Genomic DNA, 53,793 nt, shown 5'->3' with positions numbered 1-53,793 from the left:
GCTGCGCCTCGGTGTTTCAGGTACACCGCATCGATGCCATCGCCGGCAAGCCGGCTCCTACAAGGGGGTGGTGTTTAGCGGAGGACTGTCCACAGCGCGAAACCGGCGTACCAGAGCACTGCCGCACGCAGCAGCAGCTCCCAGATCCGGTCGAGGCTGTTGATGCCATCGGGCCCGACCACCGGCGCAGGAATTTCACCGGCCACCAGCCCGACCTTCTCGATCAGTTGGGCGGCACTGATGTTCCAGTTCAGCAGTTCGCTCAGCATCACCCGACTGACGGCGACAAAGTTGCCGACCAGCGCAAAACTCGCCGCCAACAGACGCACCGGCACCCAATCGAAGGCGTGACGCAGTTGTGCGGCGCGCTCGACGACGGCCGGGTTCTGCCCGTGTTCTTCGGCGAGGGCCAGCAGTCGATAGCTCAGCGCCGCCACCGGGCCCAGCAGGAAATACCAGAAAATCACCGCAAAAAAACTCTGGTACGCCTCCCAGAGCAGATGCCCCTCAACCCGTTCCAGTAGTTGCTCGCCGTTTTCGGCACAAATGTCCAGGTCACGTTTCGCTACATGAGCGGCAGCTTGCAGGTCTTCCCGGCGCCAGGCATCGCGAAACGGTCCGAGATCGGCCAGCAGATCACCGCGCCCCAGGCTATAAATCACCACCAGCAAATGCACCGGCAACGCCAACAGACCGTAAGCGACCGGCTCCAGCACCACCAGCAGCAACCCCAGCAGTGCCACCGGCAGCAGCACCAGAATCAGCAAAATCAACCACGGGCGATTGACCATACGCGGGTTGGCTTCAAGCTTGTGCAACTCGGCCACCCAACCGCCATCACGTTGAACCCGATGGCGCAGGGCCGAGAACTTCTCGATCCAGACCGCCAACAGCAACACCAGAAAACTCATTGTGGTTCCTCTTTAGCCAGGGCCGCGCGATAACGCGCCCAGTCGAACGCAGGTCCGGGATCCGTCTTGCGCCCCGGCGCGATGTCGCTATGCCCGCAGATGCGCTGCGCGGTGATGCCCGTAAAAGCGCTTTGCAGTTGCAAGGTCAGGGCCGTCAACGCGTCATATTGAGCATCGGTGAACGGCAGATCATCCGTGCCTTCAAGCTCGATGCCCACGGAAAAATCGTTACAGGTTTCCCGGCCGTCGAAACTCGACACACCGGCATGCCAGGCGCGTTCAAGACAAGAGACAAACTGAGTGACGGTGCCGTCACGCTCAATCAGAAAATGCGCAGACACCCGTAGGTCAGCGATCCCTTCAAAGTAGGGATGCTCTGTGACATCCAGCCGGTTCTGGAAAAATTCCTGCACCTTGCCGGTGGCAAACTGCGCCGGCGGCAGACTGATGTTGTGGATCACCAGCAGGGAAATTTCGCCCGTGGGGCGCGCATTGAAGTTGGGTGAAGGGCATACGTTCACGCCCTGACACCAACCGCTCGCGGGGTCCAACTGCATACAGGTTCCTTCAACGACGACTGTGTTGGTGCCCAGTATGCCGCGATAGACCCTCGGCGCGCGATCACTTGCCGCGATTGAGCCGCCGCAGGTTGCCGACCACCGACTCCAGGGCCCGATCGAACAGCAAGGTGTCGTCGAGGGTGCGCACCGCGCCACGACGAAAATCCAGTGCCAGCCCGGTACGGCTGCGCTCCAGCACTTTCATGCCGGTGCGGTTGACGAAAATGTACTTGCCCGTGGCTTCGATGATCGCGGCGAGCTTGCAGCGCAGGGTGTTTTCCTCATCTTCCTGAAATTCGACCCAGCAGCCCGCGTGCAACTGATCGACCTGAAGCAGGCCCGGATCATCCGCCGGCAAGCGCACCGAGACCGATTCCACCGGCCCTTCGTCGGCGGTGAGCAGCACGATTTCTTCGCGCACTTCAACCATCAGCGGCGCATCGGCAGGACGGGTGGCAGCCGGTGCCTGGTCCGCTCGTTCGAACAGTTGAACGTGCAAGCCTTCCAGCTCGCTGAAAAACTCTCCGGTGGCGAACGGATCGAACGCCGAACTGCTCAACCCGTCGCGCAAGGACTTGAGCAACCCCGGCACCAGCGCCAACAGGCGCAGGCTTGCGTCAGCGTCGTCATGGCGCTGCACGCTCCAGATCAATTGCTCCATGGTTTGCACATCCGCATGCCACTCGGCGGACTGATCGCCGTGCTTGAGGCAGGTCAGCAGCAGCACCTGGCTCCAGGCGTCCTGAACAAACGCCACCACCCGTTGCGGCAGCACTTTGCCCAACAACGCCTGATTCAACGCCAGCTCGACGCGTTGCCGGGCCAGTTCGGTTTTGGCGCGGCCCTCTTCGGCGTCGCGGGTACGCTGCTCCAACAAATCGCTGCGACGACGCTCGTCGCTGGTGAACGCCAGAAAATCCGCCAGCAATTCGGAGAAGATCGCCGGATCGTCGACAAAGTCGTTCAACAAACGCTGCACCACTTGCTCGATGCGCAGGTACAGGCTGTCGCGCTCGTGGTCATCGCACTCGCCCCAGCCCAGGGCCGCGGCGGCGATTTCGTTGAGCAGACGGCGGGCCGGGTGACTGCTGCGGCTGAAGAAACTCTTGTCGATCACCGCCACTTTCAGCATCGGGATCTGCAAGCGCCCGATCAGCGCCTTGAGAGAATCCGGCAGATTGCGGTCATCGAGGATGCATTCGAAGAGCATGGCGATCAGGTTGATCACATCTTCGTCAGCGACGCCGACTACACGCGACTTGCCACTTTTGACGCTGACCCGGGTCAGCAGTTGCTCAAGCTGGTTTCGCAGGTCGAATTCGTCCTGGACCGCCGGAGCCGGCACGTACTGCTGCAAGTGCGAGAGCAGCCGCAGCAGGTCGCGGGTGGATATCGGTTGCGTCTGAGCACTGGTTTCCAGCGTTGGCGCGACACTGCCACGCACGTGGAGCAGCAATTCCTGCAATGCCGCGAACACTTCCTGCACGCTGTCGTCGATTGGCGTGCTGTCCCAACGGTTGCCAGCCTCGTCGGGCTCGGCACGAACACTGGCCTGCGCACGATCAATGGCACGCCGATTCGGGGCCGGCTTCAGGTCGGGCAATATGCCGGTGGCGATCAATATCTGATTGGCTTCGGTGTAGAGCTGATCGGCATCACTGAGCACATAACGCTCGAAAAGCTTGAGGATGATCAACTTGACCTTGATCTCGACCCCCAGGTTGCGCCCGGCCTGCATGAAATACTCACAGAGCATCGCCGGGCCCAGGGGATTGCGCGTAGTCACCAGCTGCTTGCCCAGCAACGTGCTGAGCCGGGCGGTCAATTGATCAAGCGCAAAACCGTCACGGCTCAGCACTTTATTGACCATGGCCTCCACTGCCACGCGACGTTCCAGCTCATCACCGGACTGTTGCGCCTGAATATCGAGGGTCAATGTCTGCGGCAAGACCGTCTGAATACTGCCTGCGAGACCGACAAACGCTTCGAAGAACTGTTCGAGAAACGCCCGCTCGATATTTTTGCGCTTGAGGCGCAAATCGCGCATGGCTTCAAAAAAGATGTTCTGCTCGACGTCATTGCGGGCCCGGTCAGCCATTTCGAACAGCGTGTCGTCGGCGTTATCGAACAGTTCCTGCAGAGCATGCCGGAGCTGTTGAGCGGCCTTGTCGCGAACCTGAAGCAGAATCACAGGCAGGCGGGCGAGCGGCGAGTGACTCGCCTGATCGGTAGTTGCCTTGTGCAAAGGCACTACATTCCCGTCGTTGTGCATCCTGGCCTCCTGAAACGGTGATGCTTCGGTTCGGTTGGAAAGATCGAGTGCGCCAGCCTCACAGCCGCGCGCAACAGAAGACAATGCCCGCCCGCTGTCATTCAATAATCGGCGAACCAAAGACACGTCAAAGTCATGACGTCAAATGCAAGGCGCATTATCTTGCAAAAGATGTCCCGTATGCCAGCAGACTCTGTGTTTCTCTTTGAAATAGACGCCCGCAAAGGACCGCTGCTGAACCTCGCAGGCTCAAGAGATTCGACCAAATGCAGGTTTCAGAACGACCGGAAGGTCTCGCGCGCCTTGGGTTGCCCCGCGCCATGGCCCTATAATCGAGCCACTTTGTTTGTGGAGTCCGTTATGCCGAATCTACGTCTCGCCGATCTGACCGCCGAAATCGAAGCCAACGTACGCCGTGCGTTGCGCGAAGACATCGGCAGCGGCGACATCACCGCGCAGCTGATCCCGGCCGAACGCCTGGCCAAAGCCACCATCATCACGCGCGACGCCGCGGTCATCGCCGGCACCGCTTGGGTTGACGCGGTTTTCCGGCAACTGGACCCGCGGGTTGCCGTGCATTGGCAGGTGGCCGATGGCGAACGGGTGAAGCCCAATCAAGTGTTGTTCCACCTCGAAGGCCCTGCCCGCTCGCTGCTCACAGGCGAGCGCAGTGCGCTGAACTTCCTGCAATTGCTTTCCGGTGTGGCCACTCGTGCGCAATACCTGGCGGATTTCGTCGCCGAGACGCAGGTGAAGCTGCTCGACACCCGCAAAACCCTGCCGGGGCTGCGCCTGGCGCAAAAGTACGCCGTGACCTGCGGCGGCTGCCACAACCACCGCATCGGCCTGTACGACGCCTTCCTGATCAAGGAAAACCACATTGCTGCCAGCGGCGGCATCCCTGAAGCGATCAACGCCGCGCACAAGATCGCCCCGGGCAAACCGGTGGAGATCGAAGTGGAAAGCCTGGCGGAGCTGAAGGAAGCGCTTGCGGCGGGTGCCGACATCATCATGCTCGACGAGTTGAGCCTGGATGACATGCGCGAGGCCGTGCGCCTGAATGGCGGCAAGGCAAAACTGGAAGCCAGCGGCGGCATCAACGAAAGCACGCTGCTGCCGATCGCCGAAACCGGGGTGGATTACATTTCGATTGGTGCGATGACCAAGGACGTGAAGGCTGTCGATCTGTCGATGCGTTTAAGCCTCTGAAATCTCCTGAACGACATGAAACTGTAGGGGCCGGCTTGCTGGCGATCCTGGCGACGCGGTTTACCCGTTACGCCGCCTTCGCCAGCAAGCCGGCTCCTACAAGGGTCAGACCACCAGATTATTCATCTCGCAGTACTCTTCCCACTCGACGCCCAATACCTCGGCCGCCTCTTTGTGCAGCACCAGTCGCGCCGCTTCAAACTCTTCCGGGCTCGAGGTGTACTTGAGCGTCAGCTCCCACGGCTGCAGGCCCTGCGCTTCTGCTTCATCCTCAAACGCCCATTGAATCTGGTCTTTCTGATCGTCGGCGGGCAAGTCCTTGATCTCTTCCAGCAGTTGGGGCGCGTCCAGCACGTACTTCTTCAGCGCTTCTTCGTGCCTGGCTTCCTGGGTCAATTCTTTAACGGTCATGTCGTTCTCGCTGATCGGGGGAATGGAAGATGGATCTGGATCATCAAGGATCTCTCTGACGCAAAAAACCGTGTGAAGCCCGGTTTGTCTGGCCTTCAGAACCATTCGTGGATCATTTGAAAACTGCAGGGTGATGCTCGTGCAATGTCCGAATATAGGACGTTTGGAAGACGATTTATATGGACTTTTACATCAAATCTACAAAAAAAATGCCGAGCGGTTTTTCTGAAAATATTCCCTCGCCACACAGGAACAACCTTCAAAAAGCAAAGTCATAGCGATGTGCCATCTAGGCACTTCACAAGGAACTCAGGTGATGCGTATTTTCAAGAAGCTTCCGTCTACCCTGTTGGCAACAGGCATGGCCGCCCTTTTTCTTGGCAACATGGCAATGGCCAATACGGCCCAAGCCGGTCTGGAGTTCGCCTCAGACAACCCTTCCTCCACCGACAGCTTCCTCGTCTTTCACAGACTGTATGGTAAAGACGTCATGGTCAGGAGCAATCTCAGTGTCGAGGGTGTGGAAACACTGCAACGCACCGCTAAAACCAACACGGATGACATCAAGGAACTCAAGAATCTCCTCGAAGCGCAGGCTCGTCTCATCGAGGAACTCAAGCGCAACAACGGAACAAGCTCCAGTTCGAGTGCCAGTGAGATAACCAACCTCAAACGCACTGCCACCGAACAGGACAAGGACCTGAAAGAACTCACCAAGCAATTGGAGGAGTTCAAACGCAACAGTGGTTCGAGTTCCAGCTCCAGTTCCAGCGACGTGGCCAACCTCAAGCGCACGCTCACTGAACAGGAAACCGGCCTGAGAAACCTCGCCAAAGCAGTGGACGAACTCAAGCGCAACAGCAGCTCGAACTCCGGTTCAAGCGCCAGTACCAGCGAAGTGAGCGACCTCAAGCGCACGGTCAGTGAACAGGACAACGGCCTGAAAAACCTCGCCAAAGCGGTGGATGATCTCAAGCGCAGCAGCAGCTCGAATTCCGGTTCAAGCGCCAGTTCCAGCGAAGTGAGCGACCTCAAGCGCACGGTCAGTGAACAGGACAACGGCCTGAAAAAGCTCGCCAGCCAAATGGACGATCTCAAGCGCAGCAGCGGCTCGAACTCCAGTTCAAGCTCCAGCTCCAGCGAAGTGAGCGACCTCAAGCGCACCGTCAGCGCACAGGACAACGACTTGAAAAGGCTCGCCAGTCAGGTGGAAGACTTGAAGCGTAGCGCCGGGTCGAGCTCCAGCGCGAGTTCCAGCGACCTGTCCAGCCTCAAGCGGGACGTCAGCAATCAGGACAGCCAACTGGATCAGCTGAAACGTGCCGTGGATGATCTGAGAAGCAAGGTGAAATAACAGGGGATGGTGCCCGAGACAGGAATCGAACCTGCGACCTTCGCGTTACGAGTGCGCTGCTCTACCGGCTGAGCTACACGGGCGGTGAGCTAAACCTAGCATCGAGATTGGAAGCGGGCAAATCCACAAATCGTTTCCAGTTTTCGCAGACAAAAAAATGCCCCGCAGTTTTCACTGCGGGGCATTTTTTATAACGTTGAAGCGGTCAGGCGTGGGGAGTGATTAAACGCCCGAAGCCTTGGCTGCTGCTACGTCTTTGATGGAGAGCTTGATACGGCCGCGGTTGTCCACGTCCAGTACCAGCACTTCCACTTCCTGGCCTTCTTTCAGGATGTCGGTCACTTTCTCAACGCGAGCATCGCTCAGCATCGAGATGTGAACCAGACCGTCCTTGCCCGGCAGGATGTTGACGAATGCGCCGAAGTCGACGATGCGCTCAACTTTACCGACGTAGATCTTGCCGATTTCAGCTTCTGCGGTGATGCCCAGAACGCGCTGACGTGCTGCTTCAGCCGCTTCCTTGGTTTCGCCGAAGATCTTGATCGAGCCGTCGTCTTCGATGTCGATCGAAGCCTTGGTCTCTTCACAGATCGCACGAATGGTCGCGCCGCCTTTACCGATGACATCACGGATTTTGTCGGTGTCGATTTTCATCGCGATCATGGTCGGAGCGTTTTCCGACAGTTCGGTACGCGACTGGCCAATGATCTGGTTCATCTGACCGAGGATGTTCAGGCGCGCTTCCAGGGCTTGGCCCAGAGCGATCTCCATGATTTCTTCGGTGATGCCTTTGATCTTGATGTCCATCTGCAGCGCGGTAACACCTTTGGCGGTACCAGCTACTTTGAAGTCCATGTCGCCGAGGTGGTCTTCGTCACCCAGGATGTCGGTCAGGACAGCGAATTTCTCGCCTTCTTTAACCAGACCCATCGCGATACCGGCAACGGGTGCCTTCATCGGAACGCCAGCGTCCATCAGGGCCAGGGAAGCGCCGCAGACCGAAGCCATGGAGCTCGAACCGTTGGACTCGGTGATTTCCGATACAACACGGATGGTGTACGGGAACACGTCGGCAGCAGGCAGCATGGCCTGAACCGAACGACGGGCCAGACGGCCGTGACCGATTTCGCGACGACCAGCGCCACCCATGCGACCACACTCACCTACCGAGAACGGAGGGAAGTTGTAGTGCAGCATGAACGGGTCTTTTTTCTCGCCTTCCAGGGTGTCCAGCAGTTGTGCGTCACGGGCGGTGCCCAGTGTTGCAACGACCAGAGCCTGGGTTTCGCCACGGGTGAACAGAGCCGAACCGTGGGTCTTTGGCAGAACACCGACTTCGATGTTCAAAGGACGTACGGTCTTGGTGTCGCGGCCGTCGATACGTGGCTTGCCGTTAACGATGTTTTCGCGAACGGTGCGGTATTCGATTTCGCCGAAAGCAGCTTTGACTTCGCTGGAAGAAGGCTGGCCTTCTTCACCGGACAGCTTGGCAACAACCTGGTCCTTCAGCTCACCCAGGCGAGCGTAACGGTCGGCCTTGATGGTGATGGTGTAAGCCTGGGAGATCGCGTCGCCGAACTCGGCACGGATAGCGCCCAGCAGAGCAGTGGCTTCTGGCTGTGGAGCCCAGGTCCAGGTCGGCTTGGCAGCTTCGGCGGCCAGTTCCTTGACGGCGTTGATCACCACCTGGAACTCGTCGTGAGCAAACAGTACCGCGCCCAGCATCTGGTCTTCGGTCAGCTCTTTGGCTTCCGATTCAACCATCAGAACGGCTTCCGAAGTACCGGCAACGACCATGTCCAGGCTCGATGCTTTCAGTTGTTCGTAAGTCGGGTTCAGCAGGTAGCCGGTGCTTTCGTGGAACGCAACGCGGGCAGCGCCGATCGGGCCATCGAAAGGAATGCCGGAGATGGCCAGCGCAGCCGAGGTACCGATCATCGCAGCGATATCCGGATCGGTCTTCTTGCTGGTGGAAACGACGGTGCAGACTACCTGCACTTCGTTCATGAAGCCTTCCGGGAACAGCGGACGGATCGGACGGTCGATCAGTCGGGAAGTCAGGGTTTCTTTCTCGGAAGGACGGCCTTCGCGCTTGAAGAAACCGCCAGGGATCTTACCGGCAGCGTAAGTCTTTTCCTGGTAGTGAACGGACAGAGGGAAGAAGCCCTTGCCTGGATCGGCTTGCTTGGCACCGACTACGGTCACCAATACGCTGACGTCGTCGTCAACGGTGACCAATACTGCGCCGGAGGCCTGACGGGCGATACGGCCAGTCTCGAGGGTAACGGTCGACTGACCGAACTGGAATTTTTTGATTACCGGGTTCACGGTGTCCTACCTTCTTTTGTGGCTCTTGGGGAACTTGTCTTCTTGCGAAATTCTTGGGCAATGTCGGGAATCGGCCCAACGCCTGTCCAGGGTAAAACGGTGTATCCAGATAAAACTTGAGGCTGGGAGCCTGCCATGCACCAGCGGGAAACCCACTGATGCACGGCAGACAACCAACCTCTAGCGCAATCGCTTATTAGCGACGCAGACCCAGGCGACCGATCAGAGTCTGATAACGACCCAGATCCTTGCCTTTCAGGTAGTCCAGCAGCTTACGACGCTGGTTTACCATGCGGATCAGACCACGACGGGAGTGGTGATCTTTACCGTTGGCCTTGAAGTGACCTTGCAGCTTGTTGATGTTGTGGGTCAGCAGTGCAACTTGCACTTCTGGCGAACCAGTGTCACCAACAGCTTGCTGGTAGTCAGCTACGATTTGAGCTTTTTCTTGAACGTCGAGAGCCATGAGGCAATCCTTTTATCAGGAAACTGTTTCAAAGAAACAGTTTCAACAGGCCAGGGACAAATCCCTGTATCTAAAAATGAGTAGTGACCGTGCCTGTTAACAGCCACCCTCGTCCGGTCATTCTGACCGAATCAATCGACGCGGCGCGATGCGCCCGTCTTCGCTCACTTCACCGATACCGATGAAGCGACCATTGTGATCCTGTACCCGTACCATGCCGAACTTCGGAGCATCCGGGGCGCGAACCGGCTGGCCGTTGAGCCAGTAGAACGCGCTCGCTTCCGAGAACTGCAGCAGTGGCCAATCCAGCAGGCCGCTGTCCGATGGCATCAGGAAGCGGTCGACTGCTTCGTTGCCACCTTCGGCATGTACCGCTTCCAGCTCTTCAAGCGTGACAGTCTGCGCCAGCGTGAAAGGCCCGGCCTGGGTACGTCGCAATTCAGCAACGTAAGCGCCACAACCGAGTTGCTCACCGATATCCTCCACCAGGGTGCGGATATAGGTGCCTTTGCTGCAATCCACCGCAAGCCGCGCAGTATCACCTTCAAAGGCCAGCAATTCCAAGCGCGCAATAGTAACAGAACGCGGTTCGCGCTCCACTACTTCGCCTGCACGTGCCAGCTTGTACAGCGGCTGGCCATCACGCTTGAGCGCCGAGTACATCGGCGGTATCTGACTGATTTGCCCACGAAAATTCGGCAGCACCGCTTCGACATCGGATCGACCAACGGTCACCGGGCGCTCCTGCAAAACTTCACCTTCGGCATCCGCCGTGGTGGTGGTTTTGCCTAGCTGCGCCAGGGTTTCATAACCCTTGTCGGAATCGAGCAGGTATTGCGAGAACTTGGTCGCCTCACCGAAGCACAACGGCAACACGCCGGTGGCCAGCGGATCAAGACTGCCGGTGTGCCCGGCCTTCTCGGCGTTCAGCAACCAGCGAACCTTCTGCAACGCTGCGTTGGAGGTGAACCCCAGCGGTTTGTCGAGCAGGATAATGCCGCTGACGTTACGACGGATACGTTTGACCTGAGCCACCGATTACTCCTTGGTGTCTTCGACTTCTGCCGCAACCGGGTGCTGATTGTCTTCAGCCACCGCACGCTCGATCAGGGCCGACAGGTGCGCACCACGCACGACGCTTTCGTCGTAGTGGAAGTGCAACTGCGGAACGCTGCGCAACTTCATTTCGCGGGCCAACTGCATACGCAGGAAACCGGCGGCGGAGTTGAGCACCTTGATGCTTTGCGCGATATCTTCGGCGCTGTCCTGGCCCATCACGGTGATGAAAATCTTGGCGTGACCGACGTCACGACTGACTTCAACAGCGGTAATGGTGACCAGGCCTACGCGCGGATCTTTGACTTCACGACGGATCAGCTGTGCCAGCTCACGCTGCATCTGATCGCCGATACGCTGGGTACGGCTATATTCTTTTGCCATGTCTTGTTACCTGTTACTGCCTCACGGTGAAACCCGTGGGGTCTGAAAGCGGCAAACGCCCGGCCTGACAAAAGCCAGACCGGGCGTTGCGTTTAGAGTCCTGACGCTGTGCCGCGCATTTGCATGCAGCGGCCCATCGTGGCCCTTGAAGTGCGCGAGTTAGAGGCTGCGAGCAACCTGAACCTTCTCGAAGACTTCGATCTTGTCACCGACTTTGACGTCGTTGTAGCTCTTCACGCCGATACCGCATTCCATGCCGGCACGTACTTCGGAAGCGTCATCCTTGAAGCGGCGCAGGGATTCCAGCTCGCCTTCGAAGATAACGATGTCTTCACGCAGTACACGGATTGGACGGTTACGGTGAACAACACCTTCGATAACCATGCAACCGGCGATCGCGCCAAACTTCGGCGAACGGAACACGTCACGCACTTCGGCCACACCCAGGATGTTCTCGCGAACATCACTGCCGAGCATACCGGTCAGGGCTTTCTTGACGTCTTCGATGATGTCGTAGATCACGTTGTAGTAACGCATATCCAGACCTTCCTGCTCGACGATCTTGCGAGCGCCGGCATCGGCACGCACGTTGAAGCCGAACAGTACAGCGTTGGAGGCCAGTGCCAGGTTAGCGTCGGACTCGGTGATACCACCGACACCGCCACCGACAACACGCACTTGCACTTCGTCGTTACCCAGGCCATTCAAGGCACCGTTCAACGCTTCCAGCGAACCACGGACGTCGGATTTGAGGACGATGTTGAGCGTCTTCTTCTCTTCCTGACCCATGTTCTCGAAGATGTTTTCAAGCTTGCCGGCGTGAGCACGGGCCAGCTTGACTTCGCGGAACTTGCCTTGACGGAACAGAGCCACTTCACGGGCTTTCTTCTCGTCGGCAACCACGCTCATCTCGTCGCCAGCATCCGGCGTACCGTCCAGGCCGAGGATCTCGACAGGGATGGAAGGACCGGCTTCTTTGATTGGCTTGCCGTTCTCGTCGAGCATGGCACGTACACGGCCATAGTTCGAACCGACCAGGACCATGTCGCCTTGGCGCAGGGTACCGTCTTGAACCAGAACGGTAGCAACCGGGCCACGACCTTTGTCGAGACGCGATTCAACCACAACGCCACGACCCGGAGCCGACGGAGTTGCTTTCAGTTCGAGAACTTCAGCTTGCAGCAGAACAGCTTCGAGCAACTCGTCCACGCCAGTACCGACTTTCGCCGAAACCGATACGAACGGGGTGTCGCCGCCCCACTCTTCCGAAGTCACGCCGTGAACCGACAGTTCGCTACGGATGCGATCGAGATCGGCGCCCGGCTTGTCGATTTTGTTCACAGCTACAACCAGCGGAACACCGGCAGCCTTGGCGTGCTGAACGGCTTCAACGGTCTGCGGCATCACGCCGTCGTCCGCTGCAACCACCAGGATCACGATGTCGGTCGCCTTGGCACCACGAGCACGCATAGCGGTAAACGCGGCGTGACCAGGGGTGTCGAGGAAGGTGACCATGCCGCGTTCGGTTTCAACGTGGTATGCACCGATGTGCTGGGTGATACCGCCGGCTTCGCCAGCAGCAACCTTGGCACGACGGATGTAGTCGAGCAGCGAGGTCTTACCGTGGTCAACGTGGCCCATTACGGTCACGACCGGAGCACGGGAGAACGCTTCACCTTCAAACTTCAGGGACTCGGCCAGGGAATCTTCCAGGGCGGTGTCGCTGACCAGGGTCACTTTGTGGCCCAGCTCTTCGGCAACCAGTTGGGCAGTTTCCTGATCCAGTACCTGGTTGATGGTCGCTGGGGTACCCAGTTTGAACATGAACTTGATGATTTCAGCAGCCTTGACCGACATCTGCTGGGCAAGATCGCCAACAGTGATGGTCTCGCCGATCTTCACTTCGCGCACTACAGGGCCGGTTGGGCTCTGGAAACCGTGAGCGTTGCGTTTCTTCAGCTTGGCCTTGCCGCGACCACCACGACGGAAGCCATCGCTTTCTTCGTCGGTAGTACGTGGCGCAACACGTGGAGCAGGCGCTTTCTCTTTAACCGAAGCACGATGCGGAGCGTTTTTGCGCTCGCCATCGCCACTGCCACGACGATTGTTATCGTCGGCACGTGGTTTGTCCGGACGGCGCTGTTCGTTCTGCTTGTTGCGAACATCAGCAGACGGAGCTGGAGCAGCTGCAATAACCGGAGCGCTTTCACGCACTGGCTCGGCAACGGCAACCGGCGCTGCAACAGCGTCGTTGGTAGCGGTTTGCGCAGCAGCAGGCTGGCGACGCGCTTCTTCTTCGGCGCGACGCTTGGCTTCTTCTTCAGCCTTCTGACGAGCAGCATTTTCTACTGCGCGACGTTCATCCAGTTCGCGTTTGCGCTCGGCTTCGATTTCTTCCGGGCTGCGCTGTACGAAAACTTTCTTTTTACGGACTTCAACACTGATGCTTTTGCTGCCAGCAACACGCAGGGTGCTGGTGGTTTTACGCTGCAGTGTGATCTTGCGTGGTTCTTCCACTTTCGCCTTGTGGCTGCTTTTCAAGTGAGTCAGCAAAGATTGCTTCTCACTGTCAGTCACATGTTCTTCGGCGGCGGTGTGCGGCAGACCTGCCTCACGCATCTGCTGCAACAGGCGCTCTACCGGTGTTTTGACCTCATCGGCCAGTTGTTTCACCGTGACTTGCGTCATGCACTTCTCTCCTCAGGCCGCGCCTAATTACTCGAACCAGTGGGCTCGGGCGGCCATGATCAACTTGCCGGCACGATCATCGTCAATGCCGTCGATGTCGAGCAGGTCGTCAATAGACTGCTCGGCCAGGTCTTCGCGGGTAATTACGCCGCGCACCGCCAGTTCCATCGCCAAATCCTTGTCCATACCCTCAAGCGAGAGCAGGTCTTCGGCCGGATGGGCGTCTGCCAGCTTTTCCTCAGTAGCGATGGCTTTGGTCAACAAACGATCCTTGGCACGAGCGCGAAGCTCGTTGACGGTTTCTTCGTCAAAGCCGTCGATGTTGAGCATTTCTTCCAACGGTACGTAGGCAATCTCTTCCAGGCTGGTGAAGCCTTCATCTACCAGCACCTGTGCCAGGTCTTCGTCGACTTCCAGCTCGTCGATGAAGTTGCGCAGGATGTCGCCGGTTTCTGCTTGCTGCTTAGCCTGGATGTCCGATTCGGTCATCACGTTCAGGGTCCAGCCAGTCAACTGGCTAGCCAGACGCACGTTCTGACCACCGCGACCGATGGCCTGAGCCAGATTGTCTGCGCCAACGGCGATGTCCATTGCATGGGCATCTTCGTCAACGATAATTGCCGCAACCTCAGCCGGGGACATGGCGTTGATTACGAACTGAGCCGGGTTGTCGTCCCACAGGACGATATCAACACGCTCACCGCCCAACTCACCCGACACTGCCTGGACGCGCGAACCGCGCATACCGATGCAAGCGCCCTGCGGGTCGATGCGTTTGTCCTTGGAGCGGACCGCGATTTTGGCGCGCGAACCCGGGTCACGGGAGGCAGCCATTACTTCGATCAGGCCTTCAGCGATTTCCGGCACTTCGATGCGGAACAACTCGATCAGCATTTCCGGCGCGGTACGCGACAGGATCAGCTGCGGGCCGCGGTTCTCGGTGCGGATTTCCTTGAGCAGCGCACGCAGACGCACGCCAACCCGGAAGGTTTCGCGAGAGATGATGTCTTCACGAGCCAGCAACGCTTCAGCGTTGTTGCCCAGGTCGACGATCACATTGTCGCGGGTCACTTTCTTCACGGTGCCGGAGATGATTTCCCCCAGGCGCTCGCGATAGGCGTCAACGACTTGAGCGCGCTCGGCTTCGCGAACTTTCTGCACGATGACTTGCTTGGCAGTCTGTGCAGCAATGCGGCCGAACTCGATGGATTCGATTTTTTCTTCGACTACATCACCAACCTGGGCACCAGGATGCGTTTCGGCAACCTTGCTCGGCCAGGTTTCGATGGCCGGATCGTCCAGGTCTGCTTCTTCGACAACCGTCCAGCGACGGAAGGTCTCGTAAGCACCGGTGTGGCGATTGATTTCCACACGCAGATCGACTTCGTCCTCGAAACGCTTTTTGGTAGCAGTGGCCAGAGCCAGCTCCAGCGCTTCAAAAATTACGTTTGCCGGTACGCCCTTTTCATTGGATACCGACTCAACAACCAGCAGTACTTCTTTGCTCATCGTACGCCTCGCCTTTCGCAAGCCATTGGATCCGCGGGATCCGCGTCTCAGTCAAAACTGGGAATAATGTTGGCCTTGTCGATCATATCGATCGGCAACAGGAACTCGTGGTCTTCTACCTGCACCACGACATCCTGCTCTTCTACACCGCGCAGAAGGCCCTGAAAGTTGCGTCGCCCTTCAAAAGGCGAGCGCAGCCTGATCTTCACTTGTTCACCGGCAAATTTTGCAAACTGCTCAATAGTGAACAGCGGGCGTTCCATGCCAGGCGAGGAAACTTCAAGGGTGTACTCAACGGCGATTGGATCTTCAACATCCAGGACACCGCTGATCTGACGGCTGACGATGGCGCAATCGTCCACCAGCACGCCGCCTTCTTTATCAATATAAACGCGCAACATTGAGTGGCGACCTTGAGCCGAAAACTCAATACCCCAGCATTCATAGCCTAGGGCCACGACCACCGGGGCCAACAAGGCCTGCAACTCTTCTAGCTTGCTCGACACCTGAACCCCCTCGTGCATGTATGTGCATGCTATGCAAAATAAAAAAATGGGCGAAACGCCCATCCTTGAAACGCCGTCGAACAGCGGCGTAGAAAGTGTCCAGCTAACAAAAAGCCCCTTAAAAGGGGCTCCTTAAACTGGTTGCGGGGGCCGGATTTGAACCGACGACCTTCGGGTTATGAGCCCGACGAGCTACCAGACTGCTCCACCCCGCGACAAAGCTGGGGCGGAAGTATACGACCGATCCCTGACAGGGTCAATGTAACCTTCCACCTACAAGAAAGCCCGCAACAGCGGGCTCTCCTGATAATTGGTACCGAGAAGGGGACTCGAACCCCTACACCCTATGGGCACAACCACCTCAAGGTTGCGTGTCTACCAATTCCACCACCTCGGCAATACTACGTTTGAAACCCTTCTTACTTCTGCTCTTGAGCTGGAGGTACGTCAGTCGCTGGAGTAGCCGACTTTTGCTCTTGAAGCACCGGTACATCATCAGAAGCCGGTTGTTGCTTTGGAACTTCCAACACTGCTGGATTTGGCAAACCTACTTGAGTCAGCTGGTGAGCCTTCTCTTTAGCAAAGTAACCTAACCCTAAGCTGGTTATGAAGAAACCGGCGGCAAGTATAGCAGTAAACTTACTAAGAAAGGTAGAGGAACCTTGGCTTCCGAACACAGTATTTGAAGCACCTGCTCCGAAAGACGCGCCAGCATCCGCACCCTTACCCTGCTGCAGCAATACCAGAGCAACTACGCCCAATGCACCCAGCAGATGAAAAACGACTACGACTGTTTCCAGCATTTTTTCAGTTTCCCGCGGCGCGAATAATCGCACCGAACTCATCTGCATTCAGGGAAGCTCCACCAATGAGCCCCCCATCGATATCCGGCATGCCGAACAGTTCGACCGCATTGGCCGCCTTCACGCTGCCGCCGTATAGAAGCCGCACACCTTGTGCGACCTCAGAATTCTCTGCCGCCAACTGAGCGCGAATGGCTGCGTGCACATCCTGCGCCTGTTGCGGCGAAGCAGTCAGCCCGGTGCCAATGGCCCAGACCGGCTCATAAGCAATGACTGCATTTGCAAAAGCACCAACACCCAGCTCCTCAATGATACTGCCAAGCTGACGCCCGACAACCTCAAGAGTTTTTCCAGCTTCGCGTTGCTCCAGGGTCTCCCCTATACACAACACTGGAATCAAGCCACATGCCTGTGCCGCTGCGAACTTGCGAATCAGCATTCCGTCCTGCTCGCCCATTTGGCGGCGCTCGGAATGCCCGACAAGTACAAAGGTACAACCTGCATCCACCAACTGACTCGGTGCAACTTCGCCGGTCAAAGCACCTTGCATGGATTCCACTGCAGAGTTCTGCGCGCCGACCGAAATCGACTTGCCTTTCAAACCATCAATCACTTGATTGATATGCAGGAAAGACGGGAATACCGCGACATCAACACCGCTCGGCAAGGCCAAATGACTCAGGCCGTTGATCAGCTCAGCGACGCTGGCGCGGGTACCGTGCATCTTCCAGTTACCAGCTACCATAGGGCGACGCATGCTGTACCTCGTCGGTCAAAGTGGGCGCAGATGTTACCCAACACAATCATGGCTGGCAAGCCGAATTCAGGCAGAAACTTCAGTAACCAGTTTTGCCAGCTCTTCGGCATAGCCGCGAACTTGTGTTTCGTCCTCGCCTTCGACCATGACACGCACCAACGGCTCGGTGCCGGACTTGCGCAACAGCACGCGCCCACGCCCAGCCATGGCCTTGGTAACGCGCTCGCTGGCCTCTTTGACCGACGGATGATCCAGAGGGCTCGCACCGCCACTGAAACGCACGTTGATCAGCACCTGAGGACACTTGCGCAGCGACTGACGGGCTTGAGCCAGCCCTTCGGAGCGAGTCTGCAATGCCATCAACACCTGCAACGCTGCAATGATCGCATCACCGGTGGTGGTGTGATTGAAGCAGACGATATGACCCGAGTTCTCACCACCGACCAGCCAGTTGCGCTCCAGCAGATCCGCGATCACATAACGGTCACCGACGTTGGCACGCACAAACGGAATCGACAGATCTGCCAGGGCCAGCTCCAGCCCCAGGTTACTCATCAATGTTCCGACCACACCGCCTTTCAGCAGATCACGCTCATGCAAGTCGCGGGCGATGATGAACAGCAGCTCGTCACCATCGACAACAGCACCCGTGTGATCGACCATCAGGACCCGGTCGCCATCACCATCGAACGCAATACCGAGATCAGCATGTTCGGCAAGAACGGCAGCCTGCAACTGCCCCATATGGGTCGAACCGCAGTTGTCATTGATGTTCAGGCCGTTTGGCTGCGCTGAAAGCACAACAACCTCGGCGCCCAACTCGCGGAACACACTCGGTGCCACTTTGTAGGTCGCACCGTGAGCGCAATCGATCACGATCTTCAGGCCCGTAAAGCTGGTGCCGGTCGGCACGCTGCTCTTGCAGAATTCAATATAACGGCCCGAAGCATCGTTGATTCGCGACACTTTGCCGATCTTGCTCGACTCAACCACGGTCATCGGGGTGTCGAGCAACTCTTCGATCATATGCTCGACTTCATCCGGCAGCTTGGTGCCCTTGCCGGAGAAAAACTTGATGCCGTTGTCATCGTGAGGATTGTGCGAGGCACTGATCACGATGCCTGCTTCGGCATGGAACGTACGCGTCAGGTAGGCGATGGCCGGCGTCGGCATCGGGCCCAGGAGCATCACGTCGGCACCCGCCGAAGTCAGCCCGGCCTCGAGCGCCGATTCGAACATGTATCCCGAGATCCGGGTGTCCTTGCCTACCAACACTTTGCAGGCGCCCATTTTGCGGAACGCCATGCCCGCAGCCCAGCCGAGCTTGAGCATGAATTCAGGGGTAATCGGGTACACGCCGACCCGACCACGAATACCGTCGGTGCCAAAATATTTCTTAGTCATAAGTGCTCCATCATTCTTATTCGGCTGATTCCACTGCGGCGATCATCCGCACCACATCGACGGTTTCGGCCACATCATGGACGCGCAATATACGCGCCCCCTTGAATGAAGCCAGCGCCGCGAGTGCCAAACCGCCATGCAGTCGCTCACCGACCGGGCGATTCAAGGCCTGACCTATCATGCTCTTTCGCGAAACCCCGACCAACAGGGGCCGCCCCAAGGCATGCAGGACTTCCATATGTTTGAACAAGCTAAGGTTGTGCTGCAAGGTTTTGGCGAAGCCGAAACCCGGATCCAGGATGATCCGCTCAGCCGGAATTCCGACTGACGCACACTGCGCCATGCGCTCGACAAGAAACTCGCCGACCTCTCGGGTGACATCCTGATAATGCGGATTGTCCTGCATGTCGCCCGGCTCACCGAGCATATGCATCAGACAGACCGGCAGGCCAGTGGCGGCCGCCGCATCCAGAGCACCCTCTCGACGCAACGAACGAACGTCATTGATCAAACCCGCACCCAGCCGAGCCGCTTCACGCATGACCGCTGGCGTGGAGGTATCGACCGAGATAATCACATCCAGCTCGCGGTTGATGCGCTCGACAATTGGCGCTACGCGCTCCAGCTCTTCGAGCGGCGAAACCGCCCTGGCACCGGGCCGGGTCGATTCGCCACCGACATCAATCAGCGTCGCGCCGGCCAGCACCATGGCTTCGGCGTGGCGCAAGGCCGCATCGAGCTGGCTGTATTGGCCGCCATCGGAAAAGGAATCAGGGGTGACATTGAGAATGCCCATGACATGCGTCTGGGCCAAATCAAGAACCCGGTTGCCGCAAGGCAACCGGGTCGAGGACTGAACAGAAGTCATTTCAAACCTTAAACGTCAGCAGCCGGACCGCCGATCGGTGTTTCCGGGCGCTCATCCTGTACCACCGGAGGCGTTCCGGAGGTACCGGTGCCGCCCGACCAGTCGCGAGGTTCGCGAGGCGTACGACCCGCCATGATGTCGTCGATCTGATCGGCGTCGATCGTTTCGTACTTCATCAGGGCATCAGCCATGGCGTCGAGCTTGTCACGGTTATCCGTGAGGATCTGTTTGGCCGTGCCATAGCACTGGTCAATGATGCTGCGCACTTCGGAGTCGATCAGTTTGGCTGTCTCACCGGAGAAGCTTGCACTCTGACCACCGCCGCCGCGACCGAGGAACACTTCGCCCTCTTCTTCGGCGTACATCAACGGACCGAGTTTCTCCGACAGACCCCACTTGGTCACCATGTTCCGTGCAATCTGACTGGCACGCATGATGTCGTTGGATGCACCGGTGGTGACACCGTCAAAGCCCAAAGTCATCTCTTCAGCGATACGGCCGCCGTACAGCGAACAGATCTGGCTGATCAACGCACGCTTGGACAGGCTGTAGCGATCTTCTTCCGGCAGGAACATGGTCACACCCAGCGCACGACCGCGCGGGATGATCGACACTTTGTAGACCGGGTCATGCTCAGGCACGACGCGACCAACAATAGCGTGACCTGCTTCGTGATAGGCGGTGTTCTGCTTCTCTTTCTCGGACATGACCATGGATTTGCGCTCGGCGCCCATCATGATCTTGTCTTTCGCCAGTTCGAATTCTTTCATCTCGACAATGCGCTTGCCGGTGCGGGCAGCGAACAGCGACGCCTCGTTCACCAGGTTGGCAAGGTCGGCACCGGAGAAACCAGGCGTACCACGAGCGATCACGGCCGGAGCGACGTCGTCACCCATTGGCACTTTGCGCATGTGGACCTTGAGAATTTGCTCGCGACCGCGGATATCCGGCAACCCGACCACAACCTGACGGTCGAAACGGCCCGGACGCAGCAACGCAGGGTCCAGTACGTCCGGACGGTTGGTTGCAGCGATGACGATGATGCCGTCATTCATTTCGAAGCCGTCCATCTCTACCAGCAACTGGTTGAGAGTCTGCTCACGCTCATCGTGACCACCGCCCATGCCGGCGCCACGATGGCGACCGACGGCGTCGATTTCATCGATGAAGATGATGCATGGCGCGTGTTTTTTGGCTTGCTCGAACATGTCGCGAACACGGCTGGCACCGACACCGACGAACATTTCGACAAAGTCGGAACCGGAAATGGTGAAGAACGGCACCTTGGCTTCACCGGCAATTGCCTTGGCCAGCAAGGTTTTACCAGTACCCGGAGGACCGACCATCAGCACGCCGCGAGGAATGCGGCCGCCCAGACGCTGGAACTTGCCCGGATCGCGGAGGAATTCGACCAGCTCGCCGACTTCTTCCTTGGCTTCGTCGCAACCGGCAACGTCAGCCAGGGTAGTTTTCACCTGGTCTTCGGAGAGCAGGCGCGCCTTGCTCTTGCCGAAGCTCATCGGCCCGCCCTTGCCTCCGGCACCGCCCTGCATCTGCCGCATGAAGAACATGAACACGGCGATGATCACCAGGATCGGGAAGCTCGCGACCAGCAGTTGAGTCCAGATGCTTTGCTGCTCAGGCTGCTTGCCTTCGACTACCACGTGGTTGTCCACGAGATCGCCGATCAGACCGTTGTCCTGGATAGCAGGACGAATGGTCTTGAAGCTGTCGCCATCGTTGCGCTTACCGGTAATCACATAGCCATCAACGGCTACGCGCTCGACCTTGCCATCCTTGACCTGCTGGATGAAGTCGGAATAGTTGAGGGTCTGCGGCTCGTTAGGGCTGGAGAAGTTGTTCATCACTGTCACCAGGACAGCCGCGATGATCAACCACAGGATCAGATTCTTTGCCATATCGTTCAATTAACTACCCTCTGAAGCAAGCGCCGCTAATGGCGCGCGCTTCGCATGATATTCACCGGCCTAACTTACTACATTACCTACAACACTGGCAGGCGCCGTCTGTAACCCTTTGTGAAACACTTCCTACACAATATTCGCTAATTCCCACAAGGCGAAATACGAAAAACCTATCGCCCCGCAAAAAAACCTCGATTTACTCACTACGACCGCGGTAGCCCCAAGCCAGCATGTATTGCTCGCGGGAACTGCCACGAGAAGAGTCCGGCTTGATCATCTGGACCTTGTCGAATTTCTGACGAGCGTCCTTCACGTAAGCATCAAACCCTTCGCCCTGAAACACCTTGATCACGAAATTACCACCCGGCTTGAGTATCCGGGCAGCCAGATCAAGAGCCAGCTCACATAGAAACATGGCTTTTGGCATGTCCACCTCAGGCGTACCACTCATATTGGGGGCCATATCGGAAATCACAAGGTCCACCTGCGAATTACCGACGGCTTCAAGGATCTGAGCGAGCACTTTGTCCTCGGTGAAGTCACCCTGGATGAAAGTCACGTCCGGAATGCTGTCCATTTCCAGAATGTCCGAGGCGATCAGACGCCCCTGACCACCGATCAGCCGACTGGTGACCTGCGACCAGCCGCCGGGCGCCGCGCCCAGGTCGACAACGCTCATACCCGGACGGATCAGCTTGTATTTCTCCTGGACCTCCAGAAGCTTGTAACTCGCACGCGAGCGGTAACCATCCTTCTGCGCCTGCTTCACATAGGGATCGTTGACATGTCTTTTCAGCCAACCAAGGCTTGTCTTGGAACGCGCCATTGGGCACCTCGATGATAAGGGTCGTGATTAGTTGGGCGGATCCACGAACCCTCGGGTAAAATGGCCGCCATTTTACAGAATCCAGACGAAAGGGTCAGATTATGCCGCTCACTCAAGAGCAGAAGAAACAGTACAAATCCATTGGCCACCATCTGAAACCAGTTTTGATTGTGGCTGACAACGGTCTGACTGAAGGTGTGCTAGCCGAACTTGAACGCGCTTTGGCGGATCACGAGCTGATCAAAATCAAGCTCAACATCCTCGATCGCGAATCGCGCCTGGCGTCCATTGCAGAACTCTGCAAGGTCGGCAAAGCGGATCTGGTTCAAGTCATCGGCAAGATGGCACTGATTTACCGCAAGAACTTCAGCGTCAACAAGCAGCTGTCGAACGTCCATCGCTTCAAGTGATGGCAAGGGTCAAGGGTGTGCTTCGCGCACCCTGCCGCTCCATCCCGGTACCGGCTGCAAGACCAGCACCAGCCCGGAAAAGCCCAGAACAAGATAGCTGAACACCTGCCAACGCACTGCATCCGGCCAGCCGATACGCACCGCGAAAAACATCGCACACGCATACAGCGCCATCATCAGCAGTTGCCCGCGAATATCGCGCCATAGACTGGCAAGGCCCTCGGCCTGAACCAGCACCAAAGCCTGAAAAATTACACACGCAGAGGCGAAACCCACCATCAGCGCATTCAGCATGCCTGCAATTTCTTCGATCAGCAGCGGTGCCAGGCCAATTTGGCCCAGCACCGGCAGCAGACCGATGTGTAACAGCCACAAGCCGCCGACCCACAACATCTGAGTCAGCTGCCAAAGCATGGCGCCCGCACGCAGCGGGCGCCTTCTTTCAGATGTGGCGGACTTCGACAATCTCGTACTCGATAACGCCACCCGGCGTTTTCACGGCAACCACATCACCCTCTTCCTTGGCAATCAAGGCACGGGCCAATGGCGAACCTACCGAAATCTTGCCGAGTTTGAAGTCAGCCTCGTCCTCGCCCACGATGTGGTAAGTGACGCGCTCATCGGTCTCGACGTTGGCGATTTCAACAGTGGTGCCGAAAATCACTTTACCGGTGTGAGGAATGCTCGTGACGTCGATGATGACCTGATTCTGAATCCGGCCTTCGATGTCACGAATCCGCGCCTCGACCATACCTTGCTGCTCGCGAGCAGCGTGGTATTCGGCGTTTTCCTTCAAGTCACCCAATTCCCGGGCCGTACCGATGTCCTGGCTGAGCTTCGGACGGACGACCTTGGTCAGGTGAGCGTGTTCTTCTTCCAGGGCTTTCGCGCCCTGGACGGTCATTGGGTACTTGATCATGCCTTCAATCCTGCGTGTAGATCCTGCAAGCGGCGTACGGTCTTCTCGGGACCGAACTTCAGCGCTTCGCAGATGGCTTCGCCAGCAGCAATGGTGGTGGTGCAGTAGATTTTGTGCTGCAAGGCATTACGACGAATGGAGTACGAGTCAGCAATCGACTGGCGACCTTCGGTGGTGTTGATGATCAGGGTGACTTCGTCATTCTTGATCATGTCGACCACGTGCGGACGACCTTCAGTCACCTTGTTCACACGGCGCACTTTCAGGCCTGCGGCTTCGATCAGCTTGGCAGTACCGGCAGTGGCAACCACTTCGAAGCCCAAGTTGATCAGATCACGGGCCACGCCTGCAACCAGTGGCTTGTCGTCGTCACGCACGCTGATGAACGCGGTACCGCCGGTCGGCAGCACTTCGCTGGCGCCCATCTGAGCCTTGGCGAACGCTTCGCCGAAGGTGTCGCCCACGCCCATCACTTCACCGGTGGACTTCATCTCTGGGCCCAGGATCGGGTCCACGCCAGGGAATTTGGCGAACGGGAAGACCGCCTCTTTCACGCTGTAGAAGTTCGGGATGATTTCTTTGGTGAAGCCGATTTCTTTCAGGGTTTTGCCGGCCATGACGCGCGCCGCGATCATTGCCAGGGAAACACCGATGCACTTCGACACGAACGGTACGGTACGGGAAGCGCGCGGGTTGACTTCGATGACGTAGATATCTTCGCCTTGCAGCGCCAACTGAACGTTCATCAGGCCGACAACGCCCAGTTCCAGGGCCATTTTCTTGACCTGTTCGCGCATCTCGTCCTGGATGTGCGCAGGCAGCGAGTACGGCGGCAGGGAGCATGCGGAGTCACCGGAGTGAACACCGGCCTGCTCGATGTGCTGCATGATCGCGCCGATCACCACGTCGGTGCCGTCGCAAACTGCATCCACGTCCATTTCGATGGCGCAGTTGAGGAAGTGGTCGAGCAGCACCGGGCTGTCGTTGGACACTTTCACTGCGTCACGCAGGTAGCGCTTGAGTTCTTCTTCTTCGTAGACGATTTCCATCGCACGGCCGCCCAGTACGTAGGACGGACGAACCACCAGCGGGTAACCGATCTTGGCCGCGGCACGAATCGCTTCGTCTTCGCTGCGCACGGTGGCGTTTGGCGGCTGACGCAGGTTCAGACGCTCAACCATTTGCTGGAAGCGCTCACGGTCTTCGGCACGGTCGATGGCGTCAGGGCTGGTACCGATGATCGGCACGCCGGCCTCTTCCAGGGCGCGAGCCAGTTTCAACGGAGTCTGACCGCCGTACTGGACGATCACGCCTTTCGGCTTCTCGACCCGGCAGATTTCCAGCACGTCTTCCAGGGTTACTGGTTCGAAGTACAGGCGATCGGAGGTGTCGTAGTCGGTGGAAACGGTTTCCGGGTTGCAGTTGACCATGATGGTCTCGTAACCGTCTTCGCGCAGGGCCAGTGCCGCGTGTACGCAGCAGTAGTCGAACTCGATGCCCTGGCCGATACGGTTTGGACCGCCGCCGAGGATCATGATCTTGTCGCGACCCGACGGCGCGGCTTCGCACTCTTCCTCGTAAGTCGAGTACATGTAGGCGGTGTCGGTGGCGAACTCGGCAGCGCAGGTGTCAACGCGCTTGTAGACCGGGAAGATCTCCAGCTTGTGACGGTGGCGACGCAATGCTTTTTCGGTCACGCCCAGCAGCTTGGCCAGACGCATGTCCGAGAAGCCTTTGCGCTTGAGCTTGAACATCAAGTCGCGGTCGATGCTGGCCAGACCCAGGGTCTTGACCTTCTCTTCTTCCTTGATCAGATCTTCGATCTGTACCAGGAACCACGGGTCGATCATGTTCATGCCGAAGATGTCTTCGACCGACAGGCCGGCGCGGAAGGCGTCAGCCACGTACCAGATGCGCTCGGCGCCCGGCACGGTCAGTTCACGCTTGAGGATGCTCATGCTTTCCGGGTTGCCCAGGTCGAGCTTCTCGTCCAGACCGCAAACGCCCACTTCCAGGCCGCGCAGGGCTTTCTGCAGGGATTCCTGGAAGGTCCGGCCGATGGCCATGACTTCACCGACCGACTTCATTTGAGTGGTCAGGCGTGCGTCGGCTTTCGGGAATTTCTCGAAGGCGAAACGCGGCAGCTTGGTGACGACGTAGTCGATCGACGGCTCGAACGACGCCGGCGTAGCGCCGCCGGTGATTTCGTTCTGCAGCTCGTCCAGGGTATAGCCGATCGCCAACTTGGCAGCGATACGCGCAATCGGGAAACCGGTGGCTTTCGAGGCCAGGGCCGAGGAACGGGATACCCGCGGGTTCATCTCGATGACGACCATACGACCAGTGTCCGGGCAGATGCCGAACTGAACGTTGGAACCGCCGGTTTCCACGCCGATCTCGCGCAGTACCGCCAGGGAGGCGTTACGCATGATCTGGTATTCCTTGTCCGTCAGGGTCTGTGCCGGCGCAACAGTGATCGAGTCACCGGTGTGCACGCCCATCGGGTCAAAGTTTTCAATGGAGCAGACGATGATGCAGTTGTCCTTCTTATCGCGGACAACCTCCATCTCGTATTCTTTCCAGCCGATCAGGGATTCGTCGATCAGCAGCTCTTTGGTCGGCGACAGGTCCAGACCACGGGCGCAGATTTCTTCGAACTCTTCACGGTTGTAAGCGATACCGCCGCCGGTGCCGCCCATGGTGAAGGACGGACGGATGATGCACGGGAAGCCCAGGCGCTCAAGAACGGCGTTGGCCTCTTCCATGCTGTGGGCGATACCCGAACGCGGGCAGTCCAGACCGATGGACTTCATCGCCTTGTCGAAGCGCGAACGGTCTTCAGCCTTGTCGATGGTGTCAGCGTTGGCACCGATCATCTCTACGCCGAACTTCTCCAGAACGCCTTCGCGCTCCAGGTCCAGTGCGCAGTTCAGAGCGGTCTGGCCGCCCATGGTTGGCAGCAGCGCGTCCGGACGCTCTTTCTCGATGATCTTGGCAACGGTCTGCCATTTGATCGGTTCGATGTAGGTGGCGTCGGCCATGTCCGGGTCGGTCATGATGGTCGCTGGGTTGGAGTTCACCAGGATGACGCGGTAACCCTCTTCGCGCAGGGCTTTGCAGGCCTGGGCGCCGGAGTAGTCGAATTCGCAGGCCTGGCCGATAACGATCGGGCCAGCGCCGAGAATCAGGATGCTTTTAATGTCTGTACGTTTTGGCATGGGTTTGTCACTCAAATCCGCAGGTCAGTCGGCAAGCCGTCTTGTTCAATCTTTGAAGCCTTGAGGGGGCCGCCGATGTCGGGACCGCCCTCAAGCTTTGCTGCATCAAGGCGAGCGATCAGCGTCGCTTGGCCATTTCGTTGATGAAGCGATCGAACAATGGCGCTACGTCGTTCGGGCCAGGGCTGGCTTCCGGGTGACCCTGGAAGCTGAAGGCGCTCTTGTCGGTACGCTCGATGCCTTGCAGGGTGCCGTCGAACAGCGATTTGTGAATCGCACGAACGTTGGCTGGCAGGGTCGCTTCGTCTACGGCAAAACCGTGGTTCTGGCTGGTGATCATCACCACGCCGCTGTCCAGATCCTGGACCGGGTGGTTGGCACCGTGGTGGCCGTGGCCCATTTTCAGGGTCTTGGCGCCGGAGGCCAGGGCCAGCAGTTGGTGACCGAGGCAGATGCCGAATACTGGAATCTCGGTTTCCAGCACGTCCTTGATCGCCTGGATCGCGTAGTCGCAAGGCTCCGGGTCGCCAGGGCCGTTGGACAGGAACACGCCGTCCGGCTTCATCGCCAGCACGTCAGCAGCAGGCGTTTGCGCCGGCACCACGGTCACACGGCAACCGCGCTCGACCAGCATGCGCAGGATGTTGAGCTTGACGCCGTAGTCGTAGGCAACCACGTGGTACGGCAGCTCGGAAGCGTCGATGGTCGCGTGGCTGTCGGTTTTCAACTCCCAGACAGTCGAGCGCCACTCGTAGGTTTCCTTGGTGCTGACGACTTTCGCCAGATCCATGCCTTTGAGGCCAGGGAAGCCTTGAGCCGCGGCGATGGCCACTTCTTCGGAAATGTTGTCACCGGCCATGATGCAGCCGTTCTGCGCGCCTTTCTCACGCAGGATGCGCGTCAGGCGGCGGGTGTCGATACCGGCGATTGCCACAACGTTGTTGGCTTTCAGGTAGTCGGACAGGGACATCGTGTTACGCCAGTTGCTCGCAACCAGCGGCAGATCACGGATGACCAGGCCAGCGGACCAGACGCGGTTGGACTCAGCGTCTTCCGGCGTGGTGCCGGTGTTGCCGATGTGCGGGTAAGTCAGGGTAACGATCTGTTGGGCGTAGGAAGGATCGGTAAGGATTTCCTGATAGCCGGTCATTGCGGTGTTAAACACCACCTCACCAACGGTTTGACCGTCGGCTCCAATGGCTTCGCCGCGAAAAATGCTGCCATCAGCAAGGGCGAGTATGGCTGGCTTAGTCAAGAAGACCTCCCGTAAATAAAGCCTGAAAGGGCGATCGCAGGTTGTAAAAAAGCGGAGTGACGTATGGACACGTCACCCCGCTTCTTCACTGAATTATTCTGCGCGCTTTTAGTGGACACACTAAAGCTGTAGCTTACAGAAAAAGGCTTTTTTGGTCTACCGCCAATGAGCCCTAAAGGCCGGAGAATGCGACAGGACGTCGCTTGGCGTAATAAAACCGGGCCCAAACGCAATGTTGGAACCCGGTTTCGGCTGCATCTTAACGCAGGTCGAGCACGTCTTGCATGTCGTAGAGGCCAGGCTCACGACTGTCCAGCCACAACGCCGCACGCACAGCGCCCTTGGCGAAGGTCATGCGACTGGACGCTTTATGCGTGATTTCCAGGCGCTCGCCCTCACAAGCGAACAGCACGGTGTGATCACCGACCACATCACCGCCGCGCACAGTGGCAAAACCGATCGTTTCACGCTCGCGCACACCGGTGTGGCCTTCACGCCCGTAGACCGCGACCTTCTGCAGGTCACGATCCAGCGCACTGGCAATCACCTCCCCCATACGCAGGGCGGTGCCGGAAGGCGCATCGATCTTGTGCCGATGATGAGCTTCGATGATCTCGATGTCCGCATCATCACCCAGCACGCGGGCAGCCATGTCGAGCAGCTTCAGCGACAGGTTCACACCAACACTGAAGTTGGCCGCGAACACGATAGGAATGTCCTTGCCCGCCTCGGCCAGCAACTGCTTCTGCGCAGCGTCGAGCCCCGTCGTGCCGATGACCATGGCTTTGCCCGCCTTGCGGCAGAACGCCAGGTTTTTCAGCATGACTTCCGGCAGCGTGAAATCGATCAACACATCGAATTCATCCGCGACCGCATCCAGATTACCGGACAACGGCACACCGATACGCCCCAGCGAAGCCAGCTCGCCAGCATCCACGCCAATCAGCGTGCTGCCAGGGCGCACGATGGCGGCTGTCAGACCCGTCAGCGGTGCGCGTTGCTGCACCGCTTCGACCAGGATCTTGCCCATGCGGCCAGCGGCGCCCATCACAGCTATACGTCGCATGCTCACTCCTTACAGATCGCCGAAGAAGCGCTTCACGCCTTCGAACCAACCGGTGGTTTTCGGCGAATGGCTGTTGTCGTCTGCCAGGGAGCTGCGGAACTCTTCCAGCAATTCGCGCTGACGACGGCCCAGATTGACCGGAGTTTCCACCGCCACACGGCACATCAGGTCACCAGCACCGCCGCCACGCACAGGCGCAACGCCTTTGCCGCGAACACGGAACTGCTTGCCGGTCTGAGTCCCCTCAGGGATTTTCAATTTGACCCGACCATCAAGGGTCGGAATCTCCAGCTCGCCACCCAACGCTGCATCGACGAAACTGATCGGCACTTCGCAGAACAAGTGCTTGCCGTCACGCTGGAAGATCGCGTGCTCGCGCACGTTGATCACCACGTACAGATCGCCCGTCGGACCACCCTGAGCGCCCGCCTCGCCTTCGCCGGACAGACGAATGCGGTCACCGGTGTCGACACCGGCCGGCACTTTCACGGAAAGGGTTTTGTATTCTTCAACGCGACCGTCACCGTTGCAGGAGTTGCACGGGTCGGAAATGATCTTGCCCTGGCCATGGCAGCGCGGGCAGGTCTGCTGCACCGAGAAGAAACCTTGCTGCATGCGGACCTGACCGATACCGCCGCACGTCGGGCAAGTGACTGGCGAAGAGCCTTTCTTGGCGCCCGAGCCATCGCACGGCTTGCAGTTGACCAGTGTCGGAACGCGGATATTCACGGTGGTACCGCGTACCGCTTCTTCCAGATTCAGTTCCAGGGTGTAACGCAGGTCGCTGCCGCGCTGAGCGCCGCCACGAGCACCGCCGCGACCGCCACCGAAGAAGTCACTGAAGACATCGCCAAAGATGTCGGAGAAGTTCTGACCGCCAAACCCGGCACCGCCGCCACCCATGCTTGGGTCGACACCGGCATGACCGTATTGGTCGTACGCCGCGCGCTTGCTGGAATCGGACAGCACTTCGTAGGCCTCGTTGGCCTCCTTGAACATCTCTTCCGACGCTTTGTCATCGGGATTACGGTCCGGGTGGTGCTTCATCGCCAAGCGACGGTAGGCCTTTTTCAGGTCCGCTTCGCTTGTGCCACGCTCAACACCCAATACTTCGTAATAGTCACGCTTTGCCATAAGTCTTTGCACTCTTAAGGATGTTCGACAAACCTCTCCTGAGCCCTGCCGAACTCGTTGAGCCCCAATACAGGCCCGGACCCAACTCACGTCAATTCAACGATCCTGGTCTTTGATTCATTGCGGTACTTTCGGCTCGAAAAGCAGGAGCATTCCCGGCCATACCACCAGCACACGAACTTGTCGCATGCTGTAAAAATTCGTGTACTCCAGACACGCCAACGCGGGAGCAGGCTCCCGCGCGGCGACATCCTACCAGTCACCGCCTAAAGGCAGTCAACCGGGCGACCAACAACTTACTTGTGGTCTTTGACTTCTTCGAACTCGGCATCGACAACGTCGTCGGCTTTTTCAGCTTTTTCGTCGTGCGGTGCTGCGCCTTCAGCAGGCTGAGCCTGTTCGGCGTACATCTTCTGCGCCACTGGAGCGGAGACTTTCGACAGCTCTTCAACCTTGGCTTCGATTGCAGCTTTGTCGTCGCCTTTAACAGCGGCTTCCAGAGCAACAACAGCAGCTTCGATTGCAGTCTTCTCTTCAGCAGTCACTTTATCGCCTGCCTCAGTGACCATTTTGCGAGTCGAGTGAACCAGTGCATCGCCCTGGTTGCGGGCAGTGGCCAGCTCTTCGAACTTGCGGTCTTCCTCGGAGTTCGCTTCAGCGTCGCGAATCATTTTCTCGATCTCTTCATCGGACAAACCGGAGTTTGCCTTGATCACGATCGATTGAGCCTTGCCGGTAGCCTTGTCTTTGGCGCCTACGTGCAGGATGCCGTTGGCGTCGATGTCGAAGGTCACTTCGATTTGTGGCACGCCACGTGGTGCTGGTGGAATCTCGGCCAGGTCGAACTTGCCCAGGGACTTGTTCTGGGCTGCTTGCTTACGCTCGCCTTGCAGCACGTGGATGGTCACGGCGCCCTGGTTGTCGTCGGCAGTCGAGAACACTTGCGATTTCTTGGTAGGAATCGTGGTGTTTTTCTCGATCAGCGCGGTCATCACGCCACCCATGGTTTCGATACCCAGGGTCAGCGGGCTGACGTCCAGCAGCAGAACGTCTTTCACGTCACCGGCCAATACGGCGCCCTGGATAGCAGCACCCATGGCAACGGCTTCGTCCGGGTTCACGTCTTTACGTGCTTCTTTACCGAAGAACTCGGTCACCAGTTTCTGAACCAGTGGCATACGGGTCTGACCGCCTACCAGGATCACGTCGTTGATCGAGCCAACTTCGATGCCGGAGTCTTTCAGAGCGATGCGGCAAGGTTCGATGGTGCGTTGAACCAGGTCTTCAACCAGCGCTTCCAGCTTGGCGCGGGAAATTTTCACGTTCAAGTGCTTAGGACCGGTGGCGTCTGCAGTGATGTACGGCAGGTTCACGTCGGTCGACATGCTCGAAGACAGTTCGATCTTGGCTTTCTCAGCGGCTTCTTTCAGGCGCTGCATGGCCAGCGGGTCACCTTTGAGGTTCATGCCGCTTTCTTTCTTGAATTCGTCGACGAGGTAGTCGATCAGACGAATGTCAAAGTCTTCACCGCCCAGGAACGTGTCACCGTTGGTGGCCAATACTTCGAACTGGTGCTCGCCATCGACTTCAGCGATTTCGATCACGGAAACGTCGAAGGTACCGCCGCCCAAGTCGTAAACGATCACGGTGTGATCGCCTTTCGCCTTGTCCATACCGTAAGCCAGAGCGGCTGCGGTTGGTTCGTTGATGATACGTTTAACGTCCAGGCCCGCGATGCGGCCGGCGTCTTTGGTCGCCTGGCGCTGGCTGTCGTTGAAGTAGGCCGGAACGGTGATCACCGCTTCGGTCACTGGCTCGCCGAGGTAGTCTTCGGCGGTCTTCTTCATTTTCTTCAGAATTTCAGCCGAGATCTGTGGCGGCGACATTTTCTGGCCGTTCACTTCAACCCAAGCGTCGCCGTTGTCAGCCTTGGCGATTTTGTAAGGGACCATCTTGATGTCTTTCTGTACGACTTCTTCGTCGAACTTACGACCGATCAGACGCTTCACCGCATACAGGGTGTTGTGCGGATTGGTCACAGCCTGACGCTTGGCCGACTGACCAACGAGGATTTCGCCGTCGTTGGCGTAAGCGATGATCGACGGCGTGGTACGCGCGCCTTCAGCGTTTTCAATAACTTTGGCTACGCCGTTTTCAAGCACGGAGACGCAGGAGTTGGTAGTCCCCAGGTCGATACCGATAATTTTGCCCATGTTCACTCTCCCGAAACTTTGGATTTGGTTGCCGCAGCAGTGGTGGCTAACTGCGGTAGCACTTAAACGCTTGACTTCTAAATGGGGGCCTTGCGGCTAATTTCAAGCCTGCTCGTCAATCGAAGGCGAAACCGGTGCCGGTGCCTTGCTGACCACGACCATGGCCGGGCGCAGCAGACGACCATTGAGCTGATAGCCCTTCTGGAACACCTTGAGCACGCTGTTCGGCTCGACGTCAGCGCTTTCCTGCATGGCCATTGCCTGATGAAGAACGGCGTTGAACGGTTCGCCATGCGGGTCAATCGCTTCCAGCTGATAACGCTTCAGGGTGTCCTGGAACATTTTCAGGGTCAGCTCGATGCCTTCGCGCATTGGGCGGATGCTTTCATCGTCCGGGTTGGACAACTCCAGACCACGCTCAAGGCTGTCGATGATCGGCAGCAGATCACCGGCAAATTTTTCCAGAGCGAATTTGTGAGCCTTTTCAACATCCTGCTCGGCGCGACGGCGGACGTTCTGCAGATCGGCGGCAACACGCAAAGCCTGATCCTGCGCGCCTGCCAGTTGCTCTTCGAGCACTTGTACACGAGCCGCGAGGTCTTCACCCGAAGCCGCGGAGCCCTGGTTGGCTTCTTGATTTTGCGTATCCACTGTCTGTTCGTCAGCCATAGATTTCTCCTTTCAATATCGTCCGCGAGCTCAACTCGCGCTTCTGCCCAGCTATATGGGGCCGCAAAAATCAGCTTCAAGGGGTTTGTTGTGATTAACCCTACAAAAAACAGCTGCATTGTCATTTCCCGATGCGCTAACGATTTCGTCGGATCAATCAAATCGAGCTAAGAGAGGGCATTGTCAGCCGCAAATAAAACACTGTATAAATAACCAGACCTAAAGCCTGGGAGCGGCCTTTATGCTGGTGCACCTGTCCGTACACAATTACGCCATCGTTGAACATCTCGATCTCGAACTCGATCGCGGGATGAGTGTGATCACAGGGGAAACCGGTGCCGGCAAGTCGATCATGCTCGACGCCCTCGGCCTGACCCTGGGCGATCGCGCCGACAGTGGCGTGGTCCGCCCAGGCGCCGACAAGGCCGACATCCTGGCCACCTTCGACCTGGTCGATATTCCCGAAGCCAGTGCCTGGCTGGCCGAGCGCGACCTTGAAAGCGACGGCCCGTGCATTCTGCGCCGGGTGATCACCGCCGAAGGACGCTCCCGCGGCTATATCAATGGCACGCCCTGCCCGCTTGGTGATCTCAAGGCCCTGGGCGAGTTGTTGATTGATATCCACAGCCAGCACGAGCACCAATCCCTGCTCAAGACCGATACTCACCGCCGCCTGCTCGACGAATACGCCGGCGCCACCGACCTTGCCCGCCAGGTGCAATTGGCCGCCCAGCGCTGGCGCCAGACTCGCCAGGAACTGGAGCGCCTCTCCAACTCCGGCGATGAACAACGCGCCCGCCATCAACTGCTCAGCTATCAACTCGAAGAACTGGAAAATCTCGGCCTCGGTGACAACGAGCTGGAGCAGTTGGAGCAGGAACACAAGAACCTGACCAACGCCGAAACCCTGCTGGGCATCTGCCGGCAAGTGGTCGAACAATGCAGCGAAAGTGATTCAGGCAATGTCCTGAACGCCCTGACCGCCAGCCTCAACCGCCTTTCGAGCGTGAACAACTCGATCGGCGCACTGGGTGAAGCCAGCAGCTTGCTGACCAGTGCACAGATCCAGGTTGAAGAGGCCGTGGGCGAACTGAATCGCTTCCTCGATAACTTCGATGCCGACCCGGCGCGCCTGCAGTACCTGGAAGAACGCCTCGATGCGATCTATACCATGGCGCGCAAGCACCGCATCCAGCCGACCGAGGTCGCCGAGATGCAGCAGCGCTTGCTGGATGAAATTGAAACCCTCAATGCCAATGATGAATCCATCGAGCGCCTGAGCGATGAACTGGCCTCTTATGCCCGCCATTATCAAGAAAAGGCTCGCGAACTGAGCGATCTGCGCCACCAGGCCTCCAGCAGCCTGGCCAGCGCCGTAGAGCAGGAAATCCAGCGACTGGGCATGCCCGGCGGCCGCTTCACCATCGAGTTGCGCCCCAACAGCAGCGATGAGCTGCTGCCTAACGGGCTCGAACAGGTAGAACTGCTGGTCAGCGCCAACCCCGGCCAGCCCTTGAAAGCTTTGGCCAAAGTAGCCTCGGGCGGTGAACTGTCGCGGATCAGCCTGGCGATTCAGGTGATCACCGCACAGACCTCACGGGTACCCACCCTGGTATTCGACGAAGTGGACGTCGGCATTGGCGGCCCGACGGCCGAGATTGTCGGCCAGCTACTGCGTCGCCTCGGTGAGCGCGGACAGGTACTGACAGTGACTCACTTGCCGCAAGTAGCGGCGCAAGGGCATCAGCATCTGTTTGTGCACAAGGTGCGTGGCGAAGAGGCGACCCACACGGCCGTCTCCAAACTGAGCAAGAATGATCGCGTTGAAGAAGTCGCGCGGATGCTCGGCGGCATCGACCTCACCAAGGAATCCCTGGCGCACGCGAAAAAAATGGTCGTTACCGCAAAGATTTAAGAACGGCAGACAGCACGAAGGCGACCCTGGGGTCGCCTTCGTTCGTTTCGCGAATGTGAAATTCGCGCGACATGCTTACTTTTTCTTGCGCACGTACAGCACCAGATTGTGATCGACCATCTCGAAACCGTACTTGTCGACGATGGCTTTCTGCAGGCGCTCGATTTCTTCGTCGAAGAATTCGATCACTTCGCTGGTTTCGACGTTGACCATATGGTCGTGATGCTTGCCGTCATCCAGCTCGAAGACCGCATGGCCTCCGTCGAAGTTGTGCCGCACCACAAGGCCAGCTGCCTCGAACTGAGTCAGTACACGGTAAACCGTGGCCAGACCGACGTCCTCACCAGCCTCCATCAGCGCCTTGTAAACATCCTCGGCACTCATGTGGCGTTGCTCGGCGGAATCGAGCATTTGCAGAATTTTGACCCGTGGAAGGGTCACTTTGAGACCGGCTTTGCGTAGTTCGCTATTTTCAACCATGGTCAGCTTTCTCGCGATGCTGCTTCGCAGCTTCTCTTAATGCGGGTATGATCGGCGTTTACGTTGTCCCAGCCAAGATAGTGGAAGTCGCCCACCGATGCAAAACACCAAGCTCTTGCTAACCAGTTTCACCTTTGTGGGACTGCTCGCACTCGCCGGTTGTTCATTCCCCGGGGTTTACAAAATCGACATCCAGCAGGGCAATGTCGTCACGCAGGACATGATAAACCAGTTACGCCCGGGAATGACCCGTAAGCAAGTACGGTTTATCATGGGCAACCCCCTGTTGACCGACACGTTCCATGCCGATCGCTGGGATTATCTGTACAGCCTGCAACCCGGTGGCGGTGAACGCCAACAGGAACGCATTAGCGTTATCTTCAACCCAAATGACCAACTTGTCAGCCTCTCTGGTGATTTCATGCCAGGCGTGAGCCGGGACGAAGCCATTCTCGGCAAGGACAGTGGCACTAATGTGACCGCACCTGTTGAAAACGCCGAGAAGCCGAAACCGGAAAAACCGGTCAAGCCAGGTTCGTTGCTGGATCAGATCCAGAAGGACGTGGACGGCGTAGAAACCGTTCCAGTCCCGACGCCAGAACCGCTGGAAACTTCGCCGCAATAATTTGCGACGCAATAAAAAACCCGGAATGTCCGGGTTTTTTATTGTCTGGCATTTAATCAGGTCACTGATTTCGGGCTTTTGCCTCGGCGGCCTTGGCCGCGCGCAACCGGCGAACCTCTTTCGGATCGGCCAGCAAAGGCCGATAGATCTCGAGACGATCCCCCGCCCGAACCTGGTGTGTGTCCGGATCGGCGATCACCTTGCCGAAAATCCCGACCGGGCATTCGCCCAGATCCAGCTCTGGAAACGCTTCGCCTATTCCCGAATCAAGCAGCGCTGCGCGCACTGTTGTGCCTGCGGGCACCGTCACACAGCGGAGCACCTGACGATCAACGGCGGCATACACCACCTCGATTTCGATCACGGGCTTAACCATGTATCTGTTTGGCGCGCTGGCAGAACGCATCGACCAGCGTATTGGCCGCCTGATTGAACAATGGCCCCAGGGTCGCGCGAACAATCGGCCCGGCGTAATCGAACGACAGGTCCAGGCTGATCTTGCAGGCCTTGTCGGTCAACGCCTTGAACACCCAAATGCCATGCAACTGGGTGAATGGGCCTTCCTCGAGATTCATCTCGATCGATTGCCCGGGGACCAGAGTGTTACGCGTCACGAAATGCTGACTGAGGCCACCCTTGGCCACGCCAACGCTCGCGCGCATGTACTCGGGAGAGTTTTCCAGGACTTCGGCCGACGAGCACCACGGCAAAAACTCCGGGTAACGTGCCACGTCATTGACCAGGTCATACAGCGCTTGTGCCGGGTACGGCAGCAGAGCCGAACGTTGAATGTGTGTCGTCATGTCAGCGTCACTTCCACAGCTGGGCGGCAAACACTACAAGAATGCCGATGGGCGCCACATAGCGCATCAAAAACAGGGACAGATTGAACAGCATGGGGTTGCGGATCGACAACTCGTCGCGCACCGCTTCACGCCCCATCACCCATCCTGCAAACACCACGAAACACAAACCACCGAGTGGCAACATGATCCGCGAGGTAAAGAAATCGATCACGCCAAAGAAATCCAGACCGCCGGCCGCACCCCATTGATAGAGATGGAACATCCCGCCTTCGTTCACGAAAAATTTGGCTTCCTTCCAGATATTGAAGGAAAACACCGTGCCCAGACCGACGAACCAGCAGGTGAACGCCAGCCAGAAAGTCACCCACGCGCGGCTGACTTTAGTGCGTTCAACCAGGTAAGCCACCATCGGTTCGAGCAATGAAATCGCCGAACTCCAGGCTGCAATCGCGACCAGGACGAAGAACACTACCCCCATCAACTGGCCAAACGCTACGTTGCCAAAGGCAAATGGCAGGCTGACGAACATCAGGCCAGGGCCTTCGCTCGGGTTCAGGCCGGCGGCGAACACAATCGGAAACAATGCCAGACCCGCGACCAGCGAAACAAAGGTATCGAGCAGCGCGACACCGACCACGGTGCCGGAGATCGACGAGTGTTTCGGCATGTAGGCGCCATAAATCATGATCGAACCAACGCCCACGCTCAGGGAAAAGAACGCGTGCCCCATGGCCGGCAACAAGCCGTCGAGGACTTTTTCCGGATGGAAGTCGAACATGAAATGCACGCCCTCCATGAAATGGCCGGTGGTCATGCTGTAACCCAGCAGCACCAGAACCATCACGAAGAGCAGCGGCATCATGATGCGCAGGCTGCGCTCAAGGCCGGCGACTACGCCCCTGGCGATGACGACGGCGGACAACAGCATAAAAATCGTATGCCAAAGTGTCAGGCGCCATGGATCGGCGATCACCTTGCCAAAGTACGCACCGACCTGATCCGGCGTTACCCCCTGAAAGTCGCCGCGCCCCATGTCGATGATGTAATCCAGCGACCAACCACCGACGACACTATAGAAAGACAGGATCAGCAACGCCGTGATCATCCCGGCGAATGCGCCCCAGGACCACTTGCCCGAATGCCCGGCCTCCAGCGCCAGCACCTTCAAGGCATTGGCCGGACTTTGCCGGGCGCGGCGACCGATCAGGGTTTCAGCCAGCATGACCGGTACGCCGATCAGTGCGATACAGGCCAGGAACATCAATACAAAGGCACCGCCGCCGTAGACCCCGACCATGTACGGGAACTTCCAGATGCTACCCAGGCCCACGGCCGAACCGGTCGCGGCGAGTATGAAGACCCAGCGGCTAGCCCAACTGCCGTGGACAGAAACCTTGTCTGTCGACATCGTTACCACGTCCAAGCATTGAAAAAAGAGGGCGCATTGTCCGGGATTCAATCAACCTGCTCAAGCACGCAGCATCACCGTAGCCGACTCGCGTGCAACTCCCTATAATGCCGCCCCTATGGCTAAACAGAAGAAACACCCAACAGGGACCATCGCGCAGAATAAAAAGGCGCGACACGATTACTTCATCGAACATCGGTTCGAGGCTGGTCTGGTCCTGGCCGGCTGGGAAGTAAAAAGTCTGCGGGCAAGCAAGCTGCAACTGGTCGACAGTTACGTGCTGCTCAAGGATGGCGAAGCCTGGCTGCTCGGCAGCCACATTACGCCCCTGACGACCGCCAGCACGCACGTCATCGCCGATCCGACGCGCACCCGCAAATTGCTGCTCAACCGCCGCGAGCTGGAAAAGCTGGCCGCCGCCGTGCAGCAAAAGGGTTACGCCTGCGTGTGCCTGTCCTGGTACTGGAGCAAGCACATGGTCAAGTGCGAGATCGCTCTGGGCAAGGGCAAGAAGGAATACGACAAGCGTGATACCGAACGCGAACGCGACGCCGGTCGCGAGTTGCAGCGAGCGGTGCGCAACAAGGGCAAGGAAGAGTAATTTTTCGCCTTGAGGCCCTCTTCGCGGGCAAGCCTCGCTCCTACACGTCACCCTGTAGGAGCGAGGCTTGCCCGCGAATGCAATCGCACGAACGATACAAAACTAACTGACTACATCCCCTTGCGCCGCTCCGCCCGGGCCATGCGCTGCACTTCCTGACGCACCTCTTCCAGCACTTCCTGTACATACAAAATGTGTCGACTGGAAACTTCCCGCGCCTGCTCCGCCCGCCCCTCGATAATCGCCATGTACAACTCCCGATGCTGCGTGATCAGCATGTCGCGGGTTTCCGTGCGCTGTTTGTACATGCCGCCAATGTTGGTCACCACGTTGCGTTTGAGCAGATCGAACAGCCCGCGAATGGTGTGCAGCAACACCGCGTTGTGACTGGCTTCGGCGATTGCCAAGTGAAACTTCGCGTCCGCCGCCCCCTCTTCCGCCCGACTCACTTCATCGTGACGGGTGTAGCAGTCCTGCAATTCATTGAAGGCCGCGGTCAGCCGCTCGCGATCGACATCTGTCGCCCGCATTGCTGCGTAATAGGCGCAGGACGCTTCCAGGGTATGGCGAAATTCAAGCAGATCGCGCTGGGCCTCGGGGTTGCTTTCAAGCAGATGAAGCAGCGGATCACTGAATGTCGTGCCCAGTGACTCCACCACATAGTTGCCGCCCCCCTGGCGACTGACCAGCAAGCCCTTGGCCGCCAGCTTCTGAATCGCTTCGCGCAACGAAGGGCGTGACACGCCGAACTGCTCGGCCAATGCGCGCTCGGCCGGCAAGCGCTCACCTGCCTTCAGCGTGCCCTCGAGGATCATCCCCTCAAGCTGCTCGACAATATCGTCAGACAAACGGCGCTGACGAATTTGATCAAACCCCATAACTCAATTCTCCACGATCCCGACGGCTCGCCGGGCTCTCTATTCTGGCCTATCGGCGCTTTGCCAGCACCTACCAGACGGCATTTGTACGACCGGCCCAAACAGGCGCCACAGCGCTTGTTCGACAAAAGTTTTAGGGCGGCAAATTGACACGCCGCCTACAAGGCTTTTACCCTAGCGAACAGCGATTGTAAATTGGTATTACCAATTATCCAAGAACGCTGATCAGTGCCTGACCAACAACAATTAGGGGCCACCCCATATGCAAACCTGGCAACAGCTCTATACCCCGCTCGGCAGCCTCGGCTTTTCCGCGCTCGCAGCCGTTATCCCCATCGTGTTTTTCTTCCTGGCGTTGGCCGTGTTCCGACTCAAAGGGCACGTGGCCGGCAGCATCACGCTGGCTTTGTCCATTGCGGTGGCCATCTTCGCGTTCCAGATGCCGGTCGATATGGCATTCGCCGCCGCCGGGTATGGCTTCGCCTACGGCCTGTGGCCGATTGCGTGGATCATCGTCGCCGCCGTGTTCCTCTACAAACTGACGGTCAAGAGTGGTCAGTTCGAGGTGATTCGCAGCTCCGTCCTGTCGATCACCGACGACCAGCGTTTGCAGGTGCTGCTGATCGGTTTCTGCTTCGGTGCATTCCTTGAAGGTGCAGCCGGTTTCGGCGCACCGGTAGCGATTACCGCCGCCCTCCTTGTAGGACTCGGCTTCAACCCGCTGTACGCCGCAGGCCTGTGCCTGATCGCCAACACCGCGCCAGTGGCCTTCGGCGCCTTGGGGATCCCGATCATCGTGGCCGGGCAAGTGACCGGTATCGACGCGTTCAAGATCGGCGCCATGACCGGTCGCCAACTGCCGCTGCTGTCGCTGTTCGTGCCGTTCTGGCTGGTGTTCATGATGGACGGCCTGCGCGGCGTGCGGGAAACCTGGCCAGCAGCACTGGTGGCCGGTTTGAGCTTCGCCATCACCCAATACTTCACGTCGAACTTCATCGGCCCGGAACTGCCGGACATCACCTCGGCCCTGGCCAGCCTGATTTCCCTGACGCTGTTCCTGAAAGTCTGGCAGCCGAAACGCGCCGCAGGCCAACACATCGTCGGCGCCGTTTCGGCCTCTGTTGTGACTGCCAGCGCCGGCGGTTTCGGCCAGCCGCGCACAACCGTGGCCTCGCCTTACAGCCTCGGTGAAATTTTCAAAGCCTGGTCGCCGTTCCTGATCCTCACCGTGCTGGTCACCATCTGGACCCTGAAGCCGTTCAAGGCGATGTTCGCCGCCGGCGGCTCGATGTACGGCTGGGTGTTCAACTTCGCCATTCCGCACCTGGACCAAATGGTGATCAAGGTCGCTCCGATCGTGACCGCTCCGACCGCCATCCCGGCTGTGTTCAAACTCGATCCGATTTCCGCGACCGGCACGGCGATTTTCTTCTCCGCACTGATCTCGATGCTGGTGTTGAAGATCAACATCAAAACTGGTCTGACCACTTTTAGAGAGACGTTCTACGAGCTGCGTTGGCCGATTCTGTCCATCGGCATGGTGTTGGCGTTCGCCTTCGTCACCAACTACTCGGGCATGTCGTCGACCATGGCACTGGTATTGGCAGGCACCGGCGCGGCATTCCCGTTCTTCTCGCCGTTCCTCGGCTGGCTGGGTGTGTTCCTGACCGGTTCCGACACCTCGTCCAACGCACTGTTCAGCTCGTTGCAAGCGACCACCGCGCACCAGATCGGCGTCAACGACACCTTGTTGGTGGCGGCAAACACCAGCGGCGGTGTGACCGGCAAGATGATCTCGCCACAATCGATCGCCGTGGCCTGCGCCGCGACCGGTCTGGTCGGCAAGGAATCGGACCTGTTCCGTTTCACCCTCAAGCACAGCCTGTTCTTCGCAACCATCGTCGGCCTGATCACCTTGGCTCAGGCCTACTGGTTCACCGGCATGCTGGTGCACTAAGTACTACACGAAAAAACGCAAAAACCGACGCCGGACCACGATTCCGGCGTCAGCTATTCACAACCCGGTCTGTAAGGCTGCTGAAAGAATCTCTCTCTATATTCAGCAGCCTCAGCGGACGGATAACCGGGACCACCCGGAGACACGCCTGATGAGCGAGCTTTTTTACAACGCCGTGCCGAACGCGACCCGCGTCGCCCCGCTACTGCCCAAGCCTCGGCAATATCCCAGCGAAAAACCGGCACGGGTCTACCTGTTCGGGACCTGCGTGGTTGATCTGTTCTACCCGGAAGCCGGGATGGATGCGATTCACCTGCTGGAACGCGAAGGCATTCGTGTCGAGTACCCGCAAGGGCAAAGCTGCTGCGGGCAACCGGCCTACACCTCCGGTTACACCGACCAGGCCCGGACCGTGGCGCGCGCGCAACTGGCGCTGTTCGCTGGAGATTATCCGGTGGTGGTGCCGTCGGGATCGTGCGCCGGCATGCTGCGCGAGCACTATGCCGACTTGTTCAAGGACGAGCCGCAAACGTTGAAACAGGTTCAGGCCCTGGCGGCCCGGACGTATGAGCTGGCCGAGTTTCTGTTGTTTGTCTGCAAGGTGCAGCTCAAAGACAGCGGCGAACCGGTCAAAGTGGCGTTGCACACATCGTGTTCGGCACGTCGTGAGATGAACACCCACTTGCACGGCCGCGAGTTGTTGGCGCAGTTGGGGAATGTGGAGCGAGTCGAGCACAGCCATGAAAGTGAATGCTGTGGCTTCGGTGGGACTTTCAGCGTCCGTATGCCAGACATTTCCGGCGCGATGGTGGCTGACAAGACCCGGGCGTTGAAGGAATCTGGCGCGCACAAGGTACTCAGTGCCGATTGCGGTTGCCTGATGAACATCAACGGCTCGCTGGAGAAACAGAAGGAAGCGTTGCGCGGCCAACACCTGGCCAGTTTCCTTTGGCAGCGCACCGGAGGTGTTCAATGAACGCTTCCGCGATTATTCCTACGGTTGCCGTAGAAGAAGATTTCCGCACCCGTGCGCACAAGGCGTTGGGTGACAAGCAACTGCGAAACAACTTTCGCACTGCGATGGATTCACTGATGACAAAACGGGCAGCGTCCTTCAGCGATGCCCATGAAAGAGAACATTTGCGAGCACTGGGCAATGCTGTCCGCGCCCGTGCGTTATCGAAGTTGCCCGACCTGCTCGAGCAACTTGAACAGAACCTGACCCGCAACGGTGTGACAGTGCACTGGGCGGAAACGGTGGACGAAGCCAATGGCATCGTCCTCTCGATCATCCGCGCTCACGAGGGGCGGCAAGTGATCAAGGGCAAATCGATGGTCAGCGAAGAAATGGAGATGAACCATTTCCTCGCTGAACGGGGCATTGAATGCCTGGAATCGGACATGGGCGAGTACATCGTCCAGCTCGACCACGAGAAGCCTTCACACATTATTATGCCGGCGATCCACAAGAATGCCGGTCAGGTCGCGTCCTTGTTCCATGACAAACTTGGCGTGGAATACACCAAGGACGTTGACCAACTCATTCAGATCGGTCGCAAAGTCTTGCGGCAGAAATTCTTCGAAGCGGACATCGGCGTCTCAGGCGTCAACTTCGCCGTGGCCGAAACCGGCACCTTGCTGCTGGTGGAAAACGAAGGCAACGGGCGCATGACCACCACGGTGCCGCCGGTGCACATCGCCGTTACCGGCATCGAAAAAGTCGTGGAAAACCTGCGTGACGTGGTGCCGCTGGTGTCACTGTTGACCCGCTCGGCCCTCGGCCAGCCGATCACCACCTACGTCAACATGATCTCCGGCCCACGCAAGGCCGATGAACTCGATGGCCCGCAGGAAGTGCACCTTGTGCTGCTGGACAACGGTCGCAGCCAGGCCTTTGCCGACAGTGAATTACGCCAGACCCTGAACTGCATTCGCTGCGGCGCCTGTATGAATCATTGCCCGGTCTACACTCGAATCGGCGGCCACGCCTATGGGGAGGTTTACCCTGGGCCTATCGGAAAAATCATCACGCCGCACATGGTCGGCCTGGCGAATGTCCCGGATCATCCGAGTGCGTCATCGCTGTGTGGTGCTTGCGGCGAAGTCTGTCCGGTAAAAATCCCTATCCCTTCCCTACTGCGACGCCTGCGGGAAGAGAACGTCAAAGCCCCGGATAGCCCGCATCAAGTGATGCGCGGCCAGGGCAGCAAGTATTCGCGCAAGGAGCGTTTTATCTGGAATGCCTGGGCGAAACTCAACAGCTCACCGACGCTGTATCGACTGTTCGGCTTTGTCGCCACGCGTCTGCGTGCCCTCGCACCGAGCAACGTCGGCCCCTGGACGCAAAACCACAGCGCCCCGAAACCGGCTGCCCGCTCACTGCACGACATGGCCCGCGAGCATCTGGCCAAACAGGGAGATCGCTGATGAGCGCCAAGCAAAACATCCTCGCCAAGTTACGGAAAAGTCTGACCGGCACAACGCCCGTGCCTGACGAGTTCGACGTCGAACTGGTGACAGCGCCGTACACCTACGCACCCGAACAACGCATTCCGCAGCTGCGCAAACTGATGGAAGCGGTGCACACAGAAATCCACCTGACGTCCGGCGAAGCCTGGCCTTCGTTGCTTGCTCAGTTGCTGCAGGATCGTCAGCTGCCCAGCCTGTTGATCGCGCCGACGACGCCGCACGGTCAACGTGTCACTCAGCACTGGGCGAAAAATCCTGGCTTGCCGACGCTCAAGGCCTACGACCGTCCGGTGGAAGAATGGAAAGCCGAGCTGTTCAACGACACACCGGCCAGCCTGACCACCACCCTCGGCGCAATCGCCGCCACAGGTAGCCTGATTCTCTGGCCGACGCGGGAAGAACCGCGCTTGATGAGCCTGGTGCCCCCCGTACATTTCGCCCTGCTCAAGGCCAGTGAAATCCGTGACAACTTCTATCAGGTGCAGCAGGAGTTCAACTGGGCTCACGGCATGCCGACCAACGCGCTGCTGGTGTCCGGCCCGTCGAAAACGGCCGACATCGAACAAGTCCTGGCTTACGGTGCCCACGGCCCGAAAGACCTGGTGGTTTTGATCCTGGAGGACCAATGACTCTACCGGCGACTTTCCTGCGAGATGCGCAGCAACTGATACCTCAAGAACGACGGTTCGACGACCCTTTGTCGACATTGGCGTTCGGCACCGATGCCAGTTTCTACCGGTTGATTCCGCAATTGGTGATCCGCGTCGAGTCTGAAGATGAAGTGGTGGCGTTGCTGAAACTGGCGCAACGGGATCAGGTTCCGGTGACCTTCCGCGCCGCCGGCACCAGCCTGTCCGGCCAGGCCATCAGCGATTCGGTGCTGATCGTGCTTGGGGATAACTGGAACGGACGCGAGATCCGCGGCCACGGCACGCAAATCCGTCTGCAGCCGGGCGTCATCGGCGCGCAGGCCAACGCTTGGCTGGCGCCGTTCGGACGCAAGATCGGTCCCGACCCGGCCTCGATCAACGCCTGCAAAATCGGCGGTATCGTCGCCAATAACGCCAGCGGCATGTGCTGCGGCACGGCGCAAAATACCTATCACACGCTGGCCGGTATTCGCCTGGTGCTCGCCGACGGCAGCCGCCTCGACACCGAAGATGCGGCGAGTGTCGCGGCGTTTCGTGAGAGCCACGCAGCGCTGCTTGAACGTTTAGCGACACTGGGCCGCGAGACCCGCGCCAATTCCGAACTGGCTGCAAAAATCCGCCACAAATACCGTCTAAAAAATACCACCGGCCTGTCACTCAACGCCCTGGTGGATTACGACGAGCCTGTGGATATCTTGAGCCACTTGCTGGTGGGTTCCGAAGGCACCCTGGGGTTCATCAGTGCCGTGACCTACGACACGGTGATCGACCACCCGAACAAGGCCTCGGCACTGATCGTGTTTCCGGATGTGGAGACCTGCTGCAACGCCGTCACCGTGCTGAAAAGCCAACCGGTGTCGGCCGTGGAACTGCTCGACCGTCGCAGTCTGCGTTCAGTGCAGAACAAACCCGGCATGCCGGATTTCGTACAGCACCTGTCGAACAATGCCTGCGCGCTGCTGATCGAATCCCGCGCCGCGTCGTCGACTTTGCTGCACGAGCAACTGGCGCAAATCATGGCGTCGCTGACTTCGTTCCCAGTGGAAAAACAGGTCGATTTCACCGAAGACCCAATCGAGAACGCCCGCCTCTGGGCCATTCGCAAGGACACCTTCCCCGCCGTCGGCGCGGTGCGCAAAACCGGCACCACGGTGATCATCGAAGACGTGACCTTCCCGGTAGAACAACTGGCCATCGGCGTGAATCGTCTGATCGAGTTGTTCGACAAGCATCACTACGACGAAGCGATCCTTTTCGGACACGCGCTGGAAGGTAATCTGCACTTCGTCTTCACCCAAGGCTTCAACAACCCGGAAGAAGTCGCACGCTACCAGGCGTTCATGGACGACGTGGCGCAGTTGGTCGCGGTGGAATTCGGCGGTTCGCTGAAAGCCGAGCACGGCACCGGTCGCAACATGGCGCCGTTCGTGGAACTGGAATGGGGCAGCGATGCCTACCAGTTGATGTGGCAGCTCAAACGCCTGCTCGACCCCAACGGCATTCTCAATCCGGATGTGGTGCTCAGCGACGATCCGCAGATTCACCTCAAACACCTGAAGCCGTTGCCGGCCGCCGACGAGATTGTGGATAAGTGCATCGAGTGCGGTTTTTGTGAGCCGGTCTGCCCGTCGAAAGGCCTGACCCTGAGCCCGCGCCAGCGCATCGTGATCTGGCGAGACATTCAGGCAAAAAAACGCGCCGGCGTGGACACCACGGAACTCGAAGCCGCTTACGAATACCAAGGCATCGACACCTGCGCCGCCACCGGGTTGTGCGCACAGCGTTGCCCTGTAGGAATCAACACTGGCGAGCTGGTGAAAAAGCTTCGCGGCCGTAAGGCGACGCATACGAAAACTGCCAATTGGCTGGAAGGCAATTTCGCCACCGCGCTGCAAGGCGCCCGTTTCACCCTGCATGTGGCCAATGGCGCGCGGATGCTGCTGGGGGCGCCACGTCTGGCGAAGCTTTCGGCAACGCTGACGAAGTTGTCCAAAGGCCAGGTCCCACAATGGACCAACGCCATGCCGCAGCCAGAAAAAGCCATTCGCTTCAGCCCGATCGTGTCGGACGAGCGCCCTCGCGTGGTGTACCTGGCAGCTTGCGTCTCACGGGTCATGGGCCCGGCGGCCGGTGATAAAGAGCAAATGTCGCTGTACGACAAAACCCGTGGCCTGCTGGAAAAAGCCGGTTACCAGGTAGTCTTTCCGGACAATCAGGACAATCTCTGCTGCGGCCAGCCGTTTGCCTCCAAGGGCTACGCCGAACAGGCCGAACACAAGCGCCAGGAACTGATTGGCGCATTACTGCACGCCAGCCGTGGCGGGCTCGATCCGATCTACTGCGACACCAGCCCCTGTACCTTGCGACTGGTTCAGGACCTGGGAGATGTTCGACTGGACCTGTACGACCCGGTGCGTTTCATCCGTACGCATTTGATGGATCGTCTCGACTTCACGCCGCAGGAAGCGCCCATCGCCGTGCACGTCACGTGCAGCACTCAGCACCTCGGGGAAAGCCAGGCGCTGATTGATCTGGCGCGCAAGTGCAGCAAAAACGTGGTCATTCCCGAAGGCATTCACTGCTGTGGATTTGCCGGCGACAAGGGCTTCACCACGCCGGAGCTGAATGCCCATTCGCTGCGTACGCTCAAGGACGCGGTGCAACAGTGCAGCGAGGGGATTTCGACCAGCCGCACCTGTGAGATCGGTCTGACGCAACATGGCGGAATCGACTACCACGGGCTGGTCTATCTGGTGGATCGGGTCACACAGCCGAGGGGCATCTGAAGAAAAATAGAACCCTGACGAAACGTCGTAGTCCACTGGTTAAGCCCGGACATTGCCGGGCCTTACCCAACCTCGGCAGCCCGTTCTGATGGCCAGCAAATGCGTGGACCCTCAGATCAAGGAGATACTCATGAAACGTTCTGTACTGTTAGGTCTGTTCGTTACTGTCTCGCTGATGGCGTCCCCCTCGTTTGCCGCTGAAGACCTCTGTGCGGTCAACATTAAAACCATCGAAAATGCCAGGGCACAGACTCCTCCAGAAATGTCTGATCAGGTAATGGACAGCGTCAAGCAAGCCAAAGCCGATCAGGCAAAAGGCACCAAGGAAGGGACTGACGATTGCATCGCCGAGACAGAACAAACGATCAAGCAAATCAAGGACGCGAACAAAGGCGGGAAGTAACCCGGCACAATGCCAACCTTCGGGTGGGCTTTCCTGGCGTTCAACTCGCAGGCTTGTTGCTCATCAAGATTCACAGAGCAACAGGCCAGGGAGCGCTCAGGATGGCTCCACCCAATGCGAAACAAACCAAAACCCGCTAACTGCGGGTTTTGTTGCTTCTGGGGTTTGGGCATGCATGGACCTTTTTTCCATAGCCTTTGGGTGAAAAGCGAATTCTTGCGCAGCGTCGTAGTCTTTTAGTTAGGGCCGATCAATCGTGGCTTGTTTTTCGACCTCGGCCGAGCCCCCGCCCCTATGGCAGCACCAAGACTACCCGTACAAGGAAATACCCATGAAACGTACCGCGATCGCTGGTTTGCTCATGTCTGCTGCACTGTTGGCTTCTCCCGTATTTGCAGCGGACAACGACCTTTGTACGAGCAAGCTGCAACAGCTCAAAGCCAAAGTGAATGCACTGCCGGCGAGCCCTGACAACACCACAATGGAGATCAAAAGACTGCTGGCCAGCGCCGAAGCTTCAAAAGCTGCCGGGGACGACAAAAAATGCGTCACCGAGGCCACCCAGGCATTGTCGCTGGCAAACTGAGCAAAGATCCCAACCCATGATCACTCGCGCCAAGCATCGGGTGGCCTTCTGAGCCACGTTGGCGTACACTGCGCAGGCTTGCTGCTCACTTTGATTCACAGAGCAACAGGCACGGGGCCGTTTAGGATTCGACGCCGGTCGCGAAACTTTAGGTGCATGCCGAGTTGGTAACAGAACTCGTAAATCCACTGTTGCAACTTCTTATAGTTGCCAATGACGAAACCTACGGGGAATACGCTCTCGCTGCGTAAGCAGCCTTAGCCCTTCCCTTCTGGTACCTTCGGGTCCAGCAATCATCAGGGGATGTCTGTAAACCCAAAGTGATTGTCATATAGAACAGAATCGCCGTGCAGTACGTTGTGGACGAAGCGGCTAAAACTTACACAACTCGCCCAAAGCACCCTGCCCGTCGGGTCGCTGAGGGTTAACTTAATAGACACGGCTACGCATGTAGTACCGACAGCGGAGTACTGGCGGACGGGGGTTCAAATCCCCCCGGCTCCACCAAACAAGCTAGACAAAAAAGGCACTTGGCGATTATCGCAAGTGCCTTTTTTGTGTCCGCATGGTTGGGCTTCGCTCGTTGATCAGTCGCCAGGCAGCCTGACGAAAGGAGCAGCGTCTCTTCAGGATCGCGCATTCGTTGCAACATCTACCCCCCACATCGCCATCAGTCACAAGGGGTGGCTATAGCAACGCCTTGATCACGCGTTGTCGCTGAAAATAAAGAAAGCCGCAAATCCTCGGAAAATTGAATTTTTACGGCTTTTTTACCTGGGCGCTCTCCATTCAATTCGGCCAACCACCTAAAACGCCACACCTCCATACGCGGTGCGCCATAGCAAACGATTTGATGAGTACATGACCCACGACTACTTCAGGATTTCGCATCGGACCCTATTCAGTAAATAAGGACCGAACTGTTGTGTGCTTAAATATTTCAAGACACCTCCATGATGCTCACCGCAATAAATATCAAGATACTCAAGCATCTTTTCACTGGATATCACGGGCACTCCAGCCTTATCCAGGAGTTTATCAACCATCCCCCGGCCTCCTGCAGTCTCTGAAAAAGCGACTGAAAAAGGCGCAAGCGTAGAAACGCCAAGACCGTAAAACTGATACTGCATCGCCGTCGTTGCTGCGCCCATTACAGGATAAATAGCTTCAAAGGGTACGCCAACACCCCATACAACTATTGGATAATCAGGGAAGTCGTGAAAAGACTCACTGGCTGCTACTATTCTATTTTTTGAGCCTTCAACTTCCGGATATAAATTTACCACCGTGATCAACGCAGCCACAAGCGGGATAGCGACACTCAACTTCTTGCGCCACCCCGAAGCCATCACAGTAAAAAACGGAGCAATTAACAGCAAGCCGACAAGTGGAACATATACCCGCAAGATCCCAGGGCGCCCCAACAACCCAAATGCAAACATCGCAGAAACACACAAACCCCAACTTACCGCCAATCGCCAACTTGGCCTGATTAATAGCAACGATAACGCAGCCAATACAGAAACCAAGAGCACAGGATGCCACAAGACCTGGATTCCTAGCCAACCGTTACCCAGTGCAATGTCCTGAGTCGGCACGGCACCCAACTCGTCCAGCATTGCCTGTAATACTTGCGGCTTTGCAACAACTGAATCCACAAAAAACCAGTTTTCTATCAGGCTTACATCATTAGAACTGTAACCATGGTGCGATAGAATATCCTGCCGCTGCTTAAGGTTTTCTGCAGCACCAAAATCCGTAAAAGGGGCGCGCGCCGGGTTAAGCTCACTGAATGCCCCCCATTCGTCGCCCTGATAGGCTCGGTGGTCGATGAAGGCTGCTACTGCCACCGCCAAAGCGAGAACAACAAAAGAAATTTTCGCCTGTTTTAGTAAAAGTATTTTTTTCCAGCGAAGTAGCGGCCATGCAACGAGAAGCACCAGCAAAAACTCATGACTTCTAATCATATAGCTAAAAAAGGCTAGAACACAGCCGTACACCAACATTCGAAAATCACGTTCCCTCTCATACAAATGCCAGCAGACAAATGCGGCCACCATCAAAAAACCAGAGTTAATGGTGAATTGAGGAAAAAGTGTTGGGCGCGCAAGCAAAAGTACTAATACAGACAAACAACCCAAGTAACTCACGCCAAGCCGGAACAGCCCATTAACAACAAACGCCCCAACTACAACCAGAGTCCCCATGGTTGCAATGGAATAACCTAATACACCATTAACTTCCGGAATAAATCGTACAAAGTACCCCCACAAAACGTTTGAAAACATAAGGGTCGGTGGAGAACCACTGGATGCAATACCATAACCATGAGCGATCATCGACATTGCAACATCATCATTTGTTTCCCATATCGGAAACAACAATGAACAAACCAATAATACGAAACAAGTGACCAGAGCGAAAGAGCCGGCTAAAATCAGGCACTTCGAATTCATGACTGGCTTAACTTTAAAATCAATCACAAACTTCCACCATTTCTTCCACAAAGACAACCAGCATGACGACATCCTTTGCTGCAATTCGACCACTGTTATTTTTTAACAACTATTAAATTAGACGATACTTTACAATAAAGCCCTGTACTCCACCTATTGTTTTTCTAAAATATTTCGGTATCAGCCGGCTGTTAAAACAGTACCACGATCCGGACGTCTACTCATACTGGTCGTGTTTTTTGTTGAGCTCCCACCACTCTCGGTCGACGTAATGTCCTGACTCAGAAAAAGGCTCCTGGTGGTTTTCCCAGTGCCTTTTTTTGTGCCAGTAGAATCGCCAACGAGACTACATCAACGTGTCGTACTCCAGGTCTTCCAGCGCCGTGGACAGTCGTTGCAGCCCCAACAACGCACACCAGCAACGACAGCGTGACCCCGTAACCAAAGAAGCCTCGGCCAAGGCGAATTACCGCCCTTCAGTAAGCAAGCATGCTCACCGAAAGAGCGCCCTTCTCCACAGCAATGACTTTGCGCCGCGTCAATCGGGCAAGTTCGGCGAGTTTCGCTTGTGTGAGGCCACGATTCATACGCTTTCCGCGTTTTTTTTCTATGAACGAAGTTTCATGGCCCTCCTACACTCAATCCGCACAAGCCCACAACGCAGAGTCGCCATGACCACCCTCAAAGACCGCTTGAAGCAAGGCAAGGACGCTCGAAAAAACTGCCCTCGCAGTGCTCAAGCGGCCACCGGAAAAACCAATCGTGACCCGCTGCCACTGATCAAGCGCTCCAGCGAGGGACGGGTCAATTCTCTGGTCGAGTTGCGCTACGGTCGCATGCTGGTGTCGCCATTCACCTTTTATCGCGGCAACGCGCTGTTGCAGGCTCACGACCTGGCCGGCACGGCGAACATGGGTCTGGTGTCGACGATCTGCGGTGACAGTCACTTGATGAACTTCGGCGGTTTCGCCACGCCGGAACGCAACCTGCTGTTCAGCGTCAATGACTTCGATGAGGCCCATCCCGGCCCCTGGGAGTGGGATGTCAAACGTCTGGTGGCGAGTTTCATGGTGGCCGCCCGTGACCTGCGCCATGGCGAAACCGTGGAAGAAAATGTCTGCCGCGAAGTGGTCGCCGCGTATCAGCAAACGATGCTCGAATGCGCAGAGCAAAGCGCGTTGGAGACTTGGTACGAGTCCATCAGTTATGACGATCTGCGGCAACAGGCGAGTAAAGCCACGCTGGAGCACGTGGAGCGCGCCATCGCCAAAGCCGAACGCCGCACCCATGCCGAACTGTTGCCGAAAATCAGTGAACGTGACGCCGAAGGCCGTCTGATCATTCGCGATGATCTGCCAGAAATTTTCCATCTGCACAAAAACACCACGCTGCTGGATGCCGACGATGACTGGCTGCGGCTCGCGGACTGGCGACCGCTCTACGAGACGTTCATGAGTGAGTACCGGACGACCCTGCAAGCCGACCGGCGCGGGCTGCTGTCACGTTTCAATGTTCAGGACCTGGCGTTCAAAGTGGTCGGTGTCGGCAGTGTCGGCACGCGCTGCCTGGTGGCGCTGCTGACTGACGAGCAAGAGTTCCCGTTGTTCCTGCAATTCAAGGAAGCACGGCGGTCGGTGCTCGCCGATTACGTGAAGACCAAGTCTCGCGTGCGGCATAACGGTCAGCGCGTGGTCGATGGCCAACGGCTGATGCAGTCCGCCAGTGATCTGTTCCTCGGCTGGACCACCGGCCCCAACGGTCGCCATTTTTACGTGCGCCAGTTGCGCGACATGAAAATCTCCGCCGAACTGGAAACCTTCGACGCCGAAGCCTTTGCCGCCTACGGCCGAATCTGCGGCCGCGCCCTCGCCCGTGCGCACGCCAAATCGTCCGGGCACGCTGCGCAGATCAGCGGTTATATCGGCAAAAGCGATGCGCTGGCCGATGCGCTGTTCAAGTATGCGAAAACCTATACCGAACAGAATGACCAAGACTTCGAACGCTTCCAGCAAGCCTGTCGCAAGGGGCGTTTGCGGGCACGGTCGGAGGCGGACTTTGCGGCCGATCATTTGCCGTAAGCCCCGACTTTGCCGCGGCGCAGATGAATTTTTCTTCACCCCATCGCGCCCCGGCAACCGGTACATTGCGCTCGCTCATTCAAGAAACTACGGTTTGCCCGCCCTCCCGCGGGCTTTTTTTTTGGTTCTTCACGGATTGCGCGTACGACCGCAGTCGCCTGTAGGAGCGAGCCTGCTCGCGATGGCGGCTTCACTGTCGATAAAAATGTCGTCGTCATTGCAGGACATCTCCTACCAAAAACGAAGAAAACGCCCACAGATTTTTAAGGTTGTTGCTCGGAAGCGGGCTCTTTAGTCTTTGCTTGTCACTGAAAACTCAGTGATCGGGTGTGAGAACCTGGCAACTTATGGTCATACAGAGCCTGTAACCGCATAATCGCGCCAGCTTATCCGCTGTCCGCAAATGCGTTATGGCGGCTGTGTGCGGGCAGACTTTGGTCTGGCCCGGGTGTCCATAACCGGTTTTCTCACCCCGCACATAGCTGCCACCTCTTAGCCGCGTGAGAAACGGCAAGCGGCGGCTCCAACGCAAAAGGAAAATTTGTATGGACAAATTAATCCCCGACCCCCCGAC

The 53,793-nt window shown here is 57.8% G+C and carries 45 protein-coding genes, 3 tRNA genes, 1 other RNA gene and 2 pseudogenes; 15 read left to right on the top strand and 36 right to left on the bottom strand.

Translation table 11 applies throughout. From position 1 onward, the window contains the following. Positions 1-74: 74 nt before the first annotated feature. From ampE to KGA97_RS13820, 3 genes are all read right to left on the bottom strand, one after another. A complete protein-coding gene (ampE, locus tag KGA97_RS13830; RefSeq protein WP_223480931.1) occupies positions 75-911 on the bottom strand; it encodes a regulatory signaling modulator protein AmpE in 837 nt (278 codons plus the stop codon). Continuing rightward, positions 908-1,468 carry a 1,6-anhydro-N-acetylmuramyl-L-alanine amidase AmpD gene (ampD, locus tag KGA97_RS13825; RefSeq protein ID WP_223480930.1) on the bottom strand — a complete coding sequence of 187 codons (561 nt, stop codon included), beginning with the start codon at positions 1,466-1,468 and terminating at the stop codon, positions 908-910. The genes ampE and ampD overlap by 4 nt, the downstream gene beginning before the upstream one ends. A gap of 64 nt (positions 1,469-1,532) precedes the next feature. Further along, positions 1,533-3,743 (bottom strand): DUF1631 domain-containing protein, encoded by a 2,211-nt coding sequence (locus KGA97_RS13820; RefSeq protein WP_008036226.1) that lies wholly within the window; start codon positions 3,741-3,743, stop codon positions 1,533-1,535. A gap of 360 nt (positions 3,744-4,103) precedes the next feature. Between KGA97_RS13820 and nadC the strand changes: the two genes are divergently transcribed. Continuing rightward, on the top strand, positions 4,104-4,952 hold the full coding sequence (gene nadC, locus KGA97_RS13815) for a carboxylating nicotinate-nucleotide diphosphorylase (protein ID WP_008024450.1): 849 nt from the start codon (positions 4,104-4,106) through the stop codon (positions 4,950-4,952). Positions 4,953-5,057: 105 nt separating this feature from the next. On the opposite strand, the gene KGA97_RS13810 is transcribed toward nadC, so the two are convergent. Next, positions 5,058-5,363: a DUF6388 family protein gene (locus KGA97_RS13810; protein WP_008024451.1), complete on the bottom strand. Its 306-nt coding sequence runs from the start codon at positions 5,361-5,363 to the stop codon at positions 5,058-5,060. A gap of 316 nt (positions 5,364-5,679) precedes the next feature. On the opposite strand from KGA97_RS13810, the gene KGA97_RS13805 reads away from it, so the two are divergent. Beyond that, positions 5,680-6,717, top strand: coding sequence for a hypothetical protein (locus KGA97_RS13805; protein ID WP_223480929.1), 1,038 nt, complete (start codon positions 5,680-5,682; stop codon positions 6,715-6,717). 7 nt (positions 6,718-6,724) lie between these two features. Here KGA97_RS13805 and KGA97_RS13800 read toward each other — a convergent pair. From KGA97_RS13800 to rlmE, 16 genes are all read right to left on the bottom strand, one after another. Then, a tRNA-Thr gene (locus KGA97_RS13800) sits at positions 6,725-6,800 on the bottom strand. A 139-nt stretch (positions 6,801-6,939) separates the two neighbouring features. After that, complete coding sequence (gene pnp / locus KGA97_RS13795) at positions 6,940-9,045, bottom strand: polyribonucleotide nucleotidyltransferase (RefSeq protein ID WP_008024453.1); 2,106 nt, start codon at positions 9,043-9,045, stop codon at positions 6,940-6,942. A gap of 196 nt (positions 9,046-9,241) precedes the next feature. After that, complete coding sequence (gene rpsO / locus KGA97_RS13790) at positions 9,242-9,511, bottom strand: 30S ribosomal protein S15 (RefSeq protein ID WP_003177875.1); 270 nt, start codon at positions 9,509-9,511, stop codon at positions 9,242-9,244. Positions 9,512-9,628: 117 nt separating this feature from the next. Then, positions 9,629-10,546, bottom strand: a complete 918-nt coding sequence (gene truB, locus KGA97_RS13785) for a tRNA pseudouridine(55) synthase TruB (RefSeq protein WP_223480928.1) — start codon at positions 10,544-10,546, stop codon at positions 9,629-9,631. Positions 10,547-10,549: 3 nt separating this feature from the next. Next, positions 10,550-10,951, bottom strand: a complete 402-nt coding sequence (gene rbfA, locus KGA97_RS13780) for a 30S ribosome-binding factor RbfA (protein ID WP_008024456.1) — start codon at positions 10,949-10,951, stop codon at positions 10,550-10,552. A gap of 159 nt (positions 10,952-11,110) precedes the next feature. Next, positions 11,111-13,639: a translation initiation factor IF-2 gene (gene infB / locus KGA97_RS13775; RefSeq protein ID WP_192417423.1), complete on the bottom strand. Its 2,529-nt coding sequence runs from the start codon at positions 13,637-13,639 to the stop codon at positions 11,111-11,113. Positions 13,640-13,666: 27 nt separating this feature from the next. Next, positions 13,667-15,148 carry a transcription termination factor NusA gene (gene nusA / locus KGA97_RS13770; RefSeq protein WP_008024459.1) on the bottom strand — a complete coding sequence of 494 codons (1,482 nt, stop codon included), beginning with the start codon at positions 15,146-15,148 and terminating at the stop codon, positions 13,667-13,669. 47 nt (positions 15,149-15,195) lie between these two features. Further along, positions 15,196-15,654 (bottom strand): ribosome maturation factor RimP, encoded by a 459-nt coding sequence (rimP, locus tag KGA97_RS13765; RefSeq protein WP_032828556.1) that lies wholly within the window; start codon positions 15,652-15,654, stop codon positions 15,196-15,198. 138 nt (positions 15,655-15,792) lie between these two features. Next, a tRNA-Met gene (locus KGA97_RS13760) sits at positions 15,793-15,869 on the bottom strand. A gap of 96 nt (positions 15,870-15,965) precedes the next feature. Further along, positions 15,966-16,051 (bottom strand) — tRNA-Leu (locus KGA97_RS13755). Positions 16,052-16,073: 22 nt separating this feature from the next. Further along, positions 16,074-16,457, bottom strand: coding sequence for a preprotein translocase subunit SecG (gene secG, locus KGA97_RS13750; RefSeq protein ID WP_017336473.1), 384 nt, complete (start codon positions 16,455-16,457; stop codon positions 16,074-16,076). A gap of 4 nt (positions 16,458-16,461) precedes the next feature. Further along, positions 16,462-17,214 carry a triose-phosphate isomerase gene (gene tpiA / locus KGA97_RS13745; protein ID WP_223480927.1) on the bottom strand — a complete coding sequence of 251 codons (753 nt, stop codon included), beginning with the start codon at positions 17,212-17,214 and terminating at the stop codon, positions 16,462-16,464. 66 nt (positions 17,215-17,280) lie between these two features. After that, positions 17,281-18,618, bottom strand: coding sequence for a phosphoglucosamine mutase (glmM, locus tag KGA97_RS13740; protein ID WP_192227693.1), 1,338 nt, complete (start codon positions 18,616-18,618; stop codon positions 17,281-17,283). Between the two features lie 16 nt (positions 18,619-18,634). Then, positions 18,635-19,486 (bottom strand): dihydropteroate synthase, encoded by an 852-nt coding sequence (folP, locus tag KGA97_RS13735; protein WP_192227692.1) that lies wholly within the window; start codon positions 19,484-19,486, stop codon positions 18,635-18,637. Positions 19,487-19,494: 8 nt separating this feature from the next. Then, on the bottom strand, positions 19,495-21,405 hold the full coding sequence (gene ftsH, locus KGA97_RS13730) for an ATP-dependent zinc metalloprotease FtsH (protein WP_032828773.1): 1,911 nt from the start codon (positions 21,403-21,405) through the stop codon (positions 19,495-19,497). A 202-nt stretch (positions 21,406-21,607) separates the two neighbouring features. Next, positions 21,608-22,237: a 23S rRNA (uridine(2552)-2'-O)-methyltransferase RlmE gene (gene rlmE, locus KGA97_RS13725; RefSeq protein ID WP_192227691.1), complete on the bottom strand. Its 630-nt coding sequence runs from the start codon at positions 22,235-22,237 to the stop codon at positions 21,608-21,610. A gap of 101 nt (positions 22,238-22,338) precedes the next feature. Between rlmE and KGA97_RS13720 the strand changes: the two genes are divergently transcribed. After that, on the top strand, positions 22,339-22,647 hold the full coding sequence (locus tag KGA97_RS13720; RefSeq protein ID WP_007942889.1) for a YhbY family RNA-binding protein: 309 nt from the start codon (positions 22,339-22,341) through the stop codon (positions 22,645-22,647). 9 nt (positions 22,648-22,656) lie between these two features. On the opposite strand, the gene KGA97_RS13715 is transcribed toward KGA97_RS13720, so the two are convergent. From KGA97_RS13715 to grpE, 8 genes are all read right to left on the bottom strand, one after another. Beyond that, entirely contained in the window at positions 22,657-23,061 is a 405-nt protein-coding gene (locus tag KGA97_RS13715) for a hypothetical protein (RefSeq protein WP_008036520.1), read from the bottom strand. Positions 23,062-23,089: 28 nt separating this feature from the next. Further along, positions 23,090-23,566: a transcription elongation factor GreA gene (gene greA / locus KGA97_RS13710; protein WP_008029775.1), complete on the bottom strand. Its 477-nt coding sequence runs from the start codon at positions 23,564-23,566 to the stop codon at positions 23,090-23,092. Continuing rightward, positions 23,563-26,784 carry a carbamoyl-phosphate synthase large subunit gene (carB, locus tag KGA97_RS13705; RefSeq protein WP_008029777.1) on the bottom strand — a complete coding sequence of 1,074 codons (3,222 nt, stop codon included), beginning with the start codon at positions 26,782-26,784 and terminating at the stop codon, positions 23,563-23,565. The genes greA and carB overlap by 4 nt, the downstream gene beginning before the upstream one ends. 118 nt (positions 26,785-26,902) lie before the next feature. After that, complete coding sequence (carA, locus tag KGA97_RS13700; RefSeq protein ID WP_223480926.1) at positions 26,903-28,039, bottom strand: glutamine-hydrolyzing carbamoyl-phosphate synthase small subunit; 1,137 nt, start codon at positions 28,037-28,039, stop codon at positions 26,903-26,905. Between the two features lie 259 nt (positions 28,040-28,298). Beyond that, positions 28,299-29,105 (bottom strand): 4-hydroxy-tetrahydrodipicolinate reductase, encoded by an 807-nt coding sequence (dapB, locus tag KGA97_RS13695; protein ID WP_008036522.1) that lies wholly within the window; start codon positions 29,103-29,105, stop codon positions 28,299-28,301. Between the two features lie 9 nt (positions 29,106-29,114). Next, on the bottom strand, positions 29,115-30,239 hold the full coding sequence (gene dnaJ, locus KGA97_RS13690) for a molecular chaperone DnaJ (protein WP_008029785.1): 1,125 nt from the start codon (positions 30,237-30,239) through the stop codon (positions 29,115-29,117). 296 nt (positions 30,240-30,535) lie between these two features. Further along, on the bottom strand, positions 30,536-32,452 hold the full coding sequence (dnaK, locus tag KGA97_RS13685; RefSeq protein WP_008029786.1) for a molecular chaperone DnaK: 1,917 nt from the start codon (positions 32,450-32,452) through the stop codon (positions 30,536-30,538). A 102-nt stretch (positions 32,453-32,554) separates the two neighbouring features. Further along, positions 32,555-33,121 (bottom strand): nucleotide exchange factor GrpE, encoded by a 567-nt coding sequence (gene grpE, locus KGA97_RS13680; RefSeq protein WP_008029789.1) that lies wholly within the window; start codon positions 33,119-33,121, stop codon positions 32,555-32,557. Between the two features lie 241 nt (positions 33,122-33,362). Here grpE and recN point away from each other — a divergent pair, with 241 nt between their 5' ends. After that, entirely contained in the window at positions 33,363-35,036 is a 1,674-nt protein-coding gene (gene recN / locus KGA97_RS13675) for a DNA repair protein RecN (RefSeq protein WP_007942901.1), read from the top strand. A 75-nt stretch (positions 35,037-35,111) separates the two neighbouring features. Here recN and fur read toward each other — a convergent pair whose 3' ends face one another. Further along, the gene (gene fur, locus KGA97_RS13670; RefSeq protein ID WP_003197684.1) at positions 35,112-35,516 is read right to left on the bottom strand and encodes a ferric iron uptake transcriptional regulator; all 405 of its coding nucleotides are present in this window, start codon (positions 35,514-35,516) and stop codon (positions 35,112-35,114) included. Positions 35,517-35,613: 97 nt separating this feature from the next. On the opposite strand from fur, the gene KGA97_RS13665 reads away from it, so the two are divergent. After that, the gene (locus KGA97_RS13665) at positions 35,614-36,141 is read left to right on the top strand and encodes an outer membrane protein assembly factor BamE (RefSeq protein ID WP_008029791.1); all 528 of its coding nucleotides are present in this window, start codon (positions 35,614-35,616) and stop codon (positions 36,139-36,141) included. 61 nt (positions 36,142-36,202) lie between these two features. Here the strand turns inward: KGA97_RS13665 and KGA97_RS13660 are convergent, their stop codons facing one another. Genes KGA97_RS13660 through KGA97_RS13650 form a run of 3 tightly spaced genes read right to left on the bottom strand, consistent with a single transcriptional unit; the run spans position 36,203 to position 38,355 of the window. Next, positions 36,203-36,517: an RnfH family protein gene (locus KGA97_RS13660; RefSeq protein ID WP_008036537.1), complete on the bottom strand. Its 315-nt coding sequence runs from the start codon at positions 36,515-36,517 to the stop codon at positions 36,203-36,205. After that, positions 36,510-36,944, bottom strand: a complete 435-nt coding sequence (locus tag KGA97_RS13655) for a type II toxin-antitoxin system RatA family toxin (RefSeq protein WP_008029796.1) — start codon at positions 36,942-36,944, stop codon at positions 36,510-36,512. The genes KGA97_RS13660 and KGA97_RS13655 overlap by 8 nt, the downstream gene beginning before the upstream one ends. Before the next feature lie 7 nt (positions 36,945-36,951). Beyond that, positions 36,952-38,355, bottom strand: coding sequence for a sodium-dependent transporter (locus tag KGA97_RS13650; RefSeq protein ID WP_008029797.1), 1,404 nt, complete (start codon positions 38,353-38,355; stop codon positions 36,952-36,954). Between the two features lie 118 nt (positions 38,356-38,473). Here KGA97_RS13650 and smpB point away from each other — a divergent pair, with 118 nt between their 5' ends. Beyond that, entirely contained in the window at positions 38,474-38,956 is a 483-nt protein-coding gene (gene smpB / locus KGA97_RS13645) for an SsrA-binding protein SmpB (RefSeq protein ID WP_008029800.1), read from the top strand. Positions 38,957-39,066: 110 nt separating this feature from the next. Here the strand turns inward: smpB and KGA97_RS13640 are convergent, their stop codons facing one another. Continuing rightward, the gene (locus tag KGA97_RS13640) at positions 39,067-39,834 is read right to left on the bottom strand and encodes a GntR family transcriptional regulator (protein ID WP_008029801.1); all 768 of its coding nucleotides are present in this window, start codon (positions 39,832-39,834) and stop codon (positions 39,067-39,069) included. A 262-nt stretch (positions 39,835-40,096) separates the two neighbouring features. Between KGA97_RS13640 and KGA97_RS13635 the strand changes: the two genes are divergently transcribed. The 8 genes from KGA97_RS13635 to ssrA all read left to right on the top strand — a co-directional run bounded on the left by KGA97_RS13635 (position 40,097) and on the right by ssrA (position 49,192). Beyond that, positions 40,097-41,791: a lactate permease LctP family transporter gene (locus KGA97_RS13635; RefSeq protein ID WP_223435482.1), complete on the top strand. Its 1,695-nt coding sequence runs from the start codon at positions 40,097-40,099 to the stop codon at positions 41,789-41,791. Positions 41,792-41,942: 151 nt separating this feature from the next. After that, entirely contained in the window at positions 41,943-42,767 is an 825-nt protein-coding gene (locus KGA97_RS13630) for a (Fe-S)-binding protein (RefSeq protein ID WP_207285301.1), read from the top strand. Beyond that, the gene (locus tag KGA97_RS13625; protein WP_008029808.1) at positions 42,764-44,218 is read left to right on the top strand and encodes a LutB/LldF family L-lactate oxidation iron-sulfur protein; all 1,455 of its coding nucleotides are present in this window, start codon (positions 42,764-42,766) and stop codon (positions 44,216-44,218) included. The genes KGA97_RS13630 and KGA97_RS13625 overlap by 4 nt, the downstream gene beginning before the upstream one ends. Beyond that, a complete protein-coding gene (locus tag KGA97_RS13620) occupies positions 44,218-44,889 on the top strand; it encodes a lactate utilization protein C (RefSeq protein WP_008036540.1) in 672 nt (223 codons plus the stop codon). Before KGA97_RS13625 ends, KGA97_RS13620 begins: the two co-directional genes overlap by 1 nt. Further along, the gene (locus KGA97_RS13615; protein ID WP_223480925.1) at positions 44,886-47,696 is read left to right on the top strand and encodes an FAD-binding and (Fe-S)-binding domain-containing protein; all 2,811 of its coding nucleotides are present in this window, start codon (positions 44,886-44,888) and stop codon (positions 47,694-47,696) included. Before KGA97_RS13620 ends, KGA97_RS13615 begins: the two co-directional genes overlap by 4 nt. A 130-nt stretch (positions 47,697-47,826) precedes the next feature. Then, on the top strand, positions 47,827-48,099 hold the full coding sequence (locus tag KGA97_RS13610; RefSeq protein ID WP_008036547.1) for a hypothetical protein: 273 nt from the start codon (positions 47,827-47,829) through the stop codon (positions 48,097-48,099). A 331-nt stretch (positions 48,100-48,430) separates the two neighbouring features. After that, entirely contained in the window at positions 48,431-48,685 is a 255-nt protein-coding gene (locus KGA97_RS13605) for a hypothetical protein (protein ID WP_008036550.1), read from the top strand. 113 nt (positions 48,686-48,798) lie between these two features. After that, positions 48,799-49,192: a transfer-messenger RNA gene (gene ssrA / locus KGA97_RS13600) on the top strand. Between the two features lie 365 nt (positions 49,193-49,557). Here the strand turns inward: ssrA and KGA97_RS13595 are convergent. The 3 genes and pseudogenes from KGA97_RS13595 to KGA97_RS13585 all read right to left on the bottom strand — a co-directional run. Next, positions 49,558-51,168: a hypothetical protein gene (locus KGA97_RS13595; RefSeq protein ID WP_223480924.1), complete on the bottom strand. Its 1,611-nt coding sequence runs from the start codon at positions 51,166-51,168 to the stop codon at positions 49,558-49,560. 319 nt (positions 51,169-51,487) lie between these two features. Continuing rightward, positions 51,488-51,602 (bottom strand): annotated as a pseudogene (locus tag KGA97_RS13590) (hypothetical protein); the annotation flags it as partial. 18 nt (positions 51,603-51,620) lie between these two features. Further along, positions 51,621-51,728 (bottom strand): annotated as a pseudogene (locus KGA97_RS13585) (transcriptional regulator); the annotation flags it as partial. Positions 51,729-51,812: 84 nt separating this feature from the next. Here KGA97_RS13585 and KGA97_RS13580 point away from each other — a divergent pair. Further along, positions 51,813-53,219 carry a DUF2252 domain-containing protein gene (locus tag KGA97_RS13580; protein ID WP_223480923.1) on the top strand — a complete coding sequence of 469 codons (1,407 nt, stop codon included), beginning with the start codon at positions 51,813-51,815 and terminating at the stop codon, positions 53,217-53,219. The last annotated feature ends 574 nt before the right edge of the window (positions 53,220-53,793 follow it).

The organism is Pseudomonas sp. BF-B-15, assembly GCF_019946675.1.
Taxonomy (GTDB): domain Bacteria; phylum Pseudomonadota; class Gammaproteobacteria; order Pseudomonadales; family Pseudomonadaceae; genus Aquipseudomonas; species Aquipseudomonas migulae.
Note: the sequence above shows the minus strand (reverse complement) of the source record. Positions and strands in the feature narration are given on the sequence as shown.

Coding starts and splice junctions, on each gene's coding strand:
- KGA97_RS13605 (WP_008036550.1), top strand. CDS start 48,431: ATGAAACGTACCGCGATCGCTGGTTTGCTCATGTCTGCTGCACTGTTG.
- KGA97_RS13610 (WP_008036547.1), top strand. CDS start 47,827: ATGAAACGTTCTGTACTGTTAGGTCTGTTCGTTACTGTCTCGCTGATG.
- ftsH (WP_032828773.1), bottom strand. CDS start 21,405: ATGGCAAAGAATCTGATCCTGTGGTTGATCATCGCGGCTGTCCTGGTG.
- carB (WP_008029777.1), bottom strand. CDS start 26,784: ATGCCAAAACGTACAGACATTAAAAGCATCCTGATTCTCGGCGCTGGC.
- rpsO (WP_003177875.1), bottom strand. CDS start 9,511: ATGGCTCTCGACGTTCAAGAAAAAGCTCAAATCGTAGCTGACTACCAG.
- rlmE (WP_192227691.1), bottom strand. CDS start 22,237: ATGGCGCGTTCCAAGACAAGCCTTGGTTGGCTGAAAAGACATGTCAAC.
- dapB (WP_008036522.1), bottom strand. CDS start 29,105: ATGCGACGTATAGCTGTGATGGGCGCCGCTGGCCGCATGGGCAAGATC.
- glmM (WP_192227693.1), bottom strand. CDS start 18,618: ATGACTAAGAAATATTTTGGCACCGACGGTATTCGTGGTCGGGTCGGC.
- KGA97_RS13580 (WP_223480923.1), top strand. CDS start 51,813: ATGACCACCCTCAAAGACCGCTTGAAGCAAGGCAAGGACGCTCGAAAA.
- KGA97_RS13820 (WP_008036226.1), bottom strand. CDS start 3,743: ATGCACAACGACGGGAATGTAGTGCCTTTGCACAAGGCAACTACCGAT.
- recN (WP_007942901.1), top strand. CDS start 33,363: ATGCTGGTGCACCTGTCCGTACACAATTACGCCATCGTTGAACATCTC.
- greA (WP_008029775.1), bottom strand. CDS start 23,566: ATGATCAAGTACCCAATGACCGTCCAGGGCGCGAAAGCCCTGGAAGAA.
- KGA97_RS13805 (WP_223480929.1), top strand. CDS start 5,680: ATGCGTATTTTCAAGAAGCTTCCGTCTACCCTGTTGGCAACAGGCATG.
- KGA97_RS13630 (WP_207285301.1), top strand. CDS start 41,943: ATGAGCGAGCTTTTTTACAACGCCGTGCCGAACGCGACCCGCGTCGCC.
- folP (WP_192227692.1), bottom strand. CDS start 19,486: ATGACTTCTGTTCAGTCCTCGACCCGGTTGCCTTGCGGCAACCGGGTT.
- dnaK (WP_008029786.1), bottom strand. CDS start 32,452: ATGGGCAAAATTATCGGTATCGACCTGGGGACTACCAACTCCTGCGTC.
- grpE (WP_008029789.1), bottom strand. CDS start 33,121: ATGGCTGACGAACAGACAGTGGATACGCAAAATCAAGAAGCCAACCAG.
- KGA97_RS13720 (WP_007942889.1), top strand. CDS start 22,339: ATGCCGCTCACTCAAGAGCAGAAGAAACAGTACAAATCCATTGGCCAC.
- dnaJ (WP_008029785.1), bottom strand. CDS start 30,239: ATGGCAAAGCGTGACTATTACGAAGTATTGGGTGTTGAGCGTGGCACA.
- ampD (WP_223480930.1), bottom strand. CDS start 1,468: ATGCAGTTGGACCCCGCGAGCGGTTGGTGTCAGGGCGTGAACGTATGC.
- secG (WP_017336473.1), bottom strand. CDS start 16,457: ATGCTGGAAACAGTCGTAGTCGTTTTTCATCTGCTGGGTGCATTGGGC.
- KGA97_RS13665 (WP_008029791.1), top strand. CDS start 35,614: ATGCAAAACACCAAGCTCTTGCTAACCAGTTTCACCTTTGTGGGACTG.
- KGA97_RS13650 (WP_008029797.1), bottom strand. CDS start 38,355: ATGTCGACAGACAAGGTTTCTGTCCACGGCAGTTGGGCTAGCCGCTGG.
- KGA97_RS13615 (WP_223480925.1), top strand. CDS start 44,886: ATGACTCTACCGGCGACTTTCCTGCGAGATGCGCAGCAACTGATACCT.
- KGA97_RS13655 (WP_008029796.1), bottom strand. CDS start 36,944: ATGACGACACACATTCAACGTTCGGCTCTGCTGCCGTACCCGGCACAA.
- KGA97_RS13625 (WP_008029808.1), top strand. CDS start 42,764: ATGAACGCTTCCGCGATTATTCCTACGGTTGCCGTAGAAGAAGATTTC.
- nusA (WP_008024459.1), bottom strand. CDS start 15,148: ATGAGCAAAGAAGTACTGCTGGTTGTTGAGTCGGTATCCAATGAAAAG.
- KGA97_RS13620 (WP_008036540.1), top strand. CDS start 44,218: ATGAGCGCCAAGCAAAACATCCTCGCCAAGTTACGGAAAAGTCTGACC.
- KGA97_RS13715 (WP_008036520.1), bottom strand. CDS start 23,061: ATGCTTTGGCAGCTGACTCAGATGTTGTGGGTCGGCGGCTTGTGGCTG.
- nadC (WP_008024450.1), top strand. CDS start 4,104: ATGCCGAATCTACGTCTCGCCGATCTGACCGCCGAAATCGAAGCCAAC.
- KGA97_RS13635 (WP_223435482.1), top strand. CDS start 40,097: ATGCAAACCTGGCAACAGCTCTATACCCCGCTCGGCAGCCTCGGCTTT.
- ampE (WP_223480931.1), bottom strand. CDS start 911: ATGAGTTTTCTGGTGTTGCTGTTGGCGGTCTGGATCGAGAAGTTCTCG.
- smpB (WP_008029800.1), top strand. CDS start 38,474: ATGGCTAAACAGAAGAAACACCCAACAGGGACCATCGCGCAGAATAAA.
- tpiA (WP_223480927.1), bottom strand. CDS start 17,214: ATGCGTCGCCCTATGGTAGCTGGTAACTGGAAGATGCACGGTACCCGC.
- KGA97_RS13660 (WP_008036537.1), bottom strand. CDS start 36,517: ATGGTTAAGCCCGTGATCGAAATCGAGGTGGTGTATGCCGCCGTTGAT.
- KGA97_RS13640 (WP_008029801.1), bottom strand. CDS start 39,834: ATGGGGTTTGATCAAATTCGTCAGCGCCGTTTGTCTGACGATATTGTC.
- fur (WP_003197684.1), bottom strand. CDS start 35,516: ATGGTTGAAAATAGCGAACTACGCAAAGCCGGTCTCAAAGTGACCCTT.
- infB (WP_192417423.1), bottom strand. CDS start 13,639: ATGACGCAAGTCACGGTGAAACAACTGGCCGATGAGGTCAAAACACCG.
- rbfA (WP_008024456.1), bottom strand. CDS start 10,951: ATGGCAAAAGAATATAGCCGTACCCAGCGTATCGGCGATCAGATGCAG.
- KGA97_RS13810 (WP_008024451.1), bottom strand. CDS start 5,363: ATGACCGTTAAAGAATTGACCCAGGAAGCCAGGCACGAAGAAGCGCTG.